Raw genomic sequence first — 57,554 nt, 5'->3', positions numbered from 1 at the left:
TAAAACACCAAACATGGTCTTTAAAAATGTAGCTTAAATTCAATTATTAACCTGTAGCCATATTTCAGTATAAGACACCAAATAAGCTAACTCCTAAATAAAATGAAACATCTTTTAACTACTCTTCTTTTATTAATCCTCACTTTTAATGCAATATCACAAGAATTGGACTTTAAGCGTCCAGATTATAAGTCAATCGAAAAAGAAATTAAACAAAAGTCTTCAGATTTTTATTATCCAGTTTTAATGAAAAGATTTGTTGAGCTTGATACTACATTAACTCTGGATGATTATAGATATTTGTATTACGGTTATATTTTTCAAAAAGAGTATGAAGCGTATTGGACTTCTCCTTATCAAGAAAAATTATTAAAATATTATCGTAGTACTAAAATTAAAAGAAAAGAATATGATAAAATAATAGATCTATCTAACAAATCAATTAATGAATTCCCATTTGACTTAAGATCAATGAACTTTTTGGCCTATACCTATCATTTGAAAGGAGATGAAGAAATGGCAATAAAAGTTTCTAAAAGATTCCATGGAATAATAGAAGCAATTCTTTCAACGGGCTCTGGGGAAACATGTAAAGACGGTTATCATGTGATTTCAGTAAGTCACGAATACGTAATATTAAATATGTTTCTGTTCCAAATGAAGTCTCAAGCTCTTATTGGAAATTGTGATTACTTAGAGTTTGAAAAAGACGAAAGAAACATAGATGGTCTTTATTTCAATATTGAAAAAATCTTAGAAACTCAACGAAAAATGTTTAAATAATTGGCAACACACAACACGCGGTGCATAGTGCATGCGGTTTTGTTTTAACCTGTTAATCCAAATTCCGTATGTCGTCGCTTTCGGCTTGACAGTCTCCACTTCGTGGGACAGTCAACCGCACGACACCATACCGCGGGAACGTTAGCAGTAATATTAAATGAAGCAAACATTTAACCATGAATCATAACAATTTAACTAAGTCAATAGTCATATTATTTTGTTTTTTGATTGCTTGTACAGTAAAAAATAAGCCTGAGAAAACAGAAATGGAAAACAATCAAATTACATTGATTTTCAAAAAACCACCACCCAACTGGAGAGTATATAAAATTAATCAGGTAGATGGACCTTATACCCCTGCCCGCTGTGAAATTAATTTCATTGACGACAACTTCATCCCAATTCAATTTTTCCCAAATTCAGAACATGAATTTGATACTCTGATAGTTAAAACCAAAAGAAAAGTTGTTGAATTCAGACACACTTATAAAGGCATTGATAAGCTTTCCTATTTCTTCCATAATGGCGATAGTGTACTTTTTACCTATAACGACAAAACACCTGTTGCATCTGTATTAAACCGGCAATCAAAAACTCATGATGTTAACCTGGATTTATTCATCAAAGAAACATTATACCCAAATGACTATTCATCTGAAACAAAATACAGACAACCCTTTCTGTTCATGAATAACACAAAAGATCTTCAAAAAGAATTAGACAGAGTGGTTGCATTAGCAGATGCAAACCTTTCATCAGAAATGAATACGGAAATAAACCTTATTGATTCCCTTTATCAAAATGATTTAATTTCCACTGAAAATTACAATTTAACTAAAACGCAATACATTTATCAAAAGAAGTTAATCGAACTGTTCAAAATCAATGGAGGTCCCCGTCCTGCTAGAAGAATAATCCCAAAATTGACTAAAGAAAATTTCAATATTCAATTGGGGTACGATATTGAGTTGGGATTTTTGGATGGCGGAAACATTTTGGATAGTAAAAATGATAGTTCTTTATATTTTGGTTTTCAAAAAGATATAATTGATTGGATTTATTACAACTATTTAAGTCGTAAAGTTGGTAGTATAAGCTCAACCCATTACATAAATGGAATTGCCAGTGCAGGTGGAAGCATTCCTGATTATCTATCACTTTATGATTCTATACAGGCTTGTTCAATGCTAAGCCAGCAAACTAAAAATATTTTAAAATTTAAAACTGTTCAAAACATAATTGAAAATTACACCATCGATGAAGCAAAAAAAGCTTTTAACCAATTCAAAATTGATGTTAAGGATACGGCTCTAATTAATTTTATAAACATCAAGTATTCCCTACCAACCGATATAAGCGTAGATTCTTATGATTTAGAACTGAATTCGTTTTATTCAGAAACAATAACTTTTAACGACCTTCTTAAAAAGCATAAAGGCAAGGTTGTTTATTTGGATTTTTGGAGCAGTGGTTGTCCACCTTGTATAAAGCAATTTGAACATGCAAAAAAATTAGAAGCATTATATCATGACAAAGATTTAGTTCAAATTTATGTTTCAAGCGAGCCGAATAAACAACAATGGGAAAAGGCATGCCGTAGATTTGACATAATAAATGAAAGTTATTTTGTCACAAACCGATTCACCTCTAAACAACTTGAGAATATGGATATTAAATTTATACCTAGATATATGCTATTTGACAAAAATGGTAAAATGGTAATTGAAGCTGCACCGAGACCTAATGATAAAGATTTAATAGAAGTAATAGATAAATACTTGGATGGGAAATAAAATACTACTGCTAACACGGTATAATGCATGCGGTTCTTTTAACTCGCAAAACCATATGCATCCTGGTATCGTTTTCGGCTTGACAGTCTCCACTTCGTGGGACAGTCAACCGCACGACACCATACCGCGGGAACGTTGGCTGTAATTTTGATGAATATCGTAAATTGATATGGAAAGAATCTATAAACTAAAACCAATATATTTCCTGATTGGTTTTATCCTGGCAATAATTTTAGCTTTTTTTGCTTTACAAGTATTTGATAAAATTATCAGAAATAGTTTTATATTTTTGACAATTTCAATTGTTTTCATAGCCTTTATCGGATATTATTTTTTTTGGTTATATATCATTGGATATGGTTTCCATAAAATAAATGAGAAATTAGGAACTAAAAGCACCCTTAGGAAGCTAAAAAGCATATTGACTATTTCAGTTTTTATAATTATTAGTACTCTTACGACACATCTCTACTTTCTTTTTAAACTTGAGCAAGAATCACCAATAATTTTGAATATCGTTTATGCTATTGCCGTACTTTACTGCACTGGTTATATTACAATAAAATTTAGTCAAGATTTTAAATTTTATGACAAAAAGGAAGAACCAAAAATATTTGATTATATCATTACGTATTTTTTACTGGGAGCTTTCCCTTTCGGAATTTTAATTATGCATGCCCATATAAGACTAATCCTTAAAGAACATGGAATACTAAGAAAATAAAAAACTACAGCCAACACACGGTCATACTGCATGGCAGTATTTTTAAATAAAATATTTCAACATTCGCAGTCGGACTATTTCGTCCTGACAGTTCCTTTCCCGTTGGAAAGAAACTGCCACGACAGCATACTGCGGGAACGTTGGCAACAATTTTCACAATCCATTCAAAAAACACACCAAAATGAAACATATTTTCCAAAGGCTGATATTGATAGCATTTGTGGTTATATTAGGAATATTTAATGTAAATGCTCAAAAACAAGAAGGACTTGAAATAGGAGTGAATATAGGTATAAGTCAAGCAGGGGTAGTTGCACCAGGAGAAAACAACACTGGAACTAGAATAACCTATAACAATGGTGCATCTGGGGAATACTATTTATCTGATAGATGGGGCGTTAAGTTGAAAGTTATTTGGGATAATAAAGGTTATTCTAATGGTACAATTATAGACAATAACGATAATACCTTAACAACTGATATTAATCTGAATTATATTACTATTCCCTTAATGGCAAATTGGCATTTTAGTAAACATAGGAGATGGTATTTAAGCTTTGGTCCTTATATGGGACTATTAACCAGTGCAAAAGATTCAAAATTACTTGAAGATATAAAAAATCAAATGAACGGCTCAGATTATGGTTATGCGTTCTGCATTGGGTACAAATATGAAATAACTAATAACACGAAACTATTTCTTGAATGTGATGGTCAATATGGTATTAAAAATATAATAGCTGGAAACTATAGGGTTTGGAATACTAGAGGTGCTTATAATTTTGGAGTATTGATTAATTTATAGAGTATAAAAAAGAGAAAAAAACTGTTGCCAACACGCGGTCATAGTGCATGGCAGTACTTTTAATCAAAATAATTCAACGTTCGCTTCTAGCTCTTTCGTCCTGACAGTTCCTTTCCCGTCGGAAAGAAACTGCCACGACACCATACCGCGGGAACGTTCTGGCTCATTAGCGAACAACACAGCAAGGAACTAAAATGATAGAATTAACTAACGGCCAAAGAAAATATTTCGGACTTGAACCTGTGATGGATTCGTGGGATAAAGTTCAATTCAAAGGTGATACATATCGACCTGATTCAATATTGTATTTTGAGGGAGAGACGATTAGGAAACATGTAGTTTCAACCGACAAAGAATATAAAGAAGTACAATATAACGAACAGACTGAAAACAGAGAGTTGATTTTACCAAAAACTAAAAAGGGAAAACCTAAAAAATTAACGGCTTCTGTTTTGGAATCGAAAACGGGAATAGGCGTTTATTTGAATGCCAACACCAACGGAGACTTGTTAATTGGAAATTATACTTCTCAAACGACATTTTACTCAAGAGCCTGGGAATTTAAGCGGTCTGATTCAAAAATAGAGACGATGATTAAGGAATTTATTGAAAATTCTCCGTCTGACCATTTTAAACAAATAGAAAAATTTCGACTTGAAAAACGCAAAAATGTTAAATACAAATCGGGTGATTTCTTTGCCTTTAAGCTAAACCGTACAGAATATGGATTCGGTAGAATATTATTTGACATTAACAAAGCGCGAAAAAAGAAACTGATACCTGAAAATCATGGTCTTCACCTGATAATGGGACCTCCTTTACTAATAAAACTTTATGCATTTAAATCAGAAAGTAAAGCAGTTGATATTGAAAGCCTAAAGAATCAAAAGTCTTTGCCATCGGATTTGATGATGGATAATGCTATCTTTTATGGAGAGTTTGAGATAATTGGCAATTTACCACTTGAAATAGCCGAATTTGAATTCCCCATTTCTTATGGAATGCGAATTGACCAGACACCAAACGTTTTTCTTCAGTGGGGACTGATTCATAAAGAATTACCAAAAAAGAAATTTAATAAATACGTTATGCCCGAAAACGGTGGTATAGGCGACCATAATCCTTATGGTTATTATGGTATTGGATTTCGACCAAAATTTGACTCACATGATATAAAAGAGACAATTGAAAATAATGGAGATTTTGATTTCACAAAAGGAGAGCATTATAAACTTAAATGGGATTTACGAAATCCAAAAAACGACAAGATTCGAATGGAGATTTTTAAAACCTTCGGACTTGACCCTAAAAAGAACTATGAGGAAAACAGTAGACTAACTGGAACGAAAAATATTATTGACTTGATTAAAGAAATGAATTAACGAGCCATAACACGCAATATACGTAAGCCGGGCAATGCGGGTAATTGTAAGTTTAGTACATTTACTCAAAAACGCAACGGTTTGACAGGGTGGAGCTTCGAAGTGCCCTACGTTTCTTATTGCCAAACGTAGCAACAACCATAAAAAAGCACAAAAAAACGAATTTAAAAACATGAAAATACCTAAGATTTTAATATTTAATATTTTCACCAGACAATCTTTTAATGGTGGATTTAAAACTTTACAAATTTTCGGACGAAGATTGAATTCAATGTCAATGGACTTTTCTTTTATGCTTGGATTAATATTCCCGTTTTTTATAATATTATTTATTCCAGTGTCTATATTAGTAGACTCAGGAAATGAGACAAACTTTTTATTACCACTGTGGATAGAAATTACCCCTTTTACATTTATTTCATTTCTAATTCTAAATAAGGACTTCTTTAATGGGAAAAGTATTGCGAAAAGACAGTATGGATACCAAGTTATAGATTCAAAAACAAATCGACCAGCCAGCGAATTTCAATGTATAATTAGGAATTCTACAATGATAATCTGGCCTCTTGAAGTGATATTTTCAATGGTTAATCCCACAAAAAGATTAGGAGATTTTATAGCTGGGACTAAATTGGCAAACTCTGAAAAAGAGGACCCCGAATTAATCATGAATGAAATTTACGAAAAGAGAAATATTGAAAATAAGTCAAGGTTAATATTTACTTCCATTGTGATTGCATTGACATTTAGCATATTATCTGCATTGCCAACTATAATTACATTGAGATAAATGGCAGTTGCTAACACGCAGTCATAGTGCATGGCAGTACTTTTAAACAAAATAATTCAACGTTCGAAGCCAGCTCTTTTCGTCCTGACAGTTCCTATCCTACCTTGCTCCGCCGAGGCTACGCAAGGCAAGGCGGACAGAAACTGCCACGACACCATACCGCGGGAACGTTAGCTGTAATTTCATAAAATACAAATCAAGTTAAAAGGATTTGACAATTATACCAAATATTGGTATTTTTGTAAAAATTGACAGTTATGAATAAGAATACATCTATAACACTAGGACAGCATTTTGATTCTTTTGTTCAAAGCAGTATTTCAGGAGGAAGATACAAAAATGTTAGTGAAGTCGTCAGAGCTGGCTTGCGTTTACTTGAAGAAGAAGAAAGTAAAGTAATCGCTTTAAAAAATGCAATCCAGGAAGGATTAAATAGCCCACGAATTGAAAACTTCGACTTTGACAGTCATTTAAAAAAATTAAAAGCTGAAAGTAAGAAAAATGGCTAAAGTAATTTTAAGAGAAAAAGCCATTAATGATTTATCCGACATTTGGAATTACACTACATTTAGATGGTCTGAAAATCAAGCTGACAAATATTATAAAGCAATAAAATCAGCTTGTAAAGAAATTGAAATAAACCCTAATATTGGGAAAGAATATCCTGAAATAAGTCATGAATTACTAGGTTTTAAAACTGGAAGACATGTTATTTTTTATCACACAATCTCAGACAATGAAATTGAAGTTATAAGAATTTTACATGAGCAAATGGACCTGAAAAATAGATTAAAAGAATAAAAACTTCACCTAACACGCTGTCATACTGCATGGTAGTTAAATTTTAAAAAAATGTACTAACATTCTCGTTATGCTTCTTTCGTCCTGACAGTTCCTATCCTACCTTGCTCCGCCGAGGCTACGCAAGGCAAGGCGGACAGAAACTGCCACGACACCATACCGCGGGAACGTTGTGTGCAACTGTGATTTCGCGAGAATGATTGACAATGAAAAAATACCAGAACCCCTAATAAGTGATTTGATCGAATTATTAGGATATGATGAAGCTAAAAAGTTTCTTTATAAAGTACAATATAGCTTTCCATCGGTTCAAAATAAAATAGTTGGAGAAAGACTAAAGAAAAAGTATGGGAAAAGAATTTTAGTTTATATTCTAATCATATTTATTCTTCTGTTTCTCGCAAGTGAATTCCACTAAGAAAAATTGGGATTAGAATTTGAATGAAAATCAGAAATAAACCCAGGGAATGTTTAATCAATAACACAGCTTATAAATTTGAATTAAAGATAAAGATCCTGCTAACCTTAAATTAGCAGGATCAACCAATTAACTAACTAATTCTAAACAATTGAGACTTGAATTAAAGTTCTTTAATTCAAAAAAATAAATACCGTTTTAATTTCCTGATAAAGCCATAAGTGATGGCTCCTAAATAGTCAAATTTTTAATCTGTTCTCAACAGATTAAAATAAGCCTTCCGGGGAGTTAATCCGGAAGGGCTTCAATCAGATCCCCTGCTATTCCTTCATAACTTTAAAGAACATACTCTTTTCTTCTAATGAGCATTTTAAAAAGTAAACTCCCGGGGATTGATCAGAAATGTCCAAAACAAAATATTCATCCCGTACCATCCGGGTTAGAATTTTTTCTCCATTCAGATTAAACACTTCTAAAGTGTATGGTTTATCTTCATCTAGAATTATATTCACAATGTCAGTTGCAGGATTTGGGAAGACTTCAATTTTATTAACCGGATTCGATATGCCTGTAACAGATTCTATCGTAAGAATCCCCGAATCAAAAACGAAACTGTAATTATTATCACTACCACCTGAAACACTTATTGTATATTCACCTGTAACGCTGGTTTCGTCGGCCTCGGTTGTGGCAACCGGCACCTCATCAAGAGCAGACGGATCTTCTCCTTCTATAAAGCCGGAAAAGATCAACCTGAATTCCGGATTAGGAGTTCCAAAAAAACGACTTGTATCCGCTACCGAGACTGCCAGATCCTTCTTACTAATGGTTGCATTTGCTTCAGGAAGGTCTTCTAACGACAAATTATACCTGGCTGTATCTGTTCCTGTAAGTTCAATATCTATGATTGTCACTGTAATATTTTCACCGGCATCAGTACCTGAGAATTGAACTGTTGGTTCTTTCAGATCAACATCATCCCCTTCAATAATTCTATCCAGAGACAAATTGTTCTCCTGGACCGTTGCGTCCGAAGTTCCATCATATTCCTTATTAAATATACTAAAACTACCTTCAATATTTATCACCCTCTTAGGTGTTGTAAAGTTTAATTCATTACCATATCGTATTGCTAATTCATTTTTAACAAAAGTTCTTACATAATAGCTGGTATTTGGCATTAAACCTGATAGCCCAGCAGAGAATTCTCCTTCCGAAATTACCTCCCCAAGATCAATTATACTATCATTTACTGTTGGTTCTCCAGCCGTATTCCAACAGAAACCGTGTTCTGTTGACATTAATGCTCCCAAACTGTATACGTCACCGGAAACATTCACAGATGAATCTGTCAGTTCCGTGGTATTTAAAGTTTTTACAGAGTCAGATGTTAGATATTCCACCGTTCCACGAACCTGAATACTATCAATAATCCATAAATCTTTTTGAACAGCAGTTCCAAGTAACGACTCAAATCCGTAGAACCTGAATGTAACAGGTCCCGTACTTGAAATATTATTTACCAGTACCTCATCAATACTGAAAGATGATCGAGACAGCTCAACTGTCGCCACACTGGAAAAAGTCTTTGCGCTGTCAGTTGAAACAGCAACTAACAGCTTTTGCGGCCCCAACTCAATGGTATTTGATTTTTGTCGCAAAATAATCTTATTGATCCCCACGCTAACAGCGGAATCCGGAGTAACCGTAAACTCTACATACCGTGCGTCATTATAATCACCGTCCGGCCAGCCATAAGGCCTGAAAAAACCGTTTGCATAATTATAATCGAAAAGAATATCTTCATAAAGCAGATTAGAAAATGAAACACCCTCTTCAACATCCTCAGCTTTAAAGATCTCTTCTAATGGTGTCACATTAGGAGTTCCTGTCGGCAAAGGGTAGCTAGCCAACTTTTTTTCAATCAGGGTCCTTGGTTTTGGTGAATCACTGATGATTATATTATCAAAATAAATATCAATATCTTCTTCCAGTCTTTCCGAAGTCACTGCATTCTCAAAATCCGGTTTTATTTCTATGTATGAAAACAAACCGGTTGTTTTTATTTCAAAAACAATATCTTCCCATTCATTAACCTTGGTCTGATCTGTTGATACAATCTCTTTAGTATTATTCCCATCAGTTGGAGTATGTCCGTTTTTAACCTGTACACATATTTTAGAAATAACAGGCTTATAGATCATCATATGAAGATACTTAGGAGTCTCCTGAATACTTATTTCTTCAAATTCGAACCATGCATATGCCCACCAGTTTCCAAGTCTGTTACGTATAAATTTACCTACACTATCGCTCGGGTTTATACCTGTTTTATCCGGATTTTCTGCAATCACGAATTTATCACTACCGCTTACAAGTCCTCCTTCATAATTTCCGTTTGTACCGTGATCAGCCCAAAATCCGTCTTCAAAATCACTTATCAGGTAGATGCCTGAACTAACGAAATCCTCTGTGTTATTTTCAAAAGTACTGTTTGTTTGGGTATATGTTGCACCCTCGGTATTATAAACACCACCTTTTAAATTAAAGGCATGGTTATTCCTAATTACTGAATTCTCCAGTGTCAGGCTTCCATCGTTATATATTGCTCCGCCATTTAAAGCAGCATTATCCTCCAGTATACAATCCTTAATGGTTAAATCTGCAAAATTCTTCAGGCCCCCTCCAACATTTGTTGGTATTGTTTCTTTTACAGGAGCAGCACCATTTCTGATTGTTACACCTTGTATCAGTGATACAGGAAGTGTATTATCACATCCTTCCGGTTTTTGATTGTAAAAGACAGAGAACGTATATACTGATTCTTTATCCAGCACAGGATTTTCTGATGCCTGAATAATTGTTTTGTCTGAACCTGCTCCTGTAATTGTCAGTGAGCAGTCCCATTCAAGTGTTCTGGAAATTGTGAATACGCCTTCTCCGATAATAATTTCATCACCGTCGTGAATTTCTAAAAATGCTCTGTTAATAGTCCTGAATGCATTTTCTACAGATGTTCCGTCGTTATTATCGTCTCCATCTATCGTTACATAGAATACACTGGCATTTATTATAAAACTGTGAAATAATATTGCCGTTATTATTAAGATTTTATTACAAGCTTTCATCTCTAAAATTTTAAGGTTTCATTCCTGATTAATTTGGTATGGTATATGGAAGTCTGTCAAAAACTGAAACACCTTCAACCATTCTCGGATCATTGGTTTCCGTTAGCACAGTTTCCAACTGATCAGATAGTTCATCTTTTATCACAGTCATTTCAACCTGACCTGCAAGATTATTAACCTCCCATGGGTCTGTACTCAAATCGTACAACTCTTCATAAGGACGCTTCGCAAATGCCAAATCCATGTAATATGAATACTCAGGATTACAATAATTATTCAGATACCAGGTCTTGGCTGGGCCGCCATCCAAATCGGGAAAGTTGTTACCAATGTGTCCAACCGGCCATCTTTCAGGTCTGAAATTTCGGATGTACTTATACTGTTTCCCATCAATTACCTTTATAATAGCTCTTTGAGGATAAGGAAGATTTCCAGGCCGTGCTGATGCAACGTGCCGTTCACGTCCGGTCACAACATAATTCCTCGTCGGGTCAATAACTCCACTACCAGGAGCTTCCATTACAGGCACAAGGCTTTTCCCTGTCATTACATCCGGTATATCAACCTCTCCCAGCTGGAGAAATGTAGGAGCCAGATCCATCAGGTTTACCATATCTTCAACTACCCTGCCACTGTCTATCATCGAAGGATATCTGATAGCTAATGGAACATGTGTTCCAAGATTATAAAGGTTACATTTTGCCCGTGGAAATCCGGGAATACCATGATCCCCACTTACTACAATGACTGTATTGTCAAGCTCGCCGATTTCTTCCAGTTTTTGAATGATCAGTCCCAATGCATAATCAAAGGCCAGAACTTCTCCGAGATAATCTGCAAAGTCTTGCCGTATCTCCGGCTCATCCGGCAAACCAGATGGGAGCTTACCTATCAGGTCATCAGGATTTATATTCCATAGTTTTGATCCCGAACCTTCAGCCCAGGGCCTGTGTGTGTTCCATGGACCCCACCAATAACAAAACGGCTGCCCGTCTTCCCTGTCGGACAAAAAACCTTCAAAATTTTCTACCACTTCATTAAATAACCGCTGCCGTTCGGTCGCCATAGCTTCGTCGGTGTTGTACTGATAAATAGTTTGGGAAAATGTACAAAAGTCACGACCACTAACTTCATAGGTATTGTCTGCTCCACCATAAGGAGCATTGGCCGGTGTTCCCGGGTACCATACTTTATATGTTCTGCCGATGTGATATCCGTTATCCTTTAATATCAGCGGATACGACGGAATCTGATCATCCCAGACAGCGCCCTGCAATATGGCACCTCTGCCGGTCCGCCAGAAATATTGCCCTGATAACAACGAACTCCGGCATGGGGTACACGATGGAGCAGTTACATGAGCATTCATAAAAACAGCTCCCTCTCTGGCAATCCTGTCAAAATTAGGCGTTTTAATGATCGAATTCGGAGTATTGCCTCCTTCAATCGAATCGTAAATACTTTGGTAACGCCCCATGTCGTCTCCAAATGCAAATAAAATATTTGGCCTGTCCTGGGCACCTGCACCATTTAAACATGCAAAAGTAGATGCCAGGGTCAAAACCGATCCCATTGTCTTTGTAAGGTTCATAGTACTATTTTTAGTTAAACTTTATTTTTTAATCTCATTACGGATTCAAATATTTTCTCAGTTCGCAATTGTATACGGAAGTCTGTCAAAAACTGAAACACCTTCAGCCATTCTCGGATCATTGGTTTCCGTCAGCACAGTTTCCAACTGGTCAGATAGTTCATCTTTTATCACAGTCATTTCAACCTGACCTGCAAGATTATTAACCTCCCATGGGTCTGCACTCAGATCGTACAACTCTTCATAAGGACGCTTCGCAAATGCCAAATCCATATAATATGAATACTCCGGATTGCAATAGTTATTCAGATACCAGGTCTTGGTTGGACCATCTCCCAAATCAGGGAAACTATTACCAATATGTCCAACAGGCCATCTTTCTGGTTTGAAATTTCGGATGTACTTGTACTGTTTCCCATCAATTACCTTTATAATAGCTCTTTGAGGATAAGGAAGATTTCCAGGCCGTGCTGATGCAACGTGCCGTTCACGTCCGGTCACAACATAATTCCTCGTCGGGTCAATAACTCCACTACCAGGAGCTTCCATTACAGGCACAAGGCTTTTCCCTGTCATTACATCCGGTATATCAACCTCTCCCAGCTGGAGAAATGTAGGAGCCAGATCCATCAGGTTTACCATATCTTCAACTACCCTGCCACTGTCTATCATAGAAGGATATCTGACAGCCAATGGAACATGTGTTCCAAAATTGTAAAGGTTACATTTTGCGCGTGGAAATCCGGGAATACCATGATCTCCGCTTACTACAATGACTGTATTGTCAAGCTCGCCGATTTCTTCCAGTTTTTGAATGATCAAGCCCAGTGCATAATCAAATGCCAGAACTTCTCCGAGATAATCAGCGAAGTCTTCCCGTATCTCCGGTTCATCCGGCAAACCAGATGGGAGCTTACCTATCAGGTCATCAGGATTTATATTCCATAATTTTGATCCCGAACCTTCAGCCCAGGGCCGGTGTGTGTTCCATGGCCCCCACCAATAGCAAAACGGCTGCCCTTCTTCCCTGTCAGACAAAAAGCCTTCAAAATTATTCACCACTTCATCAAATAACCGCTGCCGTTCAGACGCTATGGCTTCATCAGTGCTGTATTGTAAAATGGTTTGGGAAAAGAAACAGAAATCACGTCCTGCCCCTTCATACTTGTTTTCTGATGGCCCTCCATAAGGAGCATTGGCTGGTGTTCCCGGGTACCATACTTTATAGGTTCTGCCTATGTGATATCCGTTATCCTTTAATATAAGCGGATACGACGGAATCTGATCATCCCAGACAGCACCCTGCAATATGGCACCTCTGCCGGTCCGCCAGAAATATTGCCCTGACAACAACGAACTCCGGCATGGTGTACATGATGGTGCAGTTACATGAGCATTCATAAAAACAGCTCCCTCTCTGGCAATCCTGTCAAAATTGGGCGTTTTGATAATCGAATTCGGAGTATTGCCTCCTTCAATCGAATCGTAAATACTTTGGTAACGTCCCATGTCGTCCCCAAATGCAAATAAAATATTTGGTCTGTCCTGGGCACCTGCACCATTTAAACATGCAAAAGCAGATGCCAGGGTCAACGCTGATCCAATAGTCTTTGTCAGGTTCATCATATTAATAATCTGATTTTAGCATTACTCACAATTTCAAAATTTTGAATTTCCTTATCTCTTCATAATTACTACAGGTCAACAGATAAACCCCTGTTTTTAAACCATACATATTTATGATGTGTGCTTCTGATCCGTTTATCACCTCATTTCTGATATGTGAACCATTGATATCATAAATACTTACCACTGACGGAAGATCACCTGAGGCCTTTATATTCACATTTCCATATGTTACCGTTGGGTAAACCATGAAACTTTCCATTGTGACTTCTGCGGAATGAGTTGGCAACAAATGCCTTGGCGTCGGATCTGTATTCAAAACAATGTCATCAAAAAAAATACCAATATCCGAATCCAGCCGGGTATATATGTCCTGATTCACGAAATCAGGCTTAAACTCCATGTAACAATAAGTCCCCGGAGTGGTAATCTTAAATACCAGATCCTGCCACTTATCTATATAATTCTGTGTCTCATTTTTAATTTCACCTGTATTACTTGAAGGTTTGGAATGTCTGTCTTTCAGTTGTGCACACACCGTTGAGGCAACAGGTTTGTTGACCAAAGCATGTAAATAAACCGGAACATTTGTAATGTTAACCGTGTCAAATTCAAACCAGGCATAAGCCCACCATTTCCCGTCAATTTTCCGGTTGAACCGACCAACAGAATCGCTTTGATTCAATTGGGAAATTTGTGGATTATCTATAATATCAAATGCCTCATGATCTTCCAGTAATCCATCCGGATTTCCATTTACACCCCATCGGCCTGCAAATCCGTCTTCAAAATCCTGCACAACGACCTCTTCAAATTCAAATACTTCTCCGCCTCTTGGCTTTGGGTCATCATTGATAATAATCTCATCAAAATAAATATCAATGTCATCTGCCAAACGATCAGGATAAGGTGGATTTGCTGAATTATCAAAATCCGCTTTTATTTCAAGAGAAGAATAGAGTCCCGGCGCCGAGATCTCAAATACCATATCTTCCCATTCATCTACTTTTGTATTAATACCAACCACCTCAGGGGTTGCAGCATTATTCCCACCTTTAAACTGGACACAAACTTTGGATAAGATCGGTTTGCGCACCATGACATGCAGATATTTCGGAGTTGTTTCAGTTGCAGACACATAAACCGGATCAAAATCAAACCAGGCGAATCCCCACCAATACCCTGTTTTCAGTCTTTTGAATTTCCCAACCGTTGACGTGGTATTGATTCCTTCCGAAAAAGGATTCTCCACTTTATTGAAATGGATGTGGTCCACATCTTCATCATCTGATGTAGCATTTGGCGGCTCAGTCACATTACCTTTGGTTCCGTAATCTCCATAAAACTCCTGTTCAAAATCAAAAATTTCATCCTCACCTAAAGCCCATTTGGGAATATTCATTTCATTCATCCAGCTATCCAATCTGCTTTTTAATTCTTCAGCCTTTTCCGTATTTGTGGAATAGAGATTATTGTGTTCTCCCGGATCATCCTTTAAGTTATAGAGTTCGTAATAATCGGGCGATAATGCATACCGATAAATCAGCTTATAATCACCTTTTCTTAGTACGCAAGCCTTCCGTGGATTCCATGTTGATGCTCCGGCCGGATAATACCAAAAGATCTCGTCCCTGTCTATATCCTGAGCATTAAAAAGCGGAACCATGCTGACACCATCCAAAACCTGGGATGTTGCTCCTTCTGCCAGATCTAAAAATGTTGGATAGAAATCAACAAAACTTACAGGGGTTTCATTTACTTTATCTGCAAGGCACCCTGCAGGGTACCTAACAATTAAAGGGACACGGATACCTCCTTCATAAAGCCACGTTTTAGCCTCCCTTAAACCACCATTATTAGCTACCTCTTCTGCACCACCATTATCAGATGTTACTACAAGCAAGGTATTCTCATCAATCCCCAACTCCTTTAAAGTTTCTACAATACTTCCTATCCCGGCATCTATTCTTTCCAGCATTGCTGCCAGATAGGGATTATCTATGGCTCCGGCATGACGTGGAGATGAGGAATCAAAATAATCCGAGGTACCAGAACCGTATTTGTCTTCATATTTTTGCTTATATTTTTGAACCAGATTCTCCGGTGCCTCCAACGTCATATGCACGCTATAAAGCTGAAGTGCTAAAAAGAAAGGGGTATCTTTTTTATCCCTGATAAACTGATCAGCCTCTCTAAAAAGCCTGTCTGGTAAAAACTCATCTGTTTCGCCCTCAGTTACAGTCGATATCTTATCGTAAGGATAAAAATAATCACCTCCGGCAATATATTTTGTTTCTGTTGCAATTACCTTGTCATAGCCATGAGCAGCAGGACCACCCGGATTATTTTCAAAATCTGTATCCAGATGCCATTTACCAATTAATCCTGTATAATAGCCTGCATTTTTTAAAGCTTCATTTACGGTAACATGATCCTCAGGCTTCAGGTATTCATCCGAATTTTCTGATACAAAATCATATATGCCATGTCTGGCTGTATACTGTCCTGTTTGTATAGAAGCTCTGGATGGTGAACATACCGGTGCCGAAGCATAGGCATTTGTAAAGGTCATCCCTTCCTTTGCCAATTGATTAATATAAGGAGTTTCATTAAAGGTATTGCCGTAAGTCTCAAATTCTCCGTATCCAAGATCATCAATGAGCACCATCACAATATTGGGCTTCTCTGCCTGAGCCTTTGCAATCCCACTGTTAAAATAGAACAGAATATCTACCAGAATAAACAAATTAATTCGGAGGTTCAAAAATCCTCTTTTAAGCAGAGTCCCTGTTCTTCTTGTAACTTCTTGTTCCATGATCACTATAATTACTTCCTGTTTTTACCTTTTGAATTTCAAATACTTATCCTGCACATTCAATACATACACACCACTTTTTAATCCTGCAATATCTATGCTACGGCCTGTTCCATTTAAAAGAAGCCGGCCATTTACAGAGAATATTTTATATACATCATCCTCTGTCATTCCTGTGACCGAAATGCAATGGTTTCCATTGCGCTTTATTTTAAAGCTATTAGCAGCAGGTTGATTGGGTGATAGTATACCCGTCGATATTTTTTCGGGATTAAAAACGATATCATCAAAGTACCAGTAATTATTGGCAGCAGTACCTCCTGCATCAAATAGCAAAACTATTTTCCCATACAATTCAGACTGTGGATCCAGAGCCGAAAAGTCAAACTCCATATCAACCCACTTATTTACAGTAGTAAGTTCCTGTTTTACTTCAAGCTGCCCATATTTATAATTTGAAGGATGTTCTATTTTAAAAAATACCTTGCCCGGAGTTTCTGTGAATACTTTCATTGTAAAAACTGATCCATCAGAGAAATCAAACCTGTTTTCCAATGGTTCAGAATAGAGCAACTCATACTGATCTGTGGTTGTAATGATTCTGCCACTCTGGTTGCTTGCATTGCTATTATCAGGGTTTGGATTATTTACAACATCGTAGAACATGCTGTTGTTACTATTAAATAACATTAGGTTTCTATCTTCAAAATTCACTATTGTATCGCCTGACAGAACAACTTTGTTTTGCCATTCCGGCTTAAAACCACCATCTACCCAGAATAAGAAATCAGATGTGGAAACACTTGCGATACCGGTTCGTGAGTTACCGGGGAAATAAGGTTCATCCCTGTCTTCCGGTATACAATAACATCCCCAGCCTTCATAAAACATATAAAGTGTATCCCGGTATTCAAAAACTTCGCCAAACCATATTCCTCCCTGATCCCAGTCTCCCGGATCACCTCTCATTAAAAGTGGAAATTCGTTATCTACCTTTGTCCAGTTAATCAGGTCATCTGAATAAGCCGCATGGAATCTGTTTGGAAAATCAAAATGCTGATTACTGCCCTGGTAAATCATATACCACATATTGTTCAACCTGAAAATGCGGGCTCCATTAACGGAGTAAGAATCAAAATTACCGGGTCCCCCACCTACTCCAAGTACTTTTATGCTGTCTCTATCTGAAATATTCTCCGGATCGGAGGTTACTTTAACATATATCTCCAGGTTGCTGTCAAAACGATGCGTTTTTCTGTTGTAAAGTCCGTCGCCATAATAAATGTAATACTGTCCGTTATGATAAATGGCATCATTGGCACCAACATCATTTTTCAGTGGATTAGAACTAAATTTTTCTGACGTAAGGCCATCGCTACCAAGCCTGGCTCCTGCAAGCGTCGAAGTACCGTTACTGTTTACAGCTTTATAATAAAAATAGACATCTCCGTTTTCGCCTACTACAGGTGCACAATCCAGAAGATTCTGTTCGTCATAAGTCCCGGGATTGCCATAAGGTATTACCGGATTATTTTCGTACTCCAGCCAGGGACCATATGGAGAAAAATTATTTGTATCCTGATATAAAACACCAATCTGATCATGATATTCAGGTGTTTTACCACTACCTCTTACATATAAACGCCATAATTTATCGGGACTCTCGTCAGGTGTTAAGATTGCAGCATTCGCAACGTGAATAGCCCTCCAGTCAGGCAGGGAAGAACCGATGTTCAACACCGGATTTTTTTTGTATTTTTTGAATAACGAATTTTGAGATATTCCGCCGGATAAAAATACAAAACAAAAAGCGACCGCTAATCCGAGAGTTTTATTCATAATTATAATCAGGTTAAATCCAGTTTTAACACAAGCCAAAAATATTCATTGATTACCGGATTGGCATGTACATCCTGATTCAAAACAATGGATTAATTAATCAAATAGTATGTTTTTCAACTACAGTGAACTGATTTTACATGCAATGGACTGAATTGTCCAGTTTTTATAGCTATATCATAATATTTTTGTCATACGGTCTTTTCAGTTGCTGAATTGCCAGATTTTATAAAAAGTATTAGCTTTACTTACGATGCAAATCCAAAGAATCATAGTAACCTTTTTAGGTATATTTTTTACCATCACGTCCAGTGTTGCACAGGACATATCTTTCAAACATATTACCGATAAAGAAGGCCTCTACTATAACTGGATATGGGATATCTTTAAAGATTCTGAAGGATTTATGTGGTTTTGTTCGCAGGAAGGCGCTTTCAGATATGATGGTAATGAATTTGAAACATTTGTTTTTAAATCTTCTTCAGGTATTTCAAATGTAAATATCAATTGCATCAGCGAAGATAATAATTCAAATATCTGGTTTGGAACCAACGAAGGCTTGATCCAATACCAAAGAAAAACAAATAAGTTTCAACGATATTTTCTTGATTCTCTGGGAAGCAATTCGTCGAATCTTATTAATGCAATAACTGAAGATAACAAAGGATATCTCTGGATTGCCACCGGAGACGGGTTATTTTCATATAACCAAACAAAAAAAACCTTTAAACGATACTTCAGTGATGCAAGAAACAATTCCTTAAACACCAATGTTTTGAACGCATTACTTTTCGATTCAAAAAACCAGCTTTGGATTGGTGGGAACGATGGCTCGCTTTATATGTATGTCCCTTTAAATGACCATTTCATAAATTTCAGAAACCAACAAAATAAAAACTACACCGGGATTAATGTAATTTATGAAGATCATCAAGGCTACTTGTGGGTTGGGTACAACGGATTTGGTGCATCTAAATTCAATTCATGGACCAAAGAATATGTACGAAACATTCAGAACACAAATAAGCCTAACCAGATTGTCAATAACTACGTAAGAGGAATTGTTGAAAATAATGACCATACCATATGGTTTGGAACAGAAAATGGCTTATCTGTTCTGGATCAGGACAAAGATAAATTTACGACTGTTAAATCAGAATTTGAATACCATAACGGATTAAATGATAATGCCATATATTGTCTCTATAAAGAACAAAACGGAGATATATGGATCGGAACTTTTTTTGGTGGCGTAAATGTGTTTTATAACCGTCCTGAGTTTATTCATACGTTTCAGCCAGACGGATCAAAAAATAACATTAGTGGTAATGCTGTCGGACCAATAATAAAAGATGGGAACAATCTGTGGATAGGAACAGAAGATAATGGTGTAAATAAATTCAACCAACCTAAAAGAATATTTGAACATTATTCACATAACAACAGTAATTTATCATATGATAACGTCCATTCATTATGCATGGATCATTTAGGAAACCTATGGGTGGGTACGTTTACAGGAGGGCTGAATCTGTTGGCCAAAGGTTCCGCGGACTTTGTTCACTTTGTTAATTCCGATGATCCGCAAAGCATTTCAAACAACAGCATTTATGCGTTGGTAAACGACTCGTTCCAAAACTTATGGGTAGGAACCAGAGGCGGTTTAAACCGGTTTAATTATGCAAACAAGACTTTTGAACGCATACACGAAAATATTTTAGGTGGAAAATTTATCTGGGACATAAAAGAAGACAAAGACGGAAATATATGGCTTTGTACTTTTGAGAATGGAGTTTATTTTCTTGACAGAAAAAACAACTACGCCCCAAATCACATTGATCTTCCGGTAAACCGAACAGTAACACTGATAATTACAACCAGCAATACTGTTCTGATTGGCACAGAAAAACAGGGTTTAATTGTATATTATCCGGATAGCAGAACTTACAAACACCTGACAACTGCAGAAAACAAGATCCCCGACAATACAATTTACGGTATAATAGAAGATAACAGTAATACAATATGGTTTACGACTAACAAAGGATTATGCAAAACAAAAGACTTTAATAAAATAGAAACTTTTACTACGCACGACGGACTGCCAACAAATCGCTTTAATTATAACTCGGCCGCTAAATTTAACGGGAAACTATATTTTGGCAGTACACAGGGACTTGTGGTCATTAATCCTGATTTACAGACTACCGAGGTTATGCAGCCACTGTTGCATATCACATCCATAGAATTTCCGAACAGAAAAGATAACTTTCCCGAAATGGGAGAAAGTATAGATCATATTGATAAACTTGAACTCAATCATAATTTCTCTTCTTTCAGCATAAAATATGTCGGCATTAATTTCAGGGAAAGCAACAAAATAAAATATGCCATTAAGATGGATGGTATTGATGATACATGGAACTATGTAGGCGATTCTAAAATAGCAAATTATAATAATCTCGTCCCCGGGACGTATACTTTCAGGGTAAGAACGGTTGACAAATTCGGAGAGCTGCAGAACTATGAAAAATCACTGAATATAACTATAATACCACCCTGGTGGGGAACCTTCCTTGCCAAAGTAATATTCATTTTTGTAGGCGTATCAATAGTCTTTTTTATTCTGTACCTCCTTTTTTTAAGAACCAAGGTTAAACATGCACTGGAGATTGAAAAACTCGAGAAACTCAAAATCAAGGATATCAACGATGCCAAAATAAAATTCTTTACCAATATCTCGCATGAATTAAAAACGCCACTGACGCTTATCAAAGGTCCCGTAAACAGGCTCATAAATGATAAAAGCCTGACCAACAAGCAACTTGTGTGGTATCATAATCTTATCAAAAAGAATACTGAACGGTTATTGCATTTGATAAACGAGCTGCTGGAGTTTAAAAATGTAGATAATGATCATCTGGATATACGCCTGGAAAACGTCAACATTAATGAGGTCATAGAAGACATCTGTGAGAATTATTTCTGGCTGGCAGAGACCAATAAAATTAATTTCACGGTTAACATTGAAGATGCCGTCTCATATATTTGTCTGGACGCGGTAAAACTTGAGAAAATCCTTAATAACCTTCTGCTGAACGCTTTCGGGAATACTCCAGAAAATGGTTATATTTCAATTGAAGTCTATTTAAATGATGACTTTTTGAAGATACTTGTTAAAAACTCCGGTTCAGGACTATCGCCCGAAAAAATAACAAGAATCTTTGACCGGGATTTTACACAGAATAAATATAACGAACTCAACAAAGGAACAGGCATTGGATTAGCTTACACAAAAACACTTGTAGAATTACACCAGGGAACGATTAATGTTTTTAGTCTTGAAAATGTAGAAACGTCATTTATCGTAAAGATCCCTACAAATCTTGACAAAACCTTTTCTTTGGAGGAACACAAAAACGAGTCTGTTCCGGGATATAACCCTTCACTGGACATTGATCTTGACCCAACCTATCCTATTTTTGACGAAAATATTAAGCCCAAAATATTAATTGTTGAAGATGTAAAAGAATTACGGGATTTTATTTGTGATGCTTTAGAAAATAAGTTCACATTGTTAACTGCTTCGAATGGATTGGATGCCTACAAACTGGCGCAGTCTGAGAACCCGGAACTTATTGTAAGTGATGTTATGATGCCTAAACTCAACGGATATGAGTTGTGCTCAAAAATAAAAAACACATTTACAACAAGCCATATCAGAATCATTCTTTTAACGGTACTGTCTGATGACACAAACAAATTAATCGGATACAAAGCAGGGGCAGATGCTTATTTATCCAAACCTTTTGATATTGAGTTGCTCATATCAAGAATAAACAACTTACTTAAAGATAGTTACGTTCTAAAACAAAAATTCCAAAAGGACTTAAATATTACACCTAAGGAAATAACATTCTCAAATCCTGATGAAGAACTTTTACAGGTAATAATAAATACGGTAAATGAACATTTAAACGATTCAGAATTTGATGTAGATAAATTTGCCAAGGAAATTGGGTTAAGTAAATCAACCCTGTACAGAAAGATGAAATCCATCACCGGCTTATCAACAAATGAGTTTGTACAGATTTTACGCTTAAAAAAAGCCGCTCAGTTGTTAAATGAAACCCAAATGAGTATCTCTGAGATTGCTTATGAAACCGGTTTTAGTGATCCCTATTATTTCAGCCGGGCTTTTAAGAAAAACTTTAATGTTTCACCCAAAAAATACCGTGAGAGCATAATCAGCCAGAATTAATATTCAATTGTGCCGGGAGAAATCAGAACCCGGAATGGTTTTGATTGATCATAAATTATTGATTTTAATGTTTTGAAAGCAAGCCCTATATTAATACTAACGATGTCGCACTACCGGTAATACTTTTTGCCGGACAGCTGTGGTTATAATGCCTAATTCTACTCTCATCAGAATACTCATAACGCTTGCTTTTAGAATTGCCAGGTAATTCCAACTATCAGAAACAAATGTTGTAAACAAAAAACGCATCGCTTTTGAGGGCGATGCGCTGATGAAAAGAATATCTGTTTGTGTACCTACTTTTTAATAAAGCTTGCGGTTTGCTCATTAATTCTTATAAAATAAATGCCTTTATCCAGATTTAGTTCCGATACGGATAATGAGTTTCCGGTAAATCTTTCTTTGAATACTACTTTACCATTTAACGATGTTATGGAAACAAGCGCATTTTCCTGTGTTTCATAAAAATTGATCCTGTTATCTACGGGATTCGGGTAGGTTAACGCCTGGTTCACTTCAATATGCTGAATTGCAGTAGCATCTTCTCCAGGGCCCTGAATATCGTCGAAATACCATGTATCTCCCTCAACAGGAGAGTTGGCATCAAACAACAAAATAATCTTCGTCATAACCCCGCTTGCCGGTAACAAATCTGCAAAGTCAAATTCCATTTCGTACCACTGATTTGCTACAGGGCAATACAATTGAGCCTCTTTATTAGAACTTCCCTCGGTATTCTGAACTTTAAAATATACATTTCCCACTGTAGGAGCATAGACTTTCATTTTAAATTTAAAGCCATACTGTGCAAAATCAAATGGAGTATCCATTACATCAGATGCAAGCAGTTCATAATTATCAGATGTTGTAACAAGCTTACCACAGTAGTCACTGGTATTTATACCCGATTTATCAGGATTAGCCACCACTTCGTATTGCATATCGTTTTCTGTATTCTGCTGGGTAAAATTGAGTGTTATATCTTCAAAATCACTATAGGTAATAAAATTTGTTTCCGGAATTGTTACAGTTGCCGCATTTGGTCCTATAATGTCATCGAAATAAAATGTTTCGCCAGACCCTTCATTACCCGCATCAAACAATAAAACAAATTTATTATAGACCATACTTTGAGGATCCAGTGAGGTAAAATCAAAAATAAGTTCCTCCCATTCATTAACCTTCGTCGTTGTTACGGTTGTGACTTCTTTGGCAGGAGCGCCACCTTCGACTTTAAAATAAACCGGCACACCACTTCTTGGAGAATATACTTTCATTTTAAAAATCTTACTTTCATTAAAGTCAATAAATTCTTCCATTGACGCCGAATAAATCAATTCCCACTTACCTCCGGCAGAAATAACTTTCCCACAATGTGCACTGGTATTAATCCCTCCACTTACAGGATTCGCCACTACTTCGTAAGTAAGGGAATTATTGGTTGCAAAATTCAGATCTTTGGTCTCAAAATCACAGTAAACGTAATCTGCTGCCAGAATATTTACGGCAGAAAGACAAAAGAATAATAATAGTAGTCTTGTTTTCATAACATTAATTTTAAAAGTTAATTATCTTACTTGTTTATATCTAACCCTGTCCATTCAATAAAATCACTCGTTAACACCCATGCGGCGCCAGTCTGCGAGCCTCCCGAAAAATATGCGACATCACGATCTGCCACAATACCGTCCTGACCCCAGCCTTCATAATACAAATACAGCTTATCTTCGAACTCAAATATTTCACCGTACCAGATACCTCCCTGATCCCATTTCCCATAATCGCCACGTTCAAACAAAGGTTTATCATTATCCACCTTAGTCCAGTGGATCAGATCATCAGAATACGCAATATGAAATCTGTTTGGAAAATCAAAATACCTCCGGCTACCCTGGTATGTCATAAACCACTTATCTATTCCCTTTATTCTGAATACCCTTGCACCGTTCACGGCAAAGCTGTCAAAATTATCAGGACCACCACCCACATCTATGGCCAGATGAATATTACTCTCATCCAATACGGTAGGATCTGTGGTAACCCCGACATATAGTCTTAAAGTCCCAAATTTGCTTCCGTCCCAGTTTCCGTCACCAAAAAAGAGGTAATATTTTCCATCATGGTATATTGCATCACTGCAACCCACATATCTTTTTACAGGCTGATCGAATTTCTGAAATGAGAAACCACCATCCAACGAATGGGAGCCTCCCAATGAGCCTACACCGGTATATGCCTTTGCATTATAAAAGAGGTACATATCGTCATTTTCACCCATAACCGGGGCACAATCCAGCACATTTCTTTCACTGTAAGAACCAGGTTCGCCATAAGGTAGAACAGGATTATTTTCGTATTCTATCCATGGGCCGAACGGAGAAAAATTATCAGCTTCCTGATACAATAATCCTATCTGGTCATGATATTCCGGCACATTACCACTTCCGCGTACATACATTCTCCATTTACCGTCAGGTGTATTCCCGGGCTCCAGGATTGTTGCATTGGCAACATGAATATTCCGCCAGTCAGGATTCCCGGCTTTAAAGCGTCTAAGAACCGGATTATAATCGTAGCGTTTAAAAACAGTGGTTACAAGATTATTGCCAGGTCCGGTGATGTCATCGAAATACCACATGTCTCCGCTTTTTTCTGAATCGGCATCAAACAACACAACAATTTTACACATCTCACCACTCCCCGGAGGTGCTGCCAGTTTTTCAAAATCAAAGACAAGTTCCTTCCATTGATTTGCTGCATTCAGGTAGACTTTTACCTCAGAACTCAACACTTTTCCTCCTCCATTCTGCACTTTAAAATACACATATCCGGTGCTTGGAGCATACACTTTCATTTTAAACGCGTAACCGTTTTCCAGAAAATTAAACTCGCGGTTTAACTTTTCGGATAACAAAAGTTCAAAACGGTCTGACGTTGTTGTAACCCTCCCGCATTTTTCACTTGCATTTATTCCTGCTTTGTCAGGGTTAAACACAATACGGTAATCCAGCGAAGATGTATTATTGTTTTCAGTGAAACTCAGAACCTTGTCCTCAAAGTTGCAATAGGTCATGGTTACAGGATCATTTGGTTCCTCCTCTTCAGGTATCTTCGGTGACTCTGATTCACAACTGAGTAGCAACACTGAAATTATTATACTTAGTACCAGATCCATTGTTTTAGCTTTATTCTTCGTTATTCCTATCATCATCACGTCTGTCTTCTCCACTCTTTTTATGCACTACTTCTCTACCGGATTATATGTCTTCGTTGACCAATCCGGCCATGGTAATACATTAGTATCATATGCCATTTCAGTCCACTTTTTTATCATTTGTTGCCTGATCTCCGGATACTTATCCGATAAATCGTGCATTTCTGTCCTGTCTTTTTCCATATCATAAAGCTCCCAGGAAGTAGCATCTTTAGCATGCAGGTTCACTATTTTCCATTTAGCGTTCCTCAATGCGCCGTGCCCTTCATGTTCCCAAAATATATAATCGTGAGGCAAAGACTCTTTCCCTCTAAGGTCTGGCACCAGACTTATTCCCCTCATTGGTTTTACGGACTCCGGGTATTGCGCTTTTCCAAGATCCACACAGGTAGCCATTATATCTACTAAATGTGAAGCCTTATTATTAATCCTGTCAGTATTAGTTATGCCATCAGGCCAGTAAACGATAAGCGGGGCTGATATCCCTCCTTCATGCGTAAACCGTTTATTTTTCCTGAAAGGCGTATTGCTTGTTACACTCCAGACTCTGCCCTGACTTCCTCCTTTTCGGGACGGGCTTTTACGCCATTCATCATAGTTGCCTTTTCTGTTTTTATTCCAGTAAAACCCAAAATCACTATTCATTGGTTCCGCCGAACAACCGTTATCAGATAAAAATATAATCACGGTATTATCCAGCATTCCTTTTTCCTTTAAATGTTCAACTATCCTGCCTATATTTTGATCCAAAACTTCAATCTGAGCTGCATATATTGCTCTGTAAAAATCCAGCGTTTCCCTGTCATCTTCCGACAGTTTCTCCCAATCGGGTGTAGTCTGAGGAGGCAGCTCCCAGTCGGAGCTTATAATACCCGTTTGGATCATTTGCTCATATTTTTCTTTTCTCAACGCTTCATAGCCATTCTTATACATCCCAATGTATTTTTCAACAACTTCTTTTGGGGCATGTAAAGGCCAGTGTGGTGCGTTATAAGCCAGATACTGAAAAAATGGTTTCCCTTCAGCCTGAGCCTCATCCATATACTCCATTGCCTTAGTGGTAAATACATCTGTCGTGTACCATTCCTTACCATTTTCAGCGTATAGTTCAGGGTTATCGGTAACAGGTATCACCATCCTGCCATCCTCATAGATTTCAGAATCATCCAGAACACCGTAATAACTATCAATCCAGTGATGGATACCAAAAAATTTCTGGAATCCGCGATTTTCCGGCCAGGCTTTTTTTAATGAACCAATATGCCATTTACCAACCATAGCCGTAAAATACCCTGCATCACCAAGCACTTCAGCAATCGTAGCACATGAATCGTTAAGATATCCACGATAACCCGGACTTACATTTAAATCAGACATATAACCGACACCCGATTCATGCGGATAAAGACCGGTCATTAATGATGCCCTGCTGGGGCAGCAACGGGCTGTATTATAAAACTGGGTAAAACGTACACCGTTATGAGCTAACCTGTCCAGGTTGTACGTATTCATTTCCCCGCCAAAACTACCCAGATCTGAATATCCCATATCATCAGCCAGAATTAACAAAATATTAGGTCTGGTCTCTTTTTCTTTAATACAGGATGAAAGAGACAATGATGTTAATGCAAGTAATGCTACAGATTTATTCATAATATTGTTATTTAACTTTATGTTCTCCAAGTAATGGAAATTCAGTTATTCTTAAAGCCGTACATCCATACGGAATCAATGTTATCTCTTCCTTCTTTTCACTGACTTCAGGCCCCCACATAATACTGTATGGCAAAGGCCCTGTCATATCATTATATCCTTTCCAGAATGGCAATCTTTTTGCCTTTGTTTTAATCCGGATCGGCGCATTTTCAGTATTCCACGGATAAACATTTTCATTAAAGGACTCTATCACCTCATAATGTTTTTCCAATTCATCATCAGGAACCTCTATCAACCCATAATTCCATGGTGAATCAGAATCTACTGTCCAGTATTCCTTTCCCTGCCAAACCTGGTGCTCCCTATTTTCAACAAGTTTCCATTTCTCATCCATTTTCAATGCATAAACCAAAGGTCCGCGTTCAACAGTTGCAGAGTTTTCATACCATCTTGAGATTGAAACCCGGGCTGCGAAATTCAGCTCCAGCTTATCTCCTTTGTGCCACTGCCGGTCAATTGTAATATTGTTGTTGGCATCCTTTATCACGTCTTCCAGCAATTCACCATTCAGTTTTACCTTAAAGCATTCGGATGACCATTCCGGAATTCTGAGTGTAAGCGGAAATCGTGTTGATTTTTCCATACTCTCAATTGAAATATTTACTGAGTTTTCAAACGGATAATACGTGTCTTCCACCAGTGATACTTCTACACTATCTCCAACAAGAGCACGCACCTTCGAAGGAGCATATACAACTTTGGCTAAACCCTTATCTGCGGTCGCATACCATAGATTCTGCGTAAATTTAGGCCATCCCTGATGCATATTTGACGTACAACACGGGTAACCGTTTAACAGTCCAAAACAGTTATCCAGACCATTATGGTTAATATCAAAATTTCTGATATGCTTGCTGACTTTCACCTGATTTACCTGTTGAAAATACTGCCGGTTCATAAAATCATCCGTAACCTGTGCAGGTAAAGCATTAAAAGCAATCCTTTCAAGGTGTTCAGCGAACTGATTATCGCCCGTTATCTGCAACATGTTTTCCAGGGAATACATAAATTCTACGACGGAACACAACTCAATACCCTGCACCGGATTATTACCGTGCAAAGCCTCATCTCCACCGTACATACCGTTGGGATAACCATTAAAATTCCTGAGATCTTTTAATCCTACCTTAACGGCGTCAAGATAGCGATGATCTTTTGATTGTTGATAATAAATGACAGGTTCTTTAAATCCCTGCGCAAGATTAACACAGTGAATTGATCCTTTCTGGCTCAGCCTTTCTCTTTCGAGAAAATCATCAGTAAAATTTTCTGTTTGTTCATGGATCATCTGAGCTAGAAAAAGCAGATACTTTTCTCCGGTAATATTGTATAACCAATATACCATCATCAGATTATCACCTCCTCTGTATCTGGCCCAGAACGTCCAGTTATCCAAAGGTTTCTTTTCCAGATTATTATACTGATATTTGAAGTAATTTGTCATTAAATCGATCACCCTGTCATCTCCCGTTGCCGAATAGTACTGTTGTAATATTTTCAATGCAACCATTTTGGGCCACCAGTCTTCTGCATTATCCCGCTGCAAGCCCGGTTCATTATTATCATAATCTTTTGAGGGGCCAAAATAACCATCCTCACGCTGACTGCTGATCATCCACTCAACCCAGGGTTTGGTAAGATTGATTAGTGCTGTATCCTCAAGAATATACGCTAAAGGAAGTAAGCCGTCAATCCAGTACGGACCTCGTTCCCATTGATCTCCGTCACCACCAAGCCATCCGTTTCGGTGATTCATAACCTGAGGATAGAGTTCATCCAGATGACCTGTAGCTCCAGTTCGCTGAGCCTCAAGCATCATAAGCAGCCATCCGCGGGCCTTGATATTACCCAGAGGTAATTCTATATATGGTTTTGTGATAAGTGGAGATCTGTTATTACGATAATTGGCAGAATTATCCTTTGAAGAACAGCTCAATAAAGCCAACAACACTACCACAAAAAACACCTTGTCTATTCTAAATCTCATATCTGTTAAAATCTTATTAATTCGGGAATAATGCCAATTCGTTAAATCGTTAAAAATCTGTTATTTTTAGTATCCCGGATTCTGAATCAGATTAGGATTCGCTAAGATCTCATCACGTGGAATCGGGAAAAGATTTCTGTAATCTTCGTTAGACGGAGTATGCCAAAACCACCTTTTTGTTGTAAACTGACCAAATCTGATCAGCTGCTGGCGTCGGTGCCCTTCCTGACAAAATTCCCATGCATATTCAAGTAAAAACCGGTTATCATTCAACTGTGCTGCCGTTAACACATTATTACCTGAAAAATCAGTAAATGCCCTCTGTCTGACTTTATTTATCAAATCAACAACTTCCTGATTGGCAGCCTTTCCGTTTTTCCGGTAAATAGCTTCAGCCTTCATAAAAAACACATCTGCATAGCGGAAAAGGACAAAATCGTTTTCTAACCTGTTTTTTGCACCGGTCTTTATTTCATATTTCTGCATCCGTACTCCATCGGCTTCACCGGTAGTTCTTCCATCACTTCCCAATGATCGGATATTCTTGGTATGAACTATTGGTTTGCCGGCATCAGCTGCCCAGGAACCATCACAAAGAAGTGGTGCTCCTATTGTACCGGTTTTTTCTCCTGTATTATCATAAAGTGGCCCCTCTAACCAGGATTTTGTATATCTCAAATCATCCGGGTCATAACTCCAGGCCAGGTCAGGTGTGGCACATGGACCACCCCAATAAAACGTTTCGGTATTCGCATGATATTTATACCACCAATGCATCGTCCACATATGCATCCTCCAGGGAAAATCTTCATGGTAAACCTCATCGTTGGCAATTCCCATTATGATTTCCTTTGAGTTTTCGTTTTCGCTTTTAAAAGGTGTACTGTAATCTGCTTCCAATACATATTTTTGTGATTCAATGATAGTATCGCACAATGCTATAACCTCATCCCAATATGTCTTACCAGCCCAGACCTCAGCATTTAAATATGTTTTAGCGAGTAATTGTGAAGCCGAGTATTTATTCCACCTTCCATATCCGTCTTCCTTCAGATATGGTATATTCTCTTCTAATTGACTGACCACAAAATTAAATACCTCCTCTCTTGAGTTTGTTGCAGGCAAATAATCGTCCGGTACATCATATTGAGTAACTACTGGCACATTTCCGAACATATCAACCAAGGTATAATACCAAAATGCCCGTGCAACCTTTAATTCTGCCATAACCATTGCGGTATCTTTCAGTTCCTGTTCTCGAAACTCATAAATCAACCGGTTACAATTATTTATGGACGAGTATGCTCTACGCCAGTCCTGCAAGAAATGTTGTTCATCAATATTCCATTCGTGATTGTTTAATCTCACATAAATTCCGGCATCATACCATGCACCACCTCTTTTAGGTGTGATCCAAAGGTCTCCCACCTCTTCGTTTGTATATAACCAGCAACCATTTTTATGGACGCTTCCTCCTGCATACAAGTTTCTTAAATCACTATAGACTTTACCAATGGCTGCGGGAATATCATCTTCACTAAAATTAGCATAATAGTTTTCTGCTATCAATTCATCATGCACAGGCACGTCCAGATCGGTACAGGAATAACAGAACAAAAATGTTATGATACTTAATATATATATGTTTCTCATTTTCATGATTATTAATTTTAATGTATGGTTTTTACAGGTTCAATTTTAATCCAAGTGTATATGTCCTTACGGTAGGATAACCTCCAACATAGTCAATGCCAGGAGTAAGTCCGTTATAGTTAACTTCCGGATCTACACCCTTATAATTTGTAAACGTGAACAAATTCTGTCCTGACAGATAAAGTCGCAGTGAGTTAACATTTTTCTTAAATTTGAACGTATACCCAATGGCAACATTATCAAGCTTCACATAGTCGCCGTTTTCGATATAGTAACTCACATAAGCCTGGGCCGTATTTACATACTGACCGTTATAAGTATCAAGAATTGAAGTCGGATAATTGTATTGGGTTCCTCTTATAAAGTTTTCCCATAACATTCTGTACTGATTTAATATCTGGTAGTCGAATGCGCCTCTTAACTCAACACTCAGGTCCAGGTTTTTATACCGTGCAGCCATAGAAAAACCTGCAAAGTATTTAGGAATACCATTCCCCATTACCTGCCTTAAACTGTCAATCCCGTATTCTCCTTCTGTCATCCATTCTCCGTTCGGATCCAAACCCGTGCTAACCCAACCATAAAAATTTCCGATTGCGTCGCCTTCTTCCAGATAGTGTGTATTCTTCTGAACCGGTGCTCCCGTATTTCCAAGTTCAAGAAAATCACGTTTGTACTGATTGTTCGATAATTTTGTAAGAATGTTGGTATTATAAGACATATTACCCGTCAGTCTTAATCCAAAGTCCCTGGTGTTAACAACATTTCCGGATAATACAACCTCCACTCCTGAATTTTTAATTGCTCCAACATTAGCTACTGTAGTAGGGGCAAGGTTTGGAGGAACCGGTACATTATAGCTATATATAAGATCTTTGGTATTTCGCTGATAATAATTCACTTCACCTGAAAGTTTATCCTTTAAAAAAGCAAACTCAACACCTGCATTAAGTTCATGTTTTGTTTCCCATCTTAAATCCGGGTTTGCGTTTGCAACAGGTGATATGGTATACGTCCACTGACCATCAAGGAATACAGGATTTCCATAGGTAAATCTCAGTTTTGAAAGATTTGCACTGGATGGTTCTGTTCCTGTAACACCATATCCTACTTTAATTTTCAAATCATCGAGAAAGGTTATGTTTTCCATAAAACCCTCTTCGCTTAATCTCCATGCCGCAGATACGGAAGGGAAATATCCCCAGCGGTTATTGGTACCGAATTTTGATGAGCCCTCTGCCCTCAAGCTGGCAGCAAACAGGTATTTTTCCTTAAAGCTATAATTTAAGCGTCCGAAAAAGGAAACCAGTCTGGTTTGGCTTTTACTGCTTCCCATTGATGCGAAACCTTCGGACAATGCTAAGCCGAGATCCATTCTGTTATATCCAAAATATTCATTCGGGAAATTATAGTTATAGGCATTGAACCCTTCTCCCTCATAATCCTGATAGCTGTAACCTGCCAGTGCTGTAAAATCATGATTCCCGATTTTTTTTGAATAATTTCCAAACAGTTCCAGTGTTTTTGAGGTATTTGTACTGGCGTTTCTCCATGCCTGTCCGGTAAAATCAAGATCGAAACTATGGGTTGCATAGGACCCATTCAAATGGTTGAACTTTTTAAAACCACCAACCAGGTTTAGGTTCAAGCCTTCTATTATTTCTGCCGTTATTTTTCCGTTTATGAATACCTCATTCCAACCTATATCCTCTTTAAATTCATCCACCAGACGAACAGGATTGGCAACACCGGCAAATGTTTGATACTCTCCGGTATTTGGATTAAATACCGCATCTGTTGGATTGGCGATTAATGTTCCAAAAAGTACATCTGAAGTACTTACGGTATTACCTTTAACGTTAACGTTTGACAGGTTCATGTTGATCCGTAATTTATCCTCAAACATATTGTGATTAAATCCAACCCGTGTGGTAAAACGATTCTGGTCAGTATTCCTGATGATTCCTTCCTTTTCGGTATAGGTAACCGATCCGTAATAGTTGGAATGTGAATCTCCTCCTCTTAATGAAATGTTATGGGTCTGATTTAACGGTGACTGTGAAACTTCATTCCACCAGTCGGTATTATATCCGTTATCTACCGGCGTAAATACTCCACCTGTTGTTTCTGCCAGATTTCTGTATTCATCAGCACTGAATACCTGTATTTTATTTGAAATCTGCTCCGTACCAAAATATCCGTTATACTCGATCCTGTTTTTCCCGCTACTTGTTCCTTTTTTGGTATTGACCAAAATAACTCCGTTCGTTCCCCTAACACCATATATAGCTGCAGCAGAACCATCTTTAAGAACGTCAATCGATTCAATATCATCCTGTGAAACAGAACTAAGACTTCCGCCAGGAATCCCATCAATAACAATAAGAGGCTCCTGATTTCCACTTAAGGTACTAACACCGCGAAGCATCATTTGTACCCCATTATTGTTCGGGTCACCGGATGTAGTATTTATACTTAAACCGGCAACTTTCCCTCTTAATAACTGTATGGGATCTGATACAGTACCCTGCTGGAAATCTTCAGCCGTGACTCTGCTTACTGAATTAGTAAGTGTGCTTTTTCGTAATGTACCATACCCTACAACGACAAATTCATCCAGTACTTCCTGATTTGTTTTTAATGTTACATTGATTTGATTACTGCCATTTACCGGAATTTCTTCTGTTTGAAAACCAATGAACGAAAAGACAAGAATGTCATTATCATTTGCAGTAATTTCATACTTACCATTAATATCTGTAACAGTACCATCAGAAGTGCCTTTTACCATGATATTTACACCGGGAATAGGTTCTTGCTGTAAATCCGAAACTATACCTTCTATATTAATGGCATATCCATTAAAAGCTGTAAAAAGTAAACTGCATAAAAGTAAAAACGGAGTTTTCTTATTCATTTCTAAGTGTATTTAATAATTTCATTAATTAAAGTTCTGTACTAAAGAAATTCATTGCTGTGGTTTAATACAATGATTAATATCCCAAAAGTATAGCTATAGAAGTATTTTATAATGGATTTTTATATCAAATGAATGGATATGTAAATCTTTAAATAAATCCATCATTTAATTAAATGTCTGACAGAGAGTCAATTTAAATTCAGGCATATTATACTTTGTAATATTGATACAGTAAATATCTAGAAAACGCTGATCACAAAACATGATATATAAAATTTTCAGCTACGGTAAAGATCAATTGGGCTACGGTTTAGAACCTCTCCATTTAGTATACCCTTTAAAGCATAACCGATAGAAAGAAAGTAATCCTGAGTTCTAAAAATGAAAATATTTTTTACATCCTTCTTTCTGGAGTTGATATTCACATAGTTGAACCAAACACAGTTTGACGGCACGTTTCGAGCTTCAACTTTAAGTATCCCTGAGATTGAAACTCAATTTAAAGAGATTGGGCACTAATAGTTTAAACAAAGACAAAATTTCTGATTTGTTTTTGTAACTTATATCTGCTATGTCCGTTTCTCCGTACAAAAAACACAACATGAAAAAACTATTTATGCTACTCATTCTGATGGTTGTTATATCATCCTGTAAAAAGAAATCCCCGGTAAGCTTTGGTTTTGATTCTGATATAAACACAAATTCCAGCGGTCTTACACTTATGGATGTAGATAAAGGTGCAGATTTGATTTCTCTTACCGGAAGTGTAGTTGTACATACAGAATCTGTAGAAGTTATTCTAAGTGATCCGGCAGGAGCTGAAGTTTATAAAAATTCCTTTGCTGGGCCTGAAACATTTTCTATTAATGAAACATTTTCCGCAGCGCAGGGTACCTGGAAGTTACAATATACCAGCAACAATGCAACCGGTTCTATTGACTTGCATATGAGTTATACTAATTAAGCCTGAGTAATACAGAAATTTAGATCTCCTGACTCAACAATTTACCTGCTCATGGTGTTTTAATAATAAATTCTGTACCATGAAGTTAGGCGCATTTTCTGTTAGTCTGTCCGTGAAAGATCTGGAAACGTCAAAAGCGTTTTACGAAAAACTTGGATTTACGGTTTTTGCAGGTGATCCGGATAAAAATTACCTGATCATGAAAAACGATACAACTCTGATCGGGTTGTTCCAGGGAATGTTTGAAAAAAATATACTGACCTTTAACCCGGGCTGGAATGATAAGGCACAGCCTCTGCATGAGTTCACCGACATTCGTGATATCCAGAAAGAACTAAAGGTTAAGGATATTGCTATTGACATGGAAGCCGATGAAAATTCCAAAGGACCGGCCAGTTTTATGATCACAGACCCTGATGGTAACCAGATTTTGATTGATCAACACCTTGAAGCCCCATAACATGAAAGCAGTACTCCGCACCCAATATGGTTATCCCGATGTCCTTAACCTTGGTGATGTTCCCGTGCCTGTGCCAAAATTCAATGAACTCTTGATTAAAGTTTATGCTACAACGATCAACAGGACAGATTGTGGTATTTTACGTGGAAAGCCAGCTATAATACTAGCCTTTACCGGCTTTGGCAAACCAAAACAACAAACACCCGGAACAGATTTTGCCGGCGTGATTGAAGAGGTTGGCACTGGTGTAACCGCTTTTAAACGTGGGGATAAAGTGTGGGGATTTGACGATAACGGACTGGCATCGCAGGCAGAATTTATGGTAATACGCGAGGACAGGGCGATCTTTCCTGTTCCGGAAGGATTTTCGTTTACACAAGCTGCAGCATGCGCAGAAGGAGCACATTACGCCGTGAACTTTGTTAATAAAGTTTCTCTCTTTATGGATCACAAAGTGATGGTTAACGGTGGTACCGGAGCTATCGGGTCAGCTGCCATTCAATTGTTGAAAGCCAAAGGATTAAAAGTAACAGCGACAGCACCAACAGATCATCTGACAACTGTAAAAACCCTCGGTGCAGATCGTGTCATTGATTATCAGAATGACGATTTTACCAAAGATCATGACGTGTATGATTTTGTTTTTGACGCTGTGGGTAAAAGTTCATTTTCACAATGTAAACCTTTGCTTAAATCCAACGGGACATATATTTCATCGGAACTTGGTCCACATTCCGAAAATCCTTTATTAGCGCTAATTTCTCCTTTTACCTCAGGAAAGAAAGTGAAATTCCCTCTGCCAACGAATATAAAAGGCAGTCTGGCTGTAATACTGGATCTGATGAAACAAGGGAAATTCAAACCATTAATTGACAGGTCATTCCGTTTGGAAGAAATCAGGAAAGCTTATACGTATGTATTATCTGAGCAAAAGATAGGGAATGTGATACTGCAGGTTAGAGATGAAAAATAGCATCAGTACTTTCGTTTCTCATTTAAGCAAATCATACTATCTTTGGTGCTGAAAGCGGGTTATGAACAATACAACACAGCATCAAATCTTTTTTCATGTGGGAACCGGGAAAACCGGCACTACCTTTCTGCAATACCGTGTATTTCCAAAGTTGCGCAATATTTATTACATACAGCGGACACGATATAAAAAGGTAAAAAAGATTATTGCCAGAACCGCGGTTCACAAAATTCTGATTTCGCGGGAATTCGATCAGCAGCTGGAAAAAGAAATTGCATGGTTTACAGAATCCTATCCCGACACAACTCCGGTTATCGTATTCAGGCGACACGACAGTTATATTGCCTCGCAATACAGACGCTTTGTAAAAAACGGTTTCAGTGGAACATTTTCAGCATTCTTTGATCTGGAGTCAGATAAAGGTTATTTCAAACATTCAGACCTGAATTATTCACATCAGGTTGAATTGTTGAAAACATATTTTGACAAAGAACCCGTGGTGCTGTTATACGATGATTTAAGGAATGATCCGAAAGGTTTTATCCGAAAACTTGCAAAGATTATGGATGCGGAAATTGATACTGAGTCTGTTGATTACAGCCGAAAACACCGCTCATATTCTGAGAAACAGTTGAAAGTTATCCGGTCTGTTGCAAAATCTGTAAACCTTACTAAGCGCAGGAAGTATAAATCAGGACTCCTAAATTTTTTCTGGCGTATTGGTTTAGGAACTCTGAGATATTCCTTGCTCTTTCTTGCAAAGATTGTTCCTTCGGTATGGATTGATCCAAAGCCATTTATTGATCCAAAAGAACTGGAAAAAGTAAAATTGCATTTTTCACAGGATTGGGACAGAATTAAAAAAATAAGTTCTTAATTTAGTTTCCGGGTGAATAGTAACACTTCAATATTCACCCAGTGACTAAAAAATATAAAACATACTATAATGAAAAACCGAATAATTACAGCATTAACCGTTTTACTATTTATTCCAACGTTTGCATCAGCTAAGAAAACAGCAGTAAAAGATACCATCATGGTATTTTACCTTGGTGGCCAGTCCAATATGGACGGTTATGGTTTTGTGAAAGATCTGCCCGATTCACTGAAAAAGACGAATAAAAATGTATGGATCTTCCAGGGAAATACAGCAAGAGACAACGAAACGGGCGGCGGAATCGGGATATGGGAACAACTGAAACCGGGTCATGGACGTGGGACAAAAAGTGATGCCACATCCAATACCTATTCTGACCGGTTTGGCGTAGAGTTATCCCTTGCCCAACGTTTACAGGCATTATATCCGGATCAGAAAATAGCCTTGATAAAATACTCCAGAGGCGGTACTTCCATCGATCAGAGAGCAGCCAGAGGAGCCGGAAGCTGGGACCCCAACTACACGGATAAGACCGGTATTAATCAGTATGACCATTTTCTGGAAACTGTAAAAAATGCCTATGCAGTAAATGATATCAATGGCGATGGCGTTGAAGACGTGTTGGTACCGGCAGGTATTTTCTGGATGCAGGGAGAATCGGATGGTGATTTTACCGAAGATGTAGCTGCAGCCTATTACGATAATCTGAAACAACTTATGGGACTGATCCGTGCGACTTTCAGATCCAATGATCTTCCGGTTGTAATCGGTAAAATATCTGATTCAGGTGTGAAGAATAATGGCATAACATGGCCTTATGGTGACCTGGTTCAGTATGGCGAAGAAAAATTTGCCCGGACAGATGCCAATGCAACAATTGTCCGTTCCACCAAAAAATATTCGTATTCCGATCCATGGCATTATACCAGTCCCGATTATATCGATTTGGGAATTGAGTTTGCAAATGCACTTTACCAGTTAAAAGACAAAAAATAAATCAGCGGGTTTGAATTTCAATGGTCCGGTTGGCAGGCAAGGTGACTATAATTGAGGTGGTCTTTTCTTTTATTTCAGTCTTTATCCATTTCCTGTTGATTTTCACTTTTTCAAAATCAGGTTGATGGACTACAAATTTTAGCAGTCGATGTGGCGGTCTGCCCGGGTAATTATATCCTGAACTTTTAACCGTAAAAATGCCGTTTTTATATGTGAAATCAATCAACTCATATTGGTTCTTCTCATAAGCGCCAAAGGTATGGCCATCGTCTGCATACATTATAAAGTGTGATGCTTTACGTTCCGGGTCAGTAAAGAAGTGAACAATAAGAGTATCGGTTTTATAATCATCCGTAGACTGAATCGGAGAAATCATGGGAATAAAGCTGCCTGCTTTTACAAATACAGGAATGTCTGAGAGCGTGACCGCAACATCAATAGTTTTGCCACCTTCTATCATATCTCCGGTATGAAAATCATACCAGGTTCCTTCCGGTAGCGCAACTTTTTGCACGCCTGTGCCTGACCGCATGACCGGCGCCACCAACAAATTGTCACCCCAGAAATAGATGGAGTCGTTAGCTGACAGTTCGGGATCATCATATACCATGAACAATGGTTTTGCCATTGGTTCTCCGGAAGTATGGTTTTGCCATGCTAAAGTGTAATTATATGGCAACATCGCATACCTTAGCTTGATGTAATGCCTGACAATGTCCTGAATGGAATCCGCATAATAGATGGGTTCCGGTTCAGCATGCGAATCGGAATGCGGACGAAAAACCGGCGTAAAAACAGCATACTGCAACCACCGGGTATAAAGTTCAGGATTCTTCGTTCCACTGGCAAAGCCACCGGCATCGGAATGCATATAAGCAAGACCCGACAGCCCCATGCCAAGCATCACCGGTATCTGCGCACGTAATCCACTCCATGTTCGTCCCACATCTCCCGACCATGGAACTAATCCAAAGCGTTGTGACCCGGCATAACCGGCCCGACCTAACACAAACAAACGTTCGTCAGGATACTCCTTCCGGTAATGATCGTAAAACACTTTAGTCCAGTTATGCCCGTAAATACCATGTACTTCCGATGCCTTTCCATTCACATGAATCATGGAATCAGGATGAATTTCCGGTTCTCCCAGATCGCACCACCAGCCTTCAACTCCCTGCTGTTTTAATGCATCGTATCGTTGCCACAACCAGTCCCCTCCTTCAGGATTAAAAATATCCAGTAAACCGGCTTCGCCAAAATAAAAGTTGGGAAGTGTCATGGTTGTTCCGTCAGAATTTTTGCCAAATAAACCGTGTTGATCCAGGTAGGAATAATGATTTGACTTTTTAGTAAAAAACGGTTCACTGATCAATACGGTCTTCACGCCTTTATCTCTGAACTTACGGATCATTCGTTCCGGTTCCGGCCAATGTATTGAATCCCATGACAAATTACCCATTAAACCATCCTGAACCTGAGGGCCAAACCAGAAAATATCAAGGATAATGGCATCCATTGGATAACCAGCCTGAAACATGGAATCCACAACATTTTCGGTTTGCATCTGTGACCTATATCCAAATCTTGATTGCAGGTTTCCGAGCGCCCAGACCGGCGGAATAGGTTGCATCCCGGTAAATTTCACATAATCAGACACCAGCTTATCATAAGAATCATCAGCAAAAAAGTAAACTGTTGCATTTCCTCCCATGCTTTCAAATGAAAAACGATCCACATCACGATTCCCGATATCGAACCATGCTCTGGCAGGATTATCGAACAGCAACATGTATTTTTCAGAGGACATGATTTGCGGAATGGAATAATTGAGAAAATCTGCACCATTACCATAACCGTAGTTTGCCTGGTTATAGCACTGAAAACGGTATCCCCGGCGATTAAGAGGCAAAGCTCTTGCTCCTGTGCCATAAATCTGTTCTCCGGGCTTCATCCTGTTCTGGTATATCATTGTATCAGTGGAAGTTTCAAATTTTAACCCACCCAATTTTAATGCTCCCCTGTAAACAAAATTGATAGAGACAGGGAATTTATTAATGTGCACATCTATTTCATCAGTGGACAAAACCAGTTCATTATTCAATTCTGTTAAATGAGTTTCCAGAGTGCCTGTTATGACTGGTGCATAGGTCTTATTGGAATAAATCCGTTGATTTCGGAAAGACACTTTAATTATATTCTCTTTCACAGCAGACAGGATGTACTCTCCTGAATCTGTTGAAACTAACAGATCTTTTCCGTCGTAAATTTTTGATATATACCGATTTTTAGCATTGCCGGGAAAGAAGGCAAACCATAAAAAGAAAAAGTATAATCCAATGTTTCGCTTCATTCCTGGTAATTTTACTGCAATTACATCCGAAAACCTGCTTTTAAATTCTATATTGGGTCAATAAACTAATAATGTATATTTATAAAGGTAATACCTATTTATTATACATGCCCAAATATGCCCTTTTTAACCACCGTTAGTTTATCACCATTAAATTTCCATTTAAAAATAGCTCGAGGTCGCTTCCCTGTTCAAGTGAAAGTTCTACGCCACTTTCATTTATGGTTACACTAAGGATGCGCTCCCTGAAGTTTATCTTAAAAGAGAACTGTGTCCAGCCACTTGGAAGCACAGGATTGATATGCAATTTCCCATTCCGCACTTTAACACCACCAAAACCTATTACAACGGACATCCAGGTTCCGGCCATACTCGTAATGTGTAGACCCTCTGCAATCTCCTTGTTATAATCGTCAAGGTCGAGCCGCGAAGTACGCAGATAAAGTTCATAAGCTCTGTCGATTTTACCAAGACTCGTAGCCAGTATACTATGAACACAGGGCGACAGCGATGATTCATGTACGCACCTCGGTTCATAGAATTCATAGTTGACTTTTATCGTATTGTAGTCAAATTCATGTTCAAAAATGAACATTCCCTGCAGGACATCGGCCTGTTTTATAAAACATGAACGAAGAATTCTGTCCCACGACCAGTTTTGGTTAATTGGTCTTTCTGAAGCTGGAATATCTTCAGCAAGGCTATCCTCTTTATCCAGAAAACCATCCTGTTGCAAAAAAATACCACGCTCTTCATCGTAAGGCAGATACATTTTATCAGTAATATCCTTCCATTTCCGAATCTCTTTTTCTTCGTCGAAAGATGTTTTGCCCAAAACTGCAAGTAATTTCTGAGGCCTTGATTCCTTCAATTCACTGATAATTTCCATCGTATAACGTAAACACCAGGTTGCAATATAATTGGTATACCAGTTGTTATTAACGTTATTTTCGTATTCATTCGGACCGGTCACGCCAAGTATTACATATTTTTGCTTTTCTTCGGACCAATTGATCCGCAAAGACCAGAAACGTGCGATTCCAATAAGGACCTCAAGCCCGTAGTCTTCCAGATAGCTTTTATCGCCGGTATATGTTGTATAATTGTAAATGGCGTAAGCAATAGCCCCATTTCTGTGAATTTCTTCAAACGTAATTTCCCATTCATTATGGCATTCTTCACCATTCATGGTCACCATAGGATACAACGCAGCTCCGTTATTAAATCCTAATTTACCTGCATTTTCAATGGCTTTACCAAGATGCTTATAGCGATATAATAACAGATTCCTGGTTACCTCAGCCGGAGCTGTACCAAGAAAGAACGGCACACAATATGCTTCGGTATCCCAGTATGTAGATCCACCATATTTTTCACCTGTAAAACCCTTCGGGCCAACATTTAATCTGGGGTCATCACCGGTGTAAGTCTGGTTTAATTGAAAGATATTGAAGCGAATTCCCTGTTGTGCAGCCACATCACCCTCTATGGCAATATCGCTGTCGTGCCACTTTTTTGCCCACCATGCTTTATGGTTCTCTTTTAATTGCACATAACCCGTACGTGCTGCATTTTTAACTTTTTCCACTGCCAGTTTGGGAAGCTTCTCCACCGGATGATTCAAAGAACTTAAGACTGATACATACTTTTCAAGAGTCAGTTCAAGACCTTTGTCAAGATACACTTCATAAGCGGATTCAATTTTTTTATCTGTGGCAATGTGATTGGGTGTGGCAGTCAATTCCACCTGATTTATAAAAAGTTTATTATGCATGGAATATGCTACTCTGAAATCCAGTTTCTTCGTCTGGGCCACCAGGTGATTAGTAAGCGTTTTATTCTCTGTCTCAAGGATGTTCCAGAAAACTTCATCATAATTGGAATCCCTGTTTTTCACATCACCATAAATGCCTGGTTTTATTAGAATATTGGCACCTCCATCGGGTAAAAGTATGGAATATTTTATGGCTGCCACCTCCGGTTCATCCATGCTTAAGAATCGCTCAGCTCTTACCTGAACCTTTTTCCCTAATGGTGAAACAGCAGTAAATGACCTGCTTAAGATACCCCGCTGCATATCCAAAGCACGCTCGAACTCCACCACCTGCCAGGTCGCCAGGTCAAGCACTTCATTTTCAACGGTTACGTGAACCGGAATAAACGAAGGAGAATTCAGCACCTTGGCAAAATATTCCGGATACCCGTTTTTCCACCATCCTACGCGGGTTTTATCCGGATAATAAATGCCGGCAATATATGATCCCTGGAGGGAATCACCGCTATAGTATTCTTCGAAATTTGCCCGTTGCCCCATCTTCCCGTTTCCAATGCTGAAAATACTTTCAGCAGCTTCCTGCTTCTCCGGGTCAAACCGGTATTGAATGATTTTCCAGTTATCTTTTTCTATGATACTTTTCATATTGGCATTGTTAAAGATTTACCACAATTTCACGCAGTTTTTTCAGCGTAAAATCCTTAAATCCATCTGCAACATAATGTGCCTTTTGCAACACAGGTTTGTCACCTATACCAATTGCAACCATGCCTCCGTTCAAAGCAGCCTGGATGCCAGCCTGTGCGTCCTCGAATACCACCGATTCTGTCGGCTGAACTCCAACCAGTTTCGCCCCAAGGAGAAAGACCTCGGGATTAGGTTTGGCGTGTTGAACCATGGAGCCATCTACTATAGCATCAAACAACGATAGAATTCCAAGTCGTTCCAGTATAGTTTTCGCATTTTTACTCGCCGAACCTAAAGCGATACTTATCCCTGATCGTTTCAGCTCATCCAGAAATGACAGAACACCGGGCAGGATCTCATCTGGGTTCATCTTAAAAATATATTCCCTGTAACGCTTGTTTTTTTCTTCAGCCATCTGGTGTTTTTTTTGAGCATCAAATGTTAAACCTCCTATTTCCAGCAAAATATCCAGTGATGCCATTCTGCTTACACCTTTCAGCCGTTCATTGTCTTCAGGAGTGAACTCAAATCCAAGACTATCTGCCAGCTCTTTCCATGCCAGGTAATGATATTTTGCGGTATCACAAATCACCCCGTCCAGATCGAATATGCATGCTTTGACTTCCACTAATGCCCAGTCTTTTTATCCAACTTATCCTCCACAAAGAATGTACTTGCTGCTCCCAGCAACATCAAAACTCCTGAACCAATAATGGCATTAAAAGGATTATCATTATAAATGTGCTTAAGAATAAGCGTCCCGAAAACACCATTTGTAATTTGAGGAATTGTAATGGACATATTAAACAGTCCCATAAAGACACCCATTTGCTTTGGCGGAATTGTATTCGCAAGAATAGAGTAAGGCATGGCCAGAATACTCCCCCATGCAATACCGATGCCTATCATTGGTAAAATCAGCCACGTGTCATTTCTAAACAACATAAATGACAGGAAAGATAATCCACCAATGGTCAACGCTAAAGCATGAGTATGACGTCTTCCAATTCGTCTTGCAATGACAGGCAGTGATAACGCAATAATGGCCGAAATACCATTATAAACTCCGAACAAAATACCGACCCAGTCTCCAGCTTCCTGATACCCTGTGCTGTTGGCATCAAGCGTACCATAAAAATGATATGCTATTGCTGGTGTGGTGTAAACCCACATAGAAAATAATGCAAACCATGAGAAAAACTGAACCACCAGAAGCTGTATCATCGTTTTAGGAATCTTGAATTTTGTCTTAACTTTTGTTTCAACCTTCTCCTCATCGTAAAATTCAGGAGGATATTCTTTAGTTGTAGAAACAGTCCATACAATGGTTGTTATCAAAACCATGGCTCCAATATAAAACGACCAGTATACATTGGGTGCTACCCTTCCTGCTTCTTCAGCTTCTTTTGAAAAACCTAAAAAATTACCCAAAATATAAGGTAGCCAGGAACCAATAACCGCCCCAATTCCAATTAACAGGGTCTGTACTGAAAATCCCAGAGTATGTTGATCTTCCGGTAGTTTATCAGCAACAAGAGCACGAAATGGTTCCATGGAAATATTTATGGATGCATCCATAATCATCAGCAAACCGCCTCCAATAAACATTGGGGCAAGATATTGTGCAAAATGCGGAGCATTCGGCATCATGATTAATGCAATACTGGTCAGTATAGCACCAATAAGGAAGTATGGTCTCCTTCTCCCAAGTTTGTTCCATGTTCGGTCACTGTAATACCCTATAATAGGTTGAATGATCATTCCTGTTACGGGAGCAACCAACCAAAACCAGTTAAGATGTTCAACATCGGCTCCAAAAACCTGAAGGATTCTGCTGGCATTGGCATTTTGTAAAGCGAAGCCAAACTGGATTCCAAGGAACCCGAAACTCATATTCCATATCTGCCAAAAACTGAGGCGGGGTTTCGTTTTCATGAATATAGCATTGGTTAACAATTAATATTTCAGATTATTAATTGGCGGGAAGATGTTATACGGGAAATCTCTTTTATAAAATCAGTGCAACAAATATATGGACAATCACACCAAGTAAAAAATTACATCTCTTATATCGACCTGAATTTAAATGACTTAATCATTTTTTTTGAAATTTCAAACGTTTGCAGAATCTTTTACCAATCTGGTTGACTCTCGAACAACGAGTGTTGTTTTTATCATTTTGGTGATGCTGTTAGTCGTAGCTCTGCCTTCAATACGGTCAATCAGTAATTGTGCAGCTGCCTTTCCTACTTCAAATCCATGTTGTTCCACGGTAGTCATCGGTGGTTCGACCACCTGTGCAACCAAACCATCTGAAAAACCACATATTGACACGTCATCCGGTACACTAAATCCTAAACGTTTTACAGCAGTCAGTGCCCCTGAAGCGGTAAGATCGTTTATGGCAAAAATTCCATCCGGGTTTTCACCTTTTGTAAATAATGTCGGGGTTCTTTCCAATGCGCTTTCCCTACTGTCACACTCAAGAATAATACCTTCATCAACCGGTAAACCATATTTTTTCAGGGCGTCGATATAACCATTCAACCGGTTACGTGCAATTAAAAGATGTTTTGATGATCCTAGGTGAGCAATACGCCTGCATCCGCCTTTGATCATATGTTCTACTGCATTGAACGCACCATAGTAATCATCCACAACGATACGATCTGCTTTTACACCTGGACAAACCCTGTCGAAAAATACCAGAGGGATATTATCCTCAAGTATCTTTTCAAAATGATCATATTTGTGTGTATTCTTTGACATGGAAACCAGAATACCGTCTATACGGCTACTGATACAGGTATCTACGTTACGGATCTCCTTTTCGTAACTTTCATCCGATTGGCAGACCATAACATTATATCCATATTCTTCTGCGGCTTCCTCAATACCACTTATGACGGATGAAAAGAAAAAATGTACAATCTGAGGAATAACTACACCAATCACATTACTCTTCTGGCTTCTTAAGCTTAGTGCTATAGAATTAGGCGTATAATGATATTTGGCCGCCAGATCTCTAACTGCTTTTTTTGTTTCTGCACTAATATCGGGGTGATCTTTTAGCGCACGGGAAACGGTTGAAGGAGATATGCCCAGTTCGCGGGCAATATCCTTAATGGTTATCTGAGTTCTTTTCACCAGTATTGAGGTGTTGTGCTATTACAATATTAGGTATTAATATTAAGTTAAACAAGAAAACGCAATTCAACTGCTTACCTAATCCATAACTAACTTATGTGCAGAACACTAATTCCGAAAACGTTTGCGGAAACGTTTTCGTTAAAAATTGTTGCCTTTTGCGCAAGAAATCTATGCAATCGCTTTAAACAGTCATAGTTTTGTACTGGCTTGGGAAGGCTATACGTAAAAAATCTCTAAAAAAATCTCAGTTAATATTCAGGTTTTTATTGTTAACGAAGAAATTGATTCTATGAGACAAAAAATCAAAAAGCAGGCAATAATATTGTTGAGCACACTACTCTTATTTTCAACAAATATATTTGCTCAAACTGTAACTGTGACAGGTACTGTTACAGATGCAAAAGATGAATCTCCACTCCCGGGGGTTTCTATTCTTGTTAAAGGAACAACAATGGGTGTAATTACTGACTTTGATGGAAATTACAGCATTACCATTCCTTCAGCAAACGAAACCCTTGTATTTAGCTTTATTGGCTATAATACTAAGGAAGTTACTACCAAAGGTCAAACTGTAATTAACGTAGCCCTTGATCCCAAACTTGAGCAACTGGAAGAGTTTCTTGTAATTGGTTATGGTGTTCAGAAAAAGGAGGATAAAACAGGGGCTGTTTATAACGTGACTGACAAAGACATCCAAACGGTCGCCGTTCAGGATCCTATTGAAGGAATACAAGGTAAAGTTGCCGGTGTTACGATTAGAAAAGCCGGAAGTGACCCAAATGCAGGATTTAATGTAAAAATCAGAGGAGCCTCAGGATTATCGGCTGGTACAGATCCTTTATATGTTGTTGATGGTGTTGTTGGTGTTGACCCAACAACTATTGCACCTGAAGATATTGCAAGCTTTAACATTTTAAAAGATGCATCATCAGCAGCAATCTATGGATCCAGAGGCGCAAATGGCGTTATAATTATTACCACAAAAAAGGGTCAAAAAGGAGAATCAAGAATTGAATTCAGTAGTTATGGTACCATTGATCAAATTGCATCTAAAAGCAGACTTGATCTTATGTCTGCAAATGAATACAGAGCCTATGCTAATGAACTAGGAATTGAAATTAGAGACTTGGGATATAACACTGACTGGCAGGACGAAATTTACAGGACAGGATATTCCAATAATGAATCTCTGGCATTTTCAGGAGGAAATGAAAATGGCAATTACAGAGCCTCTGTATCTCACAATAATATGCAGGGAATTGTATTAAATTCAGGTAAACAACGTACAATAATGCGATTAAATGCAGAAACCAAAGCATTTAATGATGTTGTTACGCTATCCATGAATATTGCAAATACAATTGAACATAACGATTATATAAATTATGGAAGCTCAGGAGCTGACGGGGTATTGTTTCAGGCTTTTCAACGAAATCCCACTATTCCGGTTTATAACGAAGATGGGACATATTATCAGGATCCTACGCAACCGGTAAATAATTACAGTAACCCTGTTGCAGTTTTAAACGATATTCAAAATACACGGGATGCCAAGCGTTTCTTAGGTAGATTAAAAACAGATATTGACGTATTTAATGGTTTCAAAATTACCTTAAACGGTGCGTATACCCGTGATGACTCTGAATCATCATACTTTGAACCTGCATCTAATGGACCAATAAACGGAGAAGGTTATGGCAGACGGAATTACGGGAATAATGCATCCATTTTATTTGAAGCTTTTGCAAATTACAAAAAGGAGTTTAACAATCACTCTTTAAATCTGGTCGGTGGTTATTCTTATCAGAAATTCCTTTGGGACGGATTTAGTGCCGAAGGTAAAAACCCAGGTTCAGATTATACCAGGGCTGACGATTTAGCTTCATTGGCATTGGTTGTTCCGGGAGATGTTGATTCTTACAAAGGTGAAAGTAAACTTATTTCCGGTTTCGGAAGACTCGTTTACAATTATGCCGGAAGATATTTTGTGACTGCCACTTTAAGGCGTGACGGATCTTCCAAATTTGGAGCAAATAAAGAATGGGGACTGTTCCCATCAGCTTCTCTTGCCTGGAATATGAAGCAGGAGTCATTTATGAAAGATGTTGACTTTTTAAGCCTGGCCAAAATCAGATTAGGATACGGACAAACAGGAAATCAGGAGATCGATTCCTATAGGAATATTGCATTGTATGGTGTTACAGGTTATACACAGGATCCAACCACCAATAAATATACGGTTAATTACGGGGCAATTCAGAATCCCAATCTCTATTTAAAGTGGGAGGTAAACACTGAAATAAATATTGGAGCTGATTTTGGATTACTTAACGACAGAATTACCGGATCTGTGGATTATTATAACAAAAAAACCACAGACCTAATATATTCCTATACTGTTCCGGTCCCACCTAACCTAGTTACCAGTACCCTGGCTAATGGAGGTGCTATTGATATAAATGGTTTTGAGGCCTCATTAACAGGACATATCCTTGCCGGTCTAAATGCAAAATGGGCAAGTACAATCGTTGCCACACATGACAAAGCTATTATTACAGCCCTTGGAAACGAGCAATATCCGGCAGTTGAAAAAGTAAATGAAGGCTACTTACAGGAACCACTTGGTTATGGCACCTATACTCAAATTATGAAGAAAGGGGAAGAAAGGGGAACATTTTTTGGTCCTAAATTTGTCGGCATAGATAAGAGAACAGGTTCTTTTTTATATGAGAAAGCGGATGGAACTTATGCCACTATTGATAATATTGAAGAAAAGGACAAACAAATTCTCGGACATGCACAACCAAAGCTAGAGTTGGGATGGAGTAACAATATTACTCTTTTTAAGGATTGGGATCTAACCTTTACACTGCGCGGAATGTTTGGACACGATATCCTGAATGCTACTAATATGGTATTTGATAACCCAAGTTATTTCCCAACCCGAAACGTTCTGAATTCGGCACCTGCCAGGACTGAACTCAAAGAGGCTTCTACTTTTTCTGATTATTTTCTGGAAAAAGGAGATTTTGTAAGGCTGGAAAACATTACCGTAGGCTATACATTTAATACAAAAAATATTAACTGGCTGCAAAGAGCACGAGTATTTGCCTCAGGAAACAACTTATGGACACTAACTCAATACTCTGGTATTGATCCAAGTACAATTGGCATTGATATCTTTAATGTTTATCCAAAAAGTACAACATTCACCGTAGGGTTTAATGTTACTTTTTAAAATTAACCATATCAAATAACTGAATAAGTGATGAAGACATATAGAATATTAATTATTATAGCCAGTATTTTCTGGATCTCGGCTTGTAATCTTGATACTGAAATATATGAAAATTTACCTGCCGATAAGTTTCCGGAGAACGAAGGTCAACTGGAGTCAATTACGTTAAGTGCCTATACAGAACAAAGGCATTTGTTAGATGACTGGGGTTGGTGGCTATATATGCAGGAGGTAACATCTGATTTTCTGGTTTTCCCTCAGCGTGGAACAGACTGGGAAGATGACGGGAAATGGCGTGTTCTGCACAGACACACATGGAATTCTACAACAATAGGCGTGCAAAGCATGTGGTCTCATTTATACTCAGGTGTGGTTCGTTGTAACCAGGCTTTAGAGTATTTTCAGGCTGACAGTGAAGCAGCAACTCTGGCCCGTGCTGAAATGAAAGTTTTAAGAAGCTATCTTTTTTATTTGCTCATCGACAACTACGGAGCTGTGCCTTATAGTGAATCGTTTAGCAATGCCGAAAGTAATCCCTATCGTGTTAAACGAGCCGATATCTACAACAGATTAATTACAGTAGTTACAGAGGCAATTCCTGATTTACCGGAACCGGGAACGGTTGACAACTACAAAATTTCCAAAGCAATGGCCTATATGCTATTGGGCAAATTATATTTGAACGGAGCAATATACAAAGGCGATAGCAATTTCAATGTCAACGACATGGATTCCGTAGCAAAGTATATGAATTTAGTCATAAATTCCGGTTATCAACTTGAATCAGACAGGCTTGGACCATTTAAAGTTGATAATGCCGCTTCGTCGGAAGTCATCTTTTCAATCCTTGGAGATGAAAATGCGGATGATGGAATGCGTCACAATTTCAGAACACTGCATACACTGCATCAAAAGACTTACGACCTCCAAAGTTCGCCCTGGAACGGATGTGCTGTAAAACCGGACTATTATGAAAAATTATTTGCACCGAATGACGGTTATGACAATCCGGATGATAACACCTCTGTAAACGATGAGATAGTTGATCAAAGGGCAAGTGCTTTCCTTCGTGGTCAGCAGTATGATATTGATGGTAATGAATTATCCAATGACAATGGCAAACTAATTCTTACACAGGATATTAAAGCCGACATAATGACAGACGCTACTGATGGAGCTGCAGTTACACGATTTTCAGGTTACCGGGTTGTTAAATTCGAAGTAGAAATCGGATCAGGACCAATTATGAATAATGACTTTCCGGTGTTCCGCCTGGCTGATGCCTACCTGATGCGGGCCGAAGCAACATTGAGAGGAGCCACACTTGCTGATGCTTCAGCTGATGATGATCTAAATCAAACGCGTACCAAAGCAGGTTTGCCTTCTGTAACAGCTACATTGAGTGAAGTATTGGATGAAAGAGGAAGAGAATTATTTCTTGAAGGTCACAGAAGAAGTGATTTAATCAGGTTTGGACTTTTTGCTGACAGAAACTGGTGGCTGGGTGCAACAGAATCAGGAGAAGGTGCTGAAAGACGTGTGTTCCCTTTACCTCAGGATCAGCTTGATGCAAATCCTAATTTAAACAGTGATCCTGTTAATTTACAATTATAAAACGCAATTATTTTTAGTTACTAATTAATATAAAATAAAAGTTATGAAGAAAAATCTTTTGTATTTGTTCATGTTACTTATTGGGGGAGTTTATTTTACCTCATGTAATAAAGATGACAATGGCCCTACTGTAATAGATAATCCTATCTATGGAATGCAGATTAAAGGAACAGCAACCGGAGATGAAGTATTGGTTCTGGACGCAAAACAATATGTTGAACCTAGTAGTGATTATGCTGTAAAAGCTGTTAGGGAAGGTATGATGTATGGCATTTTCTATCTCTCAGCAGGCGAATTTGCATTTTCAGAAGTTACAGCTGATGAAACCATCAGTTACAGTGCTGCAAGTGTTGAAACAGTTTATCAAAATGCAGAGGTAGGAACTGCAACCGACTCTATCATGTATAAAAAAGGTAGTCTGGTTTCTGGTGGTACTGATACTTATTCAATCTCTGAAGCCGGTTTGTATTATGTGATGACCGATAAAACGACTTCACAGTTCTGGATTATGAAGATTAATGAATTCGAAATCAGTGCAACAGGAGATGTTGCTTCTTATGTTTCAGGTACTGCAGAATCAGCAACATTTACAACAAGTAAAAGCGTAAATTTAAGTGGCAAGTTTAAGGTTCGTATCAATAAAGCCTGGAAATTTATTTTAGAAGATGTTCCATGGACAAACCTTGATGCAGGAGGCCAGGACGGTGATCACTGTCGTCCTGATATAAGCTACGGAGGATCTCTGGCTGACCTGACCGCAGATGGTGATGATATTGAAGTTGATAATGGAGGACAATTACTAAACTTCACTTTTACCTGGACTGCAGGAGAGAAAGGTATTGCAGGTGTTGTCGGCACAACTGAAGATGCTGGCGAATTGCCTCCTCCAGAATACCCGGAACAAATGTATATGATTGGAGCTTCTATTGGAGGCTGGGACTGGGCTGCTAATAGTATCGAAATGATACCTGTAAATAGTAATCCTCATTTATTCTGGCGTGTTGTATGGATTGAAGCTGGGGTGACAGATGCAGGCATTAAATTTTGCCAGGAAAAAAGCTGGGGTAAAGATTTTGGTGTTGATGCAGCAGCAGGAGCTACTAACGGAGTTTATGCAAAAGGAACTGACAACGTACCTGATGTAGCTGAATCAGGATATTACACGGTAGTTGTCAATCTTGCTGATGAAACCATTGAAATAAATCCTCCTTCTGTAAATGGTGTTGGTCCTGTATTTGGGGATGACACATGGGCAGGAAATGTAGAATTCACAGTTGATAATGCAGCTAAAACAATTACATCTCCAGCATTCAGTGCAGATGGAGAATTACGTATGTGCGTTAAGGCAAATACATTAACAACAGATGCAGAAGTGCCAAGTGCTATTGAATGGTGGCAAGCTGAATTTATAGTTCTTAACGGTGTAATTGAATACCGTGGTACCGGAAATGACCAGGAAAGAGTAAATGTTACCGCAGGACAAAAAGTTACGCTTAACTTTACTGATGGAACAGGAACTATTGAATAATACATCTTTTTAAATAAAAAAGCATATCCAGTTTTGGGTATGCTTTTTTATTGTTTCTGAATTCTTGCATCATAAATTAGTCACCTTTTAAAAAACACCATGAAGGCATGAGGAAGCTCGTATTTATTTTACTTTCCTTATTTGAAATTGTCTCTTATGCACAGGTTGTGTATACCGATCCGGGCATACCAGTGGATTCGAAACCGGTTACTGTATATTTCAACGCATCAGAGGGATCAGGCGGCCTCGAAAATTATACTGGTGACATATATGCACACACTGGTGTTATCACTGATAAAAGTACCAGTGCAAGTGACTGGAAATATGTAAAGGCAGAATGGGGAGTAAATATTCCTGACTGTAAGCTGACCCGGATATCAACCAATCTGTATAAACTGGAATTAACGCCGGATATTCGATCTTATTATGGTGTGCCTGAAAGTGAAACGATCCTTCAACTTGCGTTTGTATTTCGTAGTGCTGATGGCACCAGAGAAGGTAAAGGAACCGGGGGAACCGATATTTTTGTGGATGTGGCCACAGATGAGTTCTCTGTTGCTTTCATCTATCCTGATGCTTCACCTTTACTTATTGATCCTACCCAAAGTATTGCTTTTAAAGCCTCTGCATCCGACACTGCTGATTTAAGCCTGACAATCAACAACAGCACAGTTCATTCCGTAAATGATATAAATATGGAATTCAGTTATCAGTTTATTGATCCGGGAAATTATACGGCTGTTATAAAAGCAGAAAAAGATAGCAATACAGATTATGATACGACTTTGATTTTTGTCAGGGATACTCCGGTTGAAAAATCACGACCTGAAGGCGTTATTGACGGAATTAATTATGTCTCGGATCAAACCGTGACCCTTGTACTTTATGCTCCTTACAAACAACATGTTTACCTGATCGGGGATTTTAATGACTGGACGCCGTCTTCTGATTACCAGTTATACAAGGATGGTGACTACTGGTGGATTACACTGAATAATCTCACTCCAGGGATTGAGTACGCATACCAATACCTTATCGATGACGGACTTCTGATCGCAGATCCTTACACCGAAAAAGTACTCGATCCCTGGAATGATGGTTACATTTCGGAAAGTGTATATCCAAATTTAAAACCATACCCTGCAGGAAAAACCACAGGAATTGTAAGCGTTTTACAACCCGGCAAAATCAATTACGAATGGAGAATTACGAATTACGAATTGCCGGAAATTTCTGATTTAGTTATCTATGAACTACTAATCCGCGATTTTGTGGAGTCTCATACAATAAAAGAAGTCCGGACCAAACTGGATTATCTTAAATCCTTAGGCGTGAACACCATTGAACTGATGCCTTTCAATGAATTTGAGGGTAACAGCAGCTGGGGATATAACCCTTCTTTCTTTTTTGCACCTGACAAATATTACGGCACAGAAGGTGACTATAAAGAGTTCATCGATTCATGCCATGCCAGAGGAATGATAGTAATTATGGATATGGTATTGAACCATGCTTACGGACAGAATCCAATGGTTCAGATGTATTTTGAAAATGGGAATCCCTCACCTCAAAATCCATGGTTCAATGTTACGAGTCCCAATACCTTGTTTTCATGGGGATACGATTTTAACCACGAATCACCGGCAACGCAGTATTTTGTTGACAGGGTAACCGATCACTGGTTGAACGATTATAACCTGGATGGATTCCGGTTCGACTTTACCAAAGGGTTTACAAATACTCCCGGAACAGGCCAGGCCTATGATTTATCACGCATCAAAATACTGGAACGTATTTATGATAAAATGAAGGAACAAAAGCCTGAGGCCTACATGATCTGCGAACATTTGGCTGATAATTCCGAGGAAACAGTGTTGGCCAATTATGGAATTCTGCTATGGGGCAATATGAATTATGCCTATGGTGAAAATGCCATGGGATATGTAACAACATCAAACCTTAGCTGGGCGTCATATAAAACCAGAGGATGGAATAATCCAAACCTTGTAAGTTATATGGAAAGCCACGATGAAGAACGTTTAATGTACAAATGCCTTACATGGGGAAATTCAAATGGGAATTATTCTGTTATGGATCCGGAAACTGCCTTAAAAAGAATTGGCATGGCTGCATCCTTGTTTTTTACGATTCCGGGTCCTAAAATGATGTGGCAATTTGAAGAACTGGGTTATGATTATTCCATAGATTATAACGGTAGAATTGGTGAGAAACCCATCTTGTGGTCCTATCTGGAAGATACTAACAGAGTCGCACTGAAAAATACATTTTCGAGACTCATCAATCTTAAGACTCAGAATCCTATTTTCAAAACCACCGACTTTACCACAGATATTGGGGCAAAATCTATTAAAAAGATAATTCTGAATGATAACGACACGGCTTTTGTGGTTGTGGCTTCCAATACTGACGTTTCAAATAAATCCAGTGTTGTTTCTATGCCCATGAACGGATGGTGGTGGGATGCCTTCACCGGGGACTCAATAGCGGTAGCCAATGAGACACTACAAATGGACCTGTCTGCCGGACAATTTAAAATATTAAGTTCATACAAATTAAACGGCGCTGCTCAGAAGGAAACAATTATCGACACACCGTATGTTGATCCCGGTAAGATTAAGATATACCCCAATCCGGCGACAGATAAAATTACCGTTGAATGCAGGTCTGAAATCCTTAAAATAAAAATTTATGATAGAATTGGCAGGTTAATTGAAATAAAAAAAGCAGATAATACGTTTCCTGTAATGAACACAAATCACTTTATATCAGGTCTGTATTATTTACAGGCTCAAACGTCTTCCGGGATAATAACTTCACCATTTATTATCATTCATTAGATTCACTACTGTTTCCGGAAGATACAAACTATGATTAGTTTGTTTTTCAGAGAGGTACCGTTTTCCCCTTTACGGTACCTTTTTATTTTGCATAAATGATCACGTCCAGCCAGGATATTTATCCGGTTTAGCTTCATTCATAATATCATATACATACTCAAACACATCATCAGCATTTGGATTTGAAAAATAATCACCATCGGTACTGTAGGCCGGACGATGGTCCCTTCCGGTGAGTGTTTTAGGGGATGAATCAAGATATTCAAAAGCTTTCTGTACTTCCAGTACCTGCTGCATCATAAATCCGGTAGCACCTCCTGGAACATCCTCATCAAAAAAGAGTACCCTGTTGGTTTTTTTGATAGATTCTGCAATAACGTGTTCCACATCGAACGGAAGCAGTGTCTGAACATCGATCAGCTCCACAGATATATCAAACGATTTTAATCGTTCGATGGCCTCCTGAGCGATCCTTACGCATGAGCCATATGTAACCAGAGTAATGTCTTCTCCTTCCTGTAAAATCTCCGGTTTGCCCAAAGGAACTTTAAACTTCCCCAGGTTGTCAGGAAGATATTCTTTAAGGTTGTACGCATTAAGTGGTTCAATTACCAACGCCGGGTTATCGTGATCAAGCAAGGTATTGTAAAAACCTGCGGCCTGCGTCATATTTCTTGGTACGCAAATATAGAAACCACGCAGACTGTTTATCAGCAAACTCATGGGTGAGCCGGAATGCCAAACGCCTTCCAAACGGTGCCCGCGTGTACGGACTATCAAAGGTGCTTTCTGTCCCCCTGCAGTACGCCAGGACAGTGAAGCCAGATCGTCGCTCATGGTCTGAATGGCATAAATCAGGTAATCAAGGTATTGAACTTCGGCAATGGGACGAAGTCCCCTAAGTGCCAGCCCTATGCCCTGTCCGATAATGGTTGTTTCCCTGATACCTGTATCACCCACACGCATCTCTCCAAACTTATCCTGCAATCCCGCCAGTCCCTGATTCACATCGCCCAGTTTCCCGGAATCTTCACCAAATATCAGAATCCGCGGATCGTTAGCCAGCAATGCATCAAAATTCCGACGGATCACCTCATTGCCATTCACCTGTATTGCAGCATTTGTTATTCCGGGAGGGACACTTTCACCCACCAGTTTTAGCCACGGTTCATCATAAAGATGTTTGGAATAGTTTTCGTAATTTTCTTTTCGTTTCTGTTTGAGCCATACATTCAGCTGATCCCGCAATGAACCTTTCAGCTCGCAGGTACGACAGGTATGCCAAAGAATTGTTTTGGCCGCACTCAGCAAATGTTCTTTCACCGGAAACTGCACTGCATCAAGTTCTTCCAGTACCTTATCAATCTTGCCTTTATTGACAATATCGCAGGTACAGGTTTTACCGGTCACAATTGCTCGTAGTTCCTTATAATAGGTGTCAAATTCTTTTCGGTATGCATCCCACGCTTTCTTGCGGGCATCACGAACCTCCTTCTTCGCTTCAGATTCCAGTTTATCCAGATCTTCCTCAAGCGCAAGATTATTTTCCAGAATCCATTCCTTCATTTTCACCAGGCAATCGTGCTCCTTTTCCCAGTTTAGCTGCTCCTGACTTTTATACCTTTCATGGGAACCTGAAGAAGAGTGTCCGAGTGGTTGTGTCAGTTCGTTCACATGAAACAAAACCGGCGTATGTGTTTTGCGACAAAGCTGTATGCCTTTCTGGTATATTTTTATCAACTCAGGGTAATCCCAGCCTTTAACTTTGTAAATCTTTAATCCGTTGGTACCGCTTTCTTTTTCAAATCCCTTTAAAGCTTCCGAAATGCTGTCCTTTGT

The 57,554-nt window shown here is 38.4% G+C and carries 35 protein-coding genes (1 of these 35 cut by a window edge); 18 read left to right on the top strand and 17 right to left on the bottom strand.

Annotated features, from left to right (window positions below; genetic code table 11):
* The first annotated feature begins 102 nt into the window (after positions 1–102).
* The 8 genes from ACE01N_RS03465 (at position 103) to ACE01N_RS03430 (ending at position 7,078) form a co-directional block, all read left to right on the top strand.
* Positions 103–783: a DUF4919 domain-containing protein gene (locus ACE01N_RS03465; RefSeq protein WP_380584847.1), complete on the top strand. Its 681-nt coding sequence runs from the start codon at positions 103–105 to the stop codon at positions 781–783.
* Positions 784–959: 176 nt separating this feature from the next.
* Positions 960–2,576, top strand: a complete 1,617-nt coding sequence (locus ACE01N_RS03460) for a TlpA family protein disulfide reductase (RefSeq protein ID WP_380584845.1) — start codon at positions 960–962, stop codon at positions 2,574–2,576.
* Between the two features lie 169 nt (positions 2,577–2,745).
* Positions 2,746–3,300 (top strand): hypothetical protein, encoded by a 555-nt coding sequence (locus ACE01N_RS03455; protein WP_380584843.1) that lies wholly within the window; start codon positions 2,746–2,748, stop codon positions 3,298–3,300.
* A 181-nt stretch (positions 3,301–3,481) separates the two neighbouring features.
* A complete protein-coding gene (locus ACE01N_RS03450) occupies positions 3,482–4,105 on the top strand; it encodes a porin family protein (protein ID WP_380584840.1) in 624 nt (207 codons plus the stop codon).
* Between the two features lie 194 nt (positions 4,106–4,299).
* Positions 4,300–5,487 (top strand): immunity 26/phosphotriesterase HocA family protein, encoded by a 1,188-nt coding sequence (locus tag ACE01N_RS03445; protein WP_380584838.1) that lies wholly within the window; start codon positions 4,300–4,302, stop codon positions 5,485–5,487.
* A 172-nt stretch (positions 5,488–5,659) separates the two neighbouring features.
* Complete coding sequence (locus ACE01N_RS03440; RefSeq protein ID WP_380584836.1) at positions 5,660–6,277, top strand: RDD family protein; 618 nt, start codon at positions 5,660–5,662, stop codon at positions 6,275–6,277.
* 257 nt (positions 6,278–6,534) lie between these two features.
* Positions 6,535–6,786 carry a type II toxin-antitoxin system ParD family antitoxin gene (locus ACE01N_RS03435; protein ID WP_380584834.1) on the top strand — a complete coding sequence of 84 codons (252 nt, stop codon included), beginning with the start codon at positions 6,535–6,537 and terminating at the stop codon, positions 6,784–6,786.
* Positions 6,779–7,078: a type II toxin-antitoxin system RelE/ParE family toxin gene (locus ACE01N_RS03430; RefSeq protein WP_380584832.1), complete on the top strand. Its 300-nt coding sequence runs from the start codon at positions 6,779–6,781 to the stop codon at positions 7,076–7,078. The genes ACE01N_RS03435 and ACE01N_RS03430 overlap by 8 nt, the downstream gene beginning before the upstream one ends.
* Before the next feature lie 738 nt (positions 7,079–7,816).
* Here ACE01N_RS03430 and ACE01N_RS03425 read toward each other — a convergent pair.
* From ACE01N_RS03425 to ACE01N_RS03405, 5 genes are read right to left on the bottom strand one after another with little or no spacing between them, the layout of a single operon-like run.
* Complete coding sequence (locus ACE01N_RS03425; RefSeq protein WP_380584829.1) at positions 7,817–10,624, bottom strand: MBG domain-containing protein; 2,808 nt, start codon at positions 10,622–10,624, stop codon at positions 7,817–7,819.
* A gap of 28 nt (positions 10,625–10,652) precedes the next feature.
* Complete coding sequence (locus tag ACE01N_RS03420) at positions 10,653–12,215, bottom strand: sulfatase family protein (RefSeq protein ID WP_380584827.1); 1,563 nt, start codon at positions 12,213–12,215, stop codon at positions 10,653–10,655.
* A 57-nt stretch (positions 12,216–12,272) separates the two neighbouring features.
* Positions 12,273–13,841 (bottom strand): sulfatase family protein, encoded by a 1,569-nt coding sequence (locus ACE01N_RS03415; RefSeq protein WP_380584825.1) that lies wholly within the window; start codon positions 13,839–13,841, stop codon positions 12,273–12,275.
* 25 nt (positions 13,842–13,866) lie between these two features.
* Positions 13,867–16,656, bottom strand: coding sequence for a sulfatase (locus ACE01N_RS03410; RefSeq protein ID WP_380584823.1), 2,790 nt, complete (start codon positions 16,654–16,656; stop codon positions 13,867–13,869).
* Between the two features lie 24 nt (positions 16,657–16,680).
* On the bottom strand, positions 16,681–18,495 hold the full coding sequence (locus ACE01N_RS03405; protein ID WP_380584821.1) for a hypothetical protein: 1,815 nt from the start codon (positions 18,493–18,495) through the stop codon (positions 16,681–16,683).
* 253 nt (positions 18,496–18,748) lie between these two features.
* On the opposite strand from ACE01N_RS03405, the gene ACE01N_RS03400 reads away from it, so the two are divergent.
* Entirely contained in the window at positions 18,749–22,756 is a 4,008-nt protein-coding gene (locus ACE01N_RS03400) for a two-component regulator propeller domain-containing protein (RefSeq protein WP_380584819.1), read from the top strand.
* Between the two features lie 296 nt (positions 22,757–23,052).
* On the opposite strand, the gene ACE01N_RS03395 is transcribed toward ACE01N_RS03400, so the two are convergent.
* The 6 genes from ACE01N_RS03395 to ACE01N_RS03370 form a co-directional block, all read right to left on the bottom strand.
* Positions 23,053–24,303 carry a T9SS type A sorting domain-containing protein gene (locus ACE01N_RS03395; protein WP_380584817.1) on the bottom strand — a complete coding sequence of 417 codons (1,251 nt, stop codon included), beginning with the start codon at positions 24,301–24,303 and terminating at the stop codon, positions 23,053–23,055.
* A gap of 26 nt (positions 24,304–24,329) precedes the next feature.
* A complete protein-coding gene (locus ACE01N_RS03390; RefSeq protein WP_380584815.1) occupies positions 24,330–25,985 on the bottom strand; it encodes a glycoside hydrolase family protein in 1,656 nt (551 codons plus the stop codon).
* Between the two features lie 12 nt (positions 25,986–25,997).
* Positions 25,998–27,623, bottom strand: coding sequence for an arylsulfatase (locus ACE01N_RS03385; RefSeq protein WP_380584813.1), 1,626 nt, complete (start codon positions 27,621–27,623; stop codon positions 25,998–26,000).
* Positions 27,624–27,630: 7 nt separating this feature from the next.
* Positions 27,631–29,673, bottom strand: coding sequence for a beta-L-arabinofuranosidase domain-containing protein (locus tag ACE01N_RS03380; RefSeq protein ID WP_380584811.1), 2,043 nt, complete (start codon positions 29,671–29,673; stop codon positions 27,631–27,633).
* Positions 29,674–29,739: 66 nt separating this feature from the next.
* A complete protein-coding gene (locus tag ACE01N_RS03375) occupies positions 29,740–31,332 on the bottom strand; it encodes a RagB/SusD family nutrient uptake outer membrane protein (RefSeq protein WP_380584809.1) in 1,593 nt (530 codons plus the stop codon).
* A gap of 25 nt (positions 31,333–31,357) precedes the next feature.
* Complete coding sequence (locus tag ACE01N_RS03370) at positions 31,358–34,243, bottom strand: SusC/RagA family TonB-linked outer membrane protein (RefSeq protein WP_380584807.1); 2,886 nt, start codon at positions 34,241–34,243, stop codon at positions 31,358–31,360.
* A gap of 604 nt (positions 34,244–34,847) precedes the next feature.
* Here ACE01N_RS03370 and ACE01N_RS03365 point away from each other — a divergent pair.
* From ACE01N_RS03365 to ACE01N_RS03345, 5 genes are all read left to right on the top strand, one after another.
* Positions 34,848–35,210 carry a hypothetical protein gene (locus tag ACE01N_RS03365; RefSeq protein WP_380584805.1) on the top strand — a complete coding sequence of 121 codons (363 nt, stop codon included), beginning with the start codon at positions 34,848–34,850 and terminating at the stop codon, positions 35,208–35,210.
* A gap of 79 nt (positions 35,211–35,289) precedes the next feature.
* Entirely contained in the window at positions 35,290–35,670 is a 381-nt protein-coding gene (locus ACE01N_RS03360) for a VOC family protein (RefSeq protein WP_375727523.1), read from the top strand.
* A 1-nt stretch (position 35,671) separates the two neighbouring features.
* Positions 35,672–36,643: an NAD(P)-dependent alcohol dehydrogenase gene (locus ACE01N_RS03355; RefSeq protein WP_380584802.1), complete on the top strand. Its 972-nt coding sequence runs from the start codon at positions 35,672–35,674 to the stop codon at positions 36,641–36,643.
* A 61-nt stretch (positions 36,644–36,704) separates the two neighbouring features.
* Positions 36,705–37,520 (top strand): hypothetical protein, encoded by an 816-nt coding sequence (locus ACE01N_RS03350; RefSeq protein ID WP_380584800.1) that lies wholly within the window; start codon positions 36,705–36,707, stop codon positions 37,518–37,520.
* A gap of 69 nt (positions 37,521–37,589) precedes the next feature.
* Positions 37,590–38,516: a sialate O-acetylesterase gene (locus ACE01N_RS03345; RefSeq protein ID WP_380584798.1), complete on the top strand. Its 927-nt coding sequence runs from the start codon at positions 37,590–37,592 to the stop codon at positions 38,514–38,516.
* 1 nt (position 38,517) lies between these two features.
* Here the strand turns inward: ACE01N_RS03345 and ACE01N_RS03340 are convergent, their stop codons facing one another.
* From ACE01N_RS03340 to ACE01N_RS03320, 5 genes are all read right to left on the bottom strand, one after another.
* Complete coding sequence (locus ACE01N_RS03340; RefSeq protein WP_380584796.1) at positions 38,518–40,866, bottom strand: glycoside hydrolase family 31 protein; 2,349 nt, start codon at positions 40,864–40,866, stop codon at positions 38,518–38,520.
* Between the two features lie 136 nt (positions 40,867–41,002).
* The gene (locus ACE01N_RS03335; RefSeq protein WP_380584794.1) at positions 41,003–43,285 is read right to left on the bottom strand and encodes a family 65 glycosyl hydrolase domain-containing protein; all 2,283 of its coding nucleotides are present in this window, start codon (positions 43,283–43,285) and stop codon (positions 41,003–41,005) included.
* 10 nt (positions 43,286–43,295) lie between these two features.
* Positions 43,296–43,955: a beta-phosphoglucomutase gene (pgmB, locus tag ACE01N_RS03330; protein ID WP_380584792.1), complete on the bottom strand. Its 660-nt coding sequence runs from the start codon at positions 43,953–43,955 to the stop codon at positions 43,296–43,298.
* A complete protein-coding gene (locus ACE01N_RS03325) occupies positions 43,955–45,262 on the bottom strand; it encodes an MFS transporter (protein ID WP_380584790.1) in 1,308 nt (435 codons plus the stop codon). Before ACE01N_RS03325 ends, pgmB begins: the two co-directional genes overlap by 1 nt.
* A gap of 177 nt (positions 45,263–45,439) precedes the next feature.
* A complete protein-coding gene (locus tag ACE01N_RS03320) occupies positions 45,440–46,474 on the bottom strand; it encodes a LacI family DNA-binding transcriptional regulator (RefSeq protein WP_380584788.1) in 1,035 nt (344 codons plus the stop codon).
* 292 nt (positions 46,475–46,766) lie between these two features.
* On the opposite strand from ACE01N_RS03320, the gene ACE01N_RS03315 reads away from it, so the two are divergent.
* The 4 genes from ACE01N_RS03315 to ACE01N_RS03300 all read left to right on the top strand — a co-directional run bounded on the left by ACE01N_RS03315 (position 46,767) and on the right by ACE01N_RS03300 (position 55,715).
* A complete protein-coding gene (locus ACE01N_RS03315; RefSeq protein WP_380584786.1) occupies positions 46,767–49,715 on the top strand; it encodes a SusC/RagA family TonB-linked outer membrane protein in 2,949 nt (982 codons plus the stop codon).
* Between the two features lie 30 nt (positions 49,716–49,745).
* Positions 49,746–51,329: a RagB/SusD family nutrient uptake outer membrane protein gene (locus ACE01N_RS03310; protein ID WP_380584784.1), complete on the top strand. Its 1,584-nt coding sequence runs from the start codon at positions 49,746–49,748 to the stop codon at positions 51,327–51,329.
* A gap of 43 nt (positions 51,330–51,372) precedes the next feature.
* The gene (locus ACE01N_RS03305) at positions 51,373–52,857 is read left to right on the top strand and encodes a SusF/SusE family carbohydrate-binding protein (protein WP_380584782.1); all 1,485 of its coding nucleotides are present in this window, start codon (positions 51,373–51,375) and stop codon (positions 52,855–52,857) included.
* 107 nt (positions 52,858–52,964) lie between these two features.
* Complete coding sequence (locus ACE01N_RS03300) at positions 52,965–55,715, top strand: alpha-amylase family glycosyl hydrolase (RefSeq protein ID WP_380584780.1); 2,751 nt, start codon at positions 52,965–52,967, stop codon at positions 55,713–55,715.
* 99 nt (positions 55,716–55,814) lie between these two features.
* On the opposite strand, the gene ACE01N_RS03295 is transcribed toward ACE01N_RS03300, so the two are convergent.
* Positions 55,815–57,554 carry the 3' portion of an alpha-ketoacid dehydrogenase subunit alpha/beta gene (locus ACE01N_RS03295; protein WP_380584778.1) on the bottom strand. Its footprint extends 702 nt past the window's final position, so 1,740 of the gene's 2,442 nt are visible here — the last part of the coding sequence; its start codon lies off the right edge, out of view — the gene reads right to left on this strand; its stop codon occupies positions 55,815–55,817.

The organism is Quyinboa ferrireducens (assembly GCF_042436675.1).
Lineage (GTDB): Bacteria > Bacteroidota > Bacteroidia > Bacteroidales > UBA5342 > JBHJHP01.
The sequence above is the reverse complement of the archived record's forward strand: the minus strand, read 5'-3'. Positions and strand labels throughout refer to the sequence as shown.

Bases quoted from the DNA above. Each gene is read 5' to 3' on its own strand.
- ACE01N_RS03465 (WP_380584847.1), top strand. From the start codon at position 103: ATGAAACATCTTTTAACTACTCTTCTTTTATTAATCCTCACTTTTAAT.
- ACE01N_RS03460 (WP_380584845.1), top strand. From the start codon at position 960: ATGAATCATAACAATTTAACTAAGTCAATAGTCATATTATTTTGTTTT.
- ACE01N_RS03455 (WP_380584843.1), top strand. From the start codon at position 2,746: ATGGAAAGAATCTATAAACTAAAACCAATATATTTCCTGATTGGTTTT.
- ACE01N_RS03450 (WP_380584840.1), top strand. From the start codon at position 3,482: ATGAAACATATTTTCCAAAGGCTGATATTGATAGCATTTGTGGTTATA.
- ACE01N_RS03445 (WP_380584838.1), top strand. From the start codon at position 4,300: ATGATAGAATTAACTAACGGCCAAAGAAAATATTTCGGACTTGAACCT.
- ACE01N_RS03440 (WP_380584836.1), top strand. From the start codon at position 5,660: ATGAAAATACCTAAGATTTTAATATTTAATATTTTCACCAGACAATCT.
- ACE01N_RS03435 (WP_380584834.1), top strand. From the start codon at position 6,535: ATGAATAAGAATACATCTATAACACTAGGACAGCATTTTGATTCTTTT.
- ACE01N_RS03430 (WP_380584832.1), top strand. From the start codon at position 6,779: ATGGCTAAAGTAATTTTAAGAGAAAAAGCCATTAATGATTTATCCGAC.
- ACE01N_RS03425 (WP_380584829.1), bottom strand. From the start codon at position 10,624: ATGAAAGCTTGTAATAAAATCTTAATAATAACGGCAATATTATTTCAC.
- ACE01N_RS03420 (WP_380584827.1), bottom strand. From the start codon at position 12,215: ATGAACCTTACAAAGACAATGGGATCGGTTTTGACCCTGGCATCTACT.
- ACE01N_RS03415 (WP_380584825.1), bottom strand. From the start codon at position 13,841: ATGATGAACCTGACAAAGACTATTGGATCAGCGTTGACCCTGGCATCT.
- ACE01N_RS03410 (WP_380584823.1), bottom strand. From the start codon at position 16,656: ATGGAACAAGAAGTTACAAGAAGAACAGGGACTCTGCTTAAAAGAGGA.
- ACE01N_RS03405 (WP_380584821.1), bottom strand. From the start codon at position 18,495: ATGAATAAAACTCTCGGATTAGCGGTCGCTTTTTGTTTTGTATTTTTA.
- ACE01N_RS03400 (WP_380584819.1), top strand. From the start codon at position 18,749: ATGCAAATCCAAAGAATCATAGTAACCTTTTTAGGTATATTTTTTACC.
- ACE01N_RS03395 (WP_380584817.1), bottom strand. From the start codon at position 24,303: ATGAAAACAAGACTACTATTATTATTCTTTTGTCTTTCTGCCGTAAAT.
- ACE01N_RS03385 (WP_380584813.1), bottom strand. From the start codon at position 27,623: ATGAATAAATCTGTAGCATTACTTGCATTAACATCATTGTCTCTTTCA.
- ACE01N_RS03380 (WP_380584811.1), bottom strand. From the start codon at position 29,673: ATGAGATTTAGAATAGACAAGGTGTTTTTTGTGGTAGTGTTGTTGGCT.
- ACE01N_RS03375 (WP_380584809.1), bottom strand. From the start codon at position 31,332: ATGAAAATGAGAAACATATATATATTAAGTATCATAACATTTTTGTTC.
- ACE01N_RS03370 (WP_380584807.1), bottom strand. From the start codon at position 34,243: ATGAATAAGAAAACTCCGTTTTTACTTTTATGCAGTTTACTTTTTACA.
- ACE01N_RS03365 (WP_380584805.1), top strand. From the start codon at position 34,848: ATGAAAAAACTATTTATGCTACTCATTCTGATGGTTGTTATATCATCC.
- ACE01N_RS03360 (WP_375727523.1), top strand. From the start codon at position 35,290: ATGAAGTTAGGCGCATTTTCTGTTAGTCTGTCCGTGAAAGATCTGGAA.
- ACE01N_RS03355 (WP_380584802.1), top strand. From the start codon at position 35,672: ATGAAAGCAGTACTCCGCACCCAATATGGTTATCCCGATGTCCTTAAC.
- ACE01N_RS03350 (WP_380584800.1), top strand. From the start codon at position 36,705: ATGAACAATACAACACAGCATCAAATCTTTTTTCATGTGGGAACCGGG.
- ACE01N_RS03345 (WP_380584798.1), top strand. From the start codon at position 37,590: ATGAAAAACCGAATAATTACAGCATTAACCGTTTTACTATTTATTCCA.
- ACE01N_RS03340 (WP_380584796.1), bottom strand. From the start codon at position 40,866: ATGAAGCGAAACATTGGATTATACTTTTTCTTTTTATGGTTTGCCTTC.
- ACE01N_RS03335 (WP_380584794.1), bottom strand. From the start codon at position 43,285: ATGAAAAGTATCATAGAAAAAGATAACTGGAAAATCATTCAATACCGG.
- ACE01N_RS03325 (WP_380584790.1), bottom strand. From the start codon at position 45,262: ATGAAAACGAAACCCCGCCTCAGTTTTTGGCAGATATGGAATATGAGT.
- ACE01N_RS03315 (WP_380584786.1), top strand. From the start codon at position 46,767: ATGAGACAAAAAATCAAAAAGCAGGCAATAATATTGTTGAGCACACTA.
- ACE01N_RS03310 (WP_380584784.1), top strand. From the start codon at position 49,746: ATGAAGACATATAGAATATTAATTATTATAGCCAGTATTTTCTGGATC.
- ACE01N_RS03305 (WP_380584782.1), top strand. From the start codon at position 51,373: ATGAAGAAAAATCTTTTGTATTTGTTCATGTTACTTATTGGGGGAGTT.
- ACE01N_RS03300 (WP_380584780.1), top strand. From the start codon at position 52,965: ATGAGGAAGCTCGTATTTATTTTACTTTCCTTATTTGAAATTGTCTCT.